The following is a 56950-nucleotide window of genomic DNA, read 5'->3' on the forward strand; positions in this document are numbered from 1 at the left end:
GCCCTCCGACGAGCAGAACGCGCGCGCCATCCGGTCGCTGATCGATCTGGGCCACGCCGACCGTATCCTCCTGTCGCAGGATGTCTTTCTCAAGATCATGCTGACCCGCTATGGCGGCTTCGGCTACGGCTTCATCCTCAAGCACTTCCTGCCGCGGCTGAAGCGCCACGGCGTCGAACAGGCCGCCATCGACCGTATGCTGATCGACAACCCCAGATCCGTCTTCGCCAGCGCGCGCTGAGCGTCCACCCAACTTTCAGGAGTGTCCATGTCCACCACCAAGTCCAAAGTTCTTCTCGCAGGCGAATCCTGGGTGTCCACCGCGACCCATATCAAGGGCTTCGACCAGTTTCCGACCGTGACCTATCACACCGGCGCCGACGAGCTGCTCGCCGCCTTGAAAGAGGGCCCGTTCGACGTGCAGTTCATGCCGGCGCACGAGGCGCAGCGGGATTTTCCGCAGTCGCTGGAAGCGCTGCAGGCCTATGACGCGATCATCCTGTCGGATATCGGCGCGAACACGCTGTTGCTGCATCCGGATACCTGGATCCACTCCAAGACGACGCCGAACCGCCTGCGCCTGCTGCGCGACTATGTCCGCGAAGGCGGCGCGCTGCTGATGTTCGGCGGCTATTACAGCTTCCAGGGCATCAATGGCGGCGCCCGCTATCGCAAGACCCCCGTGGAAGAGGTCTTGCCGGTCGATTGCCTGTCCGTGGACGACCGTGTCGAGGTTCCCGAGGGCTTCGCGCCGGTCGTGACGGGCGATGCCGGCCACCCGATCCTGAAGGGTCTGGGCCCCGACTGGCCGATCCTGCTCGGATACAACGAAGTGACGGTGAAGGACGGAGCCGAGATTCTCGCCACCGTTTCGACCGATTACGGTTCCCAGCCGCTGCTCGTCACCGGCACCTACGGCAAGGGGCGCACCGTCGCCTGGACATCGGATGTCGGCCCGCATTGGCTTCCGTCTTCCTTCATCGCCTGGCCGGGCTACAAGACCTTGTTCGAACAGATGCTGTCCTGGGCGACATCCAAGGCCTGAACCATGACCGTGCATGTCGTCGGCAATGCCTGTATCGACACGACATTCCGTCTCCCCCGATTTGCCGTCGCCGGGGAGACGCTGAACGCGAGCAGCCATTCGCAGGGCCTCGGCGGCAAGGGTGCGAACCAGGCCGTGGCGGCGGCGCGCACCGGGGCAAATGTCGCGCTCTGGACCGCGATCGGACGCGACGGGGACGGGCGCCGCATCAGCGAGATGCTGGCCGGCGAGATTGCCGCGCTTCGCGCGACGACGTTCGATCGTCCGAGCGACTGCTCGACGATTGCCGTGGATGCGGCCGGCGAAAATATCGTCCTGAGCGGCGTGGCCTGCGCGCAGGCGTTCGACCCCATCCGCCAGACCGCGCTTGCAACCGAGGTCGGACCGTCCGACGTCGTCGTGATGCAGGGCAATCTGTCTCCCGATGCGACGATCGCCTGTCTTGCCATGGCGCGAGCGGCTGGAGCCCAGACGATTTTCAACGCCAGCCCGCTTGCGGTCGGTGCCGCGGTCGATCTTGCCTGCGTCGATGTCGTCATCGTCAACGAGGGCGAAGCCCTGTCGATCTCCGGCAAGGCGACAGCACAGGAGGCCGCCGCTGTCCTGCGGGAGCGTGGCGCCCGGTCCTCCGTCATCACTCTCGGCGCTCGCGGATGTCTTTTTCTTCCGCAGGGGCCGTCCGACCCGATTGTCATGGCGGCACCCGCGGTCAAAGTGGTCGATTCGAGCGGCGCGGGAGACGTGCTCTGTGGCGTGTTTGCCGGCTACGTCTCGATCGGCCTGTCGCCGCTTGCTGCCCTGAGGATGGCGGTGCAGGCCGCGGCATTCGCCGTGACCCGGCACGGCACGATGGCATCCTGCCCCTCGGCGGCCGACCTTGCCGGCAGACTGAAAACAACAAGATTGGAAGAGATATGACAGAGGTTGCGAAACCCGTTGGACCGGGCACCGGCGATGCGATCACCGCTGTGTTCGGCAAGAGCAAGGCCGTCATCGGCGTCGTCCACCTCGCAGCGCTTCCCGGTGCGCCGCGCTACAAGGGCGAGGCTGTCGAGGATGTCTATCAGCAAGGCCTGGACGATGCCCGCGCCTATCTGGACGGTGGTTGCGACGGCGTCATCATCGAGAACCACGGGGACATTCCCTTCTCCAAGCCCGACGATATCGGCCCGGAAACCTCCGCATACATGTCGGTGATCTCGGATCGCATCCGCCGCGAACTGGGGCGCCCGATCGGCATCAACGTCCTTGCCAATGCCGCGATACCAGCCCTTGCGATCGCGAGTGCCGCGGGCGCCGGCTTCGTGCGGGTCAATCAATGGGCCAATGCCTATGTCGCCAATGAAGGCTTCATCGAAGGCGAGGCAGCGCGGGCCATGCGCTACCGCGCAAGGCTGAGGGCGCAGGGCATCCGCATCTTCGCCGATGCGCATGTGAAGCACGGGGCGCACGCCATCGTTTCCGACAGGCCCGTCGAGGAGCAGGTGAAGGACCTCGTCTTCTTCGACGCCGACGCCATCATCGCCACCGGACAGCGCACCGGTCACGCGGCCGATCTCGGCTACATCAAGATGATCAAGGAGGCGGGCGGCCTTCCGACACTGGTCGGCAGCGGGGTCACGCCGGACAATGCGCGCGATATTCTCGACATCGTCGATGGCGTCATCGTCGCGAGTTCGCTGAAATATGACGGCGTCTGGTGGAACCGCGTCGAGAAAGCGCGCGTCACCGCCTTCATCGACGGCCTGAAAGGATGACAGGGTCCATCGACATAGACGGTGCGCGTCTCCTGCGACGGCTCGACGGCTTCGCAGCCATTGGCGCAACGCCGGCCGGCGGTGTCAACCGGCAGGCGTTAAGCGTCGAGGATCGGCAGGCACGGGCGCTGCTTGCGGACCTTGCGATGAAGCGCGGGTTCCGCGTCTACCAGGACCCGCTCGCAAACCTCTTCATCCGCCGCGACGGAACGCGCGACGACCTGCCTCCGTTTCTGATCGGAAGCCATCTCGACAGCCAGCCGACCGGCGGCCGCTTCGACGGCGCGCTCGGCACGCTCGCGGCCTTCGAGGTTCTCGAAACGCTGGAGGACCGCGCCATCGTGACTGACAGGCCGGTCGAAGTCGTCGCCTGGACGAACGAGGAAGGCAGTCGCTTCACGCCGGGCGTCATGGGCTCCATGGCTTTTGCACGCGGACATATCCTTGACGAATGGCGGGAGATCCATGACGCGGAAGGCACCTCGCTTCGCGACGCTCTCGCCGAGACGCTTGCCGCATTGCCACAGGCGGAAACCCGGGCCCTGGGAACGCCCGTTTCCGGCTATCTTGAACTGCATATCGAGCAGGCGCCGACACTGGAGCGCGAGGGAATTCCGATCGGCATCGTAACGGGTGTCCAGGGCACCCGCTGGCTGGAGATCCGGGTGACCGGCCAGGCGGCCCATGCGGGCACCACGCCTCTCGCACATCGCCGCGACCCCCTGCTCGCGACGACGACCGCACTCGGCGCACTCTATGCCAGCATCATGCCGGACGACCCGGAGGCGCGCTTTACCGTCGGCCGCCTCTCGGTCGAACCCGGGTCGGTCAACGCCATCCCCGGCGCGCTCAGCCTCACGATCGACCTTCGCCATCCCGATGCCGAACGGCTCGCCCGGATCGAAGCGCTTGCCATCGCCCGTTTCCAGTCCGCATCGGACATGAACGGCTGCGTGCTCGAGACCCACAGACCGTTCGACGTCCCGCCGACGATCTTTTCCGAAAGCATCGTCCGGCAATCCGAACAGGCAGCGCACCGTCTTGGCCTGCCGTTCCGGCATATGATTTCGGGCGCCTTCCACGATGCCCTCTACATCTCCCGTGTCGCGCCGGCCGCGATGATCTTCGTGCCCTGCCGGGATGGCCTGAGCCATAACGAGGCCGAACATGTCGAGCCGGCCCACTCGATTGCAGGCGCGAGAATGCTGTTCGAAACGTTGCGCGGCATCGTGTGCGATGAGACAGCGGGAGAAACGTAACGTCCGCTCGGGCGTTACACCAACGCGCCGACCGCCGCCCTCCCGGACCATGAGGCCCTCTACACCGGACCAATTCAAGGCATGTCGAACGCATCCACCATTCGAGGTTGATGCGACGACATCGTCCTTGCGTGAAACATCGGCCTTCATCGCAAGCGCCCGGCCGCCTTTGTTCCCGATCTTTTAAACCAGCTCGTCGGCCGATTGCTGGTGCGAGCGACGCTTCCGTCTCGGCGCCAGAACCAGAGAGGGCTCGCTTCTGGGTAGGAAAGGACTGAGACAGCGTCCCAGACGTCCTGATGGCTAGGCAAGCCGGCTGGGAGAGATCGTCATAGAGGGATAGTTTTTTACATTACGCTGCGCCGTCCCGCCGAGATTTGTCTTTATCAACATCGGCATAGCGATTAAGAACGGCGGCTGGAGGCGCATTTCATGAAGAAATCCAGTATTCTGTCTGACGCCACCTTGCTCGCCAATTCTGCAGAGCTCCTGTCCCTGATTGCAACGGGCGCTGCCTCGTCACGGGCGACGCTGCTGGATGCTTCCGGGTTGTCGAGGGTGACGGTGACCCAGCGTCTCAACGCACTTCTGGCGGCCGGCCTTGTGAGAGAGACCGAACGAACTCTGCCGAGTGGCGGGCGACCGACGCGGGTGCTGGCAATCGGAGAAAATGCCGGCGTGATCCTGGTTGCGAACATTGGTGAAACCCATATTCACATTGCCGCAATGGATCTGCAGCCCGCGATCGTATCGCAGCTGACGATCGAGGTTTCATCGCAAGCCGATCCCGACGGAACGCTCGAGCGCATTCACCACGCTTTTTCGGACTTACTGTCTCGAGCCGACGTTGCCGATCGGTTGCTCTTCGCCATCAGTTTGAGCCTTCCGACCCCCGTCGATCACAAACGCGGCTGTGTCGTCGGCCCGTCGGTTCTCCCGAAATGGGATGAGTTTGACATCCGAGGCTGGCTCGGACGGCACTATGAGGCGCCGGTCTTCGTCGAAAACGACGTGAACCTCATGACGATCTGTGAACACCGCCAAAACTTTCCGCATGTGGAAGACATGTTCTTTATCAAGGCGGGAACAGGCATCGGCAGCGGAATCGTGACGGGCGGCAAGATATTTCGAGGCGCTCAAGGTGCAGCCGGCGACATCGGTCACATTCAATTTACGTCTGACGATCCGCCCTTGTGCCGTTGCGGGAAGCTGGGCTGTGTGGAAGCGCGCGCGGGTGGCTGGGCGATCGCCCGCGACTTGACGGCCAGGGGATTCCCTGCCGAAAATGCACGCCACGTCGTGCAGTTCGTTGAAACCAATCGACCGGAGGCCATCATGTTGGTTCGGCGGGCCGGACAGACGATTGGCGAAGTGGCGTCGGATGTCGTCAGCATCCTCAACCCAAGTCTCATCGTGATTGGCGGTACACTCGCGAAAGCCGGAGAGTATCTTCTCTCCGGCGTCCGGGAACTTGTCTATCAACGCTGCCTGCCGCTTGCCGTCCGGGAACTTCAGATCGTTCTGTCCGATCCTCAACGCGACAGCGCGTTGTTCGGTGCTGCCCATCTCGTCCTCGATGACATCTTCAGCAGGGGAAACGTCGACGCGTTAATCGAGCGTTTCGTAAAGCGGAGCGAAACGGCACGTATCGTTTGAATGGAGCTGTTCTCTAGCGGACCGGAGATCGATCAGACGGTGATAGTCGCTGGCTTTTCATGCTCCAGCATCGGCTTTCTTGACGCGCGTCATCCCCAGCGCGGCACGGCGTCTCTGCGGCCGTTTGCAGTGCAGCCTCGCTCTTGCCTGTCCCTGTGCTGACGCCAAGCCGACAAGCCTTCAAGCGGGGTTTTCGGCTGTCGGCATTCCGCTCAAAGTATGCATCGCAGCACGGGCGCGCACAGAATTGCTCATTTCACGGTAGAGCTGAAACAGGGTCTCGTAAACCCTGACATGCCGTCGTTCGGGACTGTAATGGCGGTAGCTTTTTGCACCGAACCGCGCCGCCCCTTCCTCATAAGACGACACGACCCCGGCGGCGACGGCACCATGGATGGCTGCGCCGACAGCCGTGGGATTGCCGATTTCCGGCACGTCTATCGGTCTGTTCATGACGTCTGCCATGATCTGGAGAAGAAGCGGGTTGTTCTGAGCCAAGCCACTGGTCATCAGCACACGCTCGACGGCGATGTCGCCGGCGGTAAACAGGTCGCAAATCGACCTCGCGCCGAAACAAAGCGATTCCATGAGCGCGCGATAGATTCCGACCGAGGTCGTATCCATCGAGAGCCCCATCAGGACTCCGCTGAGCCTCGAATCCGCGAGTGGGACACGATTGCCATTCCACCAGTCGAGCGCGACGAGTCGATTTTCCCCCGGCGCGAGCATGGCGGCCTCGAAATTGTAAAGCTTGAAGCTTTCGTCCGCACTGCCGGCCCGTGGGAAATTTCTGACGAACCAGGCAAGCGTATCTCCGAAACTTGCCTGTCCTGATTCATAGCACCAGAGGCCCCGGATCGAGCCATTATAGGCGACGCCCTCAATACCCGTGGGCAGAGCGTGGAAACGCTCGCTCAGGAACAGATAAGCGGCGGAGGTCCCGAGGGCTCCAACGAGGCTTCCCGTCCGAACAGTGCCGGTTGCCGGGAGAGCGACATGTGAGTCAATGACGGCAACGGCAACGGTCGCCTTGCCTTGGATTCCCGTCTCGATGCGCCACGCCTTGGTCAGATCTCCCGCCGGAGAGCCGACGGGATGGGGTGGTGCGAGCCGCTGTTCCAAGCCGTCGATAATGCCTTTCGGGTATCCATCGGACTCGGAATATTGAGCCTTATAGGCGGCAAAGCCCAAGCTCCGCCGTTCCTGACCCGACAATTGCCAGACGAGCCAATCGCCAGCTTCGATGAAACGTGCCGTCTCCGACCAAAGCTTCGGCGCTTCATCGGCGATTTGAACGGCCTTCGCAAGAAGCCACTCGCCAGAGACCTTACCGCCGAAATTATCAAGGTAGGAACCACCCCTCACATTGATGTCGTCTGCAAATTTTTGCGCGGCGGCGTGCTTCCATAATTTCACATAGGCGTGAGGATCGTCTGGGTAGAGTTCGGAGAGTGGCTGACCGGTCAACGTTGTCGGCAGGGGAGAACTGGCCGTAAAGCCAAGTCCGATACTATCAATGTTTCTCCCGCTCCCGAGTTTAGAGAGAATGTGCTGGGCGGCTTCGAGATAGTCGGCCGCATTCTGCAAGGCCCAGCCCCTGGGGAGAGCGCCGCCGCCTGGCAATTGCTGGGTCATGATCCCATGGCGATAGCGATGGGTATGACTGCCGATCTGCTGTCCGCTTGCCGTGTCGATGAGAACGCCGCGGGCCGATTCCGAGCCGTAGTCCAAGCCAATCAGAAAAGTGTCCGTCATTTTTCGTCAGCCTTTGCGGCGCTGAATCCGATCACCCGCTGGACTGCCGGTCGCATGCCAGGATGTCGAGAAGTGGCTTTCTGGACCGCATCGATGGGCAAGGGGCGGTTCGCGCTCGCCATTGCAGATCCAAGGGGTAAATCTCGCATTTGCAGCATTGCTGGTGTCCCGTGTGTGGCGGTTCGCATCAATCCTTCCGGATGTGGCTGCCGTCTGAAATCCGGCGGTGCCTATTACGGCATCCTTCCGCTCCTTGATTGTCTTGGACGTTCGACGGAGGCGACGGTGATCGCCCCGATCATAATCGTGACAGCGTCGGGCATGGTGACGTCCGCCTGCCCTTCATCCGGATTTCACCGGCGCGAAGTTCGAAGTCGGCACCATCCAGTGCCACGACGTTTCCGAAATGTTTGGTCAGCCCGCGGGCTTCCAGAGCCGCATGCTGGCTCATGCCGAGACCCTCCGGATCCACTGGTCGATACCGACGGCAGCCACGATCAGAATGCCAACCGAAAACTCCTGCCAGAGAGCATCAAGGCCGGCCAGGGCGAGACCATTGCGGAAAACGCCGACGATGACGGCTCCGATCAGTGTCCCGACAATCGTTCCGCGTCCGCCAAACAAGGATGTCCCGCCGATGACTGTTGCGGTGATGGAGTCGAGATTGGCTGTCGAGCCCGATGTCGGGCTGATGGCGCCGACACGTCCGATCAGGGCCCAGGCACCGATTGCCGAAATCAGCCCCGCGCATCCATAGATCGCAAGCAAAACGCGGCGAGTGTCGATACCTGCCAGTCTTGCAGCGTCCGGGTCGTCTCCCGTCGCATAGACATGGCGACCGAAAGCCATCCGATTGAGCATGTACCAGACGCCGATACCCAGCGCGAGCATCAGCAGCGTCCCCATCGTGATGCGCGCGCCCCCGAACTGCAGTGCGGCCCCCATCCACTGAAGGATAGGCGCAGCTTCCGCGACCTCCTGGGCGCGGATTGTCTGGCTCCCAGAGTACCATAGGTTCAATGCACCGAAGACGCTCCAGCTACCCAGCGTCACGATGAATGGTGGTAGACGGACATAGGTAACGAGGAAGCCGTTGATCAGGCCGCATCCCAGCCCGGCGGCTATCCCGATCACAAACGCTAGTTCAGCGGGAAGGCCAGCAACGATCGCCAGGCGTCCCATGAGTGTCGATGTGAGGACCATGATCGCCCCAACCGACAGATCGATACCGGCCGTCAGGATGACCAATGTCTGGGCAATGCCGATAATGCCGATAATGGTGACTTGCTGCAGGATGAGTGAGAGGTTGAAGGGCTGAAAAAAGCGGCCTCCCACAATCATGGAAAAGACGGCCACGCTCGCAACGAGAACGATGAAGGGAACCATTGTGGGATTGGCGTGCAAGAACCGCTGAAACCTTCGGATCGGGCTCGCCTCGCGGGTCTCGAAGACAGCAACCGAACCTTCGGCAGGGGCCAAACCGCCTTCAAAGTCGGTGGCGCGAACCGGCGCCTCATCACGCAGATTGTTCATGGGGTTGCCCTGTCTCAGTCTTGCATATCGGTATTCGAGGACACGGCCGCGATCTCGCGATGCAGGACCGTGTCCCCGTCTTGGGGTATCATTGCACTGGCATTGTCTTTTCGACAGACGTGCGGACTATGCAGCCCGTCAATGGCGGATCAGAGCAGGTTAGCCCCAGCACGCTTTCAACGCCTCGTCGGACGTGATCGACTCGACGCCGGCCACCGGCTTGTCGGTTACGAGAGTCACACCGGTGTTGAAGAATGGCAGGCCTGGGCTGGCGACAGGTTTTGTCCCGGTCTTCATGTAGTCGACAATGGCCTCCACACCGAGTGACGCCATTTTCAGCGGATACTGCATCGACGTTGCGCCGATCACGCCTGCCTTCACGTTCTTGACGCCCGGGCAACCGCCGTCGACAGACGTGATGAGCACGGAGCCTTCTTTTCCAGCCGCCTTCAGCGCTTCGTACGCACCTGCCGCCGTCGGTTCGTTGATCGTATAGACGACGGAGATGTCGTTGTCCTTCTGGAGGAGTGTCTCCATCCCGGTTCGCCCCCCTTCTTCAGAACCCTGGCCCCATTGGTGCCCGACGATGCGCTCGTCCTCTTCGTCGAGGTAACGCGTGACGTCCTTGGGATCCAAGCCGAAACCCTTCATGAAGCCCTGATCACGCGCCACATCGACGGTGGGCTGATTTTCAAGCGCATCCAGAAAGGCGATTTTTGCCTTCGAAGGATCCGCGACCGTCTTTGCGGCCCACGCTCCAATCAACTCGCCCGCCTTGAAATTGTCTGTCGCGAAGGTTGCATCGGCGGCGTCGGCAGGCTCCAAGGGGGTATCAAGCGCAATGACCAGGATGCCGGCCTTGCGGGCCTGTTCGACCGCTGTCACGAGTGCCTTCGTATCACTCGCGACGATCAGGATGCCTTTGGCCCCTGCCGAAATCAGATTCTCGATGGCGGCGACTTGGCTGTCGTTGTCTCCGTCAAACTTCCCAGCGAAGCTCTGGATTTTGACACCACCAATTTCGGCTGCCTTGCTTGTCGCCCCTTCACGAATCTTCGCAAAAAACGGATTGGCCTCCGTCTTGGTGATAACGCCGATCAAAATGTCCTCGGCCTGAGCGCTGGCCGGCAGAAATGCCAGGCCGGCGCTGAGAAGAGCCGCTGCTGCTGTCAGGCGTGCGGTCAATGCAGCGCCGTCCACAGACGTGAACCGGATAAATTTTTTCATATGAGTCCTCCCGATAGATCGACTGTCGTGCCTCCTCCGAAGATTGATCAGCCGATATCGACAGTGATGACCTCCATTATGGATGATGTCAACATTATCGATAATGGCTTTTGCCTATGTTTAAACATAAAGGATGGAGCAAGGAGAATTGAGGCCGACGATTGCAACACGGCAGGGGACAGGTGCGCTCTCAAAACCGCGATTTGCAATGCGGCTGCCGCGACGAGGATGATCCGCGGACGAGGCACCATCACCCATGAAATCGGCTCCTGTAGGCACTGGGGCCGACGCCAAGCCGCTGGAGGAAAACGCGCCGCAGGGTCTCGGTCGATCCGAAGCCGCAGCGCGCCGCGGTTCGCGTCACGCTCGCGCCCTCTTCCAGAAGCTGGCGCGCGCGCTCGAAGCGGATGGTTTCGACGGCGTCAGCAGGTGTGCGGCCGGTGCTTTGACGATAGCGTCTCGAGAAGGTGCGAAGGCTCATGCCTGCCTGGTCGGCCAGCACGCCGAGCGACAGATTATGTTCGAGATGGCTGGCGATCCAGCCGTGCAGCCGCTCGAAGGTGCCGTCCGACTGCTGCAGGGCCAGCGCGGCGCTGAACTGCGCCTGACTGCCCGGACGTTTGAGAAACACGACGAGCTGGCGCGCGACGGCCAGTGCGAGCGGCCGGCCGTGGTCCGCCTCCACCATCGCCAGAGCCAGATCGATACCGGCCGTCACCCCGGCCGAGGTCCAGACCGATCCGTCCCGCACGAAGATCGGATCGGGATCGAGGCGAACTGCGGGAAAGCGGGCGGCGAACTCGGCGCACCGGCCCCAATGCGTCACGGCCCTGCGGCCATCGAGAAGTCCGGCCTCCGCGAGCAGAAAGGCACCGCTGCAGACGGATGCGGTGCGCGATGCGCGGGCCGCGCGTCGTCGAACCCAGGTCAGAAGCGCTTCATCGCGGCATGCGGCATTCACGCCGTGGCCGCCGGAGACGATCAGCGTTCCCCCGCCGCCCTCTTCCGGAAGCGCCTTGGATCGCAGGACGATGCCGGAACTGGTCACGACCTCCCCGTCGGCCGAGACGATGTCGATCGCATAGGGCTTGTTCGCACCAGCCGGCGCCAGGTCGTTCGCCGTGGCGAAGACCTGCGCCGGCCCCGTCACGTCCAGAATCTGGGCGTTCTCGAAGGCGAGGATCTCGATGGAATGCGGCAGGTCATTTGGCATGATATGAGCGATGATTGGCGCAAAGGCCAATCTGTGCTGCAGTAGGGTCGCTCCGTCAACAAGGAAACGGGCTCATGACGCTTCACTTTGGAATTCTCTGCTTTCCCGCCGTCCAGCAGCTGGACCTGACCGGGCCTTATGAGGTCTTCGCCTCCGCCACGGGCGCGAAGGTCCATCTCGTGTGGAAGGATCTTGAGCCCGTGCGAGCCTCGACCGGTCTCTGGCTGCAACCCGACATGCGCTTTGTCGACGCGCCGGATTTCGACGTCCTGTGCGTGCCGGGCGGCGCGGGCGTCAACGCGCTGCTCACCGACGACGAGACGTTAGCCTTCGTGCGGGACAAGGCCGCCAAGGCGCGCTTCGTGACGTCGGTCTGCACCGGTTCGCTTGTCCTTGGCCGCGCCGGTCTTCTCCGGGGCCGCCGTGCCACCACGCACTGGAACGCCCATGATTTCCTCGCGAGCTTCGGTGCGGTGCCCGTCAGGGAGCGGGTCGTGCGGGACGGATCGCTCATCACGGCCGGCGGCGTCACCTCCGGCATCGACTTCGGGCTTGCCGTCGTCGCAGAGCTTATCGGGCAAGAGGAAGCCGAAACGATCCAGCTGTCGCTGGAATACGCGCCCGAGCCTCCCTTCGGCGCAGGCCTCCCCGAAACCGCCTCGCCGGACGTGCTCGCATCCGCCAGGGCCCGCATGGCGGGATCGCGGCGGGAGCGAGAGGTGCTCCTGTCCGCGATAGGCCCGGAAAGTTGAGTTCGGTGGCTTGGCTCACGGCGGAAAACGCCGTCAGTCAACAGATCGTCGAACCCATGCGCGATCGGACCGGCCCGTCAAAGCGGCGCGAAGCCGGGGATTGTGAAACCATTGGGTTCGCCCGCTGCTGTCATCCCGCTGCTGTCATGGAGAGCTCATCCTCCAAGCCGCAAAGCCCTGACGCCCATCATGCCGTGTCGTCTCACGGGGTGGCATGAATTATGCGTCTTCTCCACCGTTGGTGCGGCGTTCGAAAGGAGAAGGCTGGTCATGACGCGACAGGCGAATGGGATGATGGATGTGCGTCTGATGCGGACGCTTCTGACCTTGCTGACGGAATGCAGCGTTTCGAAGACAGCCGACATTCTGGGGCAAGCGCAGCCGACGGTTAGCCTGACGTTGAAACGGCTGCGGGAAATGCTGGACGATCCGCTTCTGGTCCGGTCCGGAGGAGCGCTGGTGCCCACGGAGCGCGGTCTCGCTTTGAAGGATACATTGCGCGATATTCTCGGCACGATCGACGCACACCTATCGCCGCACGCCACCTTCGACCCCGACACTGCGACACGAAACTTTCGCATCGTCGCAGACAACTGCCTCGGAGCCGTGTTTCTGCCCCGGCTGGTCGGAAACATTGCACAAAAGGCGCCCAATGTCAGTGTCGATGCGTCGCATATGCCGAGCTATGACGATCTGATCAGCCAGCTCGCGGATGGGTCCATCGATGCGGTCATCGGAAACTGGCCGCATCCGCCGGAAAATCTGCGGATGTCGCCCTTGTTGAGCACCGACATCGTCTGCGTCGTTCGCCCGAGCCATCGACTGGCAAGTCTCCAGGAACCGATGGCGATGGGCGAGTTCCTGAAGGAAAAACATCTCTCTCCGACATCCGACAAGCGCGCCCATCTCAGCCCGATCGACGGACGGCTGATCGAGCTCGGGCTCAAGCGCAACATCGCCGTCTCCGTACCGGAATATGCGATCACGCCCTACGTGCTGACGCAATCGGACCTCGTCTTCACCACCGGTCGAATTTTTGCCGAGCAGATCGCACAATCCTTTCCGCTCGTCGTTCTGGAGGCACCGCGCGAACTCGGTCAGATGCAGTTTTACATGCTCTGGCACGAGTGCAAGCACCAGTCGCCCGATCACGTCTGGCTGCGACAAACGATCAAGTCGGTTGCGGCCGGCGTTCGCGTCTTCGATCCGACGGGATCGATGCCAATGACCTTCCTGCGGTCCGAAGCGCCCGTCTTTGTTTAACACCAGTGACGCGGGATCGGACGCGAGCGGACCCAGGTTTTGCGCCGTGCAATATAGTCTATTTGGATCGCGTTATAGGTTTTCCTGTCACGGCGGGCGACATTGGCTGCAGTTCACTCGCAACCATATGAGGGCATCATGGCAGGTTCACAAGTTAGCCGACGTGACGTGCTTGCAGGGATCGCCGCCGGCGCGGCGGCAGGGATGTTCGGTTCTCTCGGCAGCGCGAGAGCTGCCGTTTCCGAGATGGTCTGGGCGACCTGGGATTCCAACGGGCACCCCGAATACGTCGCCGCCTTCGAGGCGCAGACCGGCGTCAAGGTAAAGCTGTCCTTTCTTTCCAGTGAGGATGCGCAGTTTGCGGCCCTGAAAACCGGCTCGGCCTCCGACTGGGACATGATCAACCCATCGTTGAACGGAAGCTGGCGCTACATCAAGGCTGGATTGCTCGAAGAAATCGACATGGCGAAGATCCCCAACGCCGCCAAGATGTACGATGTTTTCAAGACGACGCCAAAGGTTCTCGACGCCTCCGGCAAGCAGTTCGCGGTTCCCTATCTCTGGGGTCTGAACCCGATCGTCTACCGCAAGGACAAGTTCGAAAGCGAGCCCGACTACACGACCTTGTTCAACGAGACATACAAGGGCCAGCTTGCCATGCGCGATTATGCGTTGGAATCCATCGCCATCGCAGGTCTGGTGGCCGGCGTGCCGCGCGACAAGGTCTTTCTCATGGAAACTAGGGAATTGGCGGAGGCCAAGAAGCTGCTGGTCGCGCAGAAGCCGCTGTTACGCACCTATTGGCAGACGATCGGCGATCTCACCAATCTGTTTGCCACAGGCGAGGTTTCCTGCGCGTTTTCGTGGCGGGTTCCCTACGATACGCTGAAAGACACATTGCCGATGGGGATGGCCAAGCCGAAGGCCGGCATCATGGGCTGGTGCGACTGCTTTGCCATGCCGGCCACCTTGTCGGCCGAGAAGAGCGAGATCGGCTACAAGTTCATCGATTATCTGCTCGGGCCGGAATATGCCACGCAGATCGCCAAGATCGGCAATTACGCGACCACGTCCTCGGTCATCCGCGACGATTTGTCGAAGGAGCAGCAGGAGCCGATCTTCGTCGACGACATGGAGGTGATGAAGTCGTTCATGTGGCCGGTCGCCCCGGAGAATTATCCCGAGTGGTTGAAGATCTGGAATGAAGTCAAGGCAAGCTGATCATGGTGACCACGCCTGAAGGGGCGCCAGATTACGCAAGATCGGGATTGCTGCTGTCCGCCCGCGGCTTAACCAAGACCTATGGTGGGCAATGCGTGGTCGATGGCATCGATCTCGATATTCCGGAAAGGGCGTTCACGACCTTCCTTGGTCCCTCCGGCTGCGGCAAGACGACCATCTTGCGAATGATTGCCGGTTTCGAAACGCCGGACGCGGGGTCGATCGTGCTCGACGGGCGGGCGCTGTCCGGGGTTCCGCCGGAGCGCCGGCCGGTCAATACGGTGTTCCAGAGCTATGCCTTGTTTCCACATCTGACGGTGCTCGACAATGTCGCCTTCTCGCTGACCCTGCGGCGCCAGAGCAATATCGACGTCGCAGCCCGCGTCAAACGCGCGCTGGATGCCGTGCACATGACCGCGTTCGGCGACCGTTATCCCCACCAGCTCTCGGGTGGCCAGCAGCAGCGGATCGCGGTGGCGCGCGCGATCATCGCCGAACCGCATCTTCTTCTGTTGGACGAACCCCTTTCCGCGTTGGACAAAAAGATGCGCGGACACCTGCAGATCGAGCTGAAGGATCTGCAGCGGCGTCTCGGTATCGCCTTCGTCTATGTCACCCACGATCAGGAGGAGGCCTTTGCGCTCTCCGACATCGTCGTCGTCATGAACAAGGGGCGCATCGTTCAGAAGGCACCACCGCTGACAATCTACGCCCGCCCTGCCAACGCCTTCGTTGCCGACTTCATCGGAGCGGCGACCCTCCTTCCGGGCGACATCGTCGCTGGCGAGGAGGCCAACGAATCGGCTGCAATCGACACGGCCATCGGCATCGTCGCGTGCCCGGCGGTGGAGGGATTGGCGAAAGGAGACAGGGCGGTTCTCGCCATCCGGCCGGAGCACGTCCGCATCGGCACGGACGGCCTGAGCGCGGTGATCCGGCATGTGGTGTTCAAGGGGGATCGTTACCTTGTCGAGGCCGAGGTCAACGGCTTCATTCTGCAGTTCCTCGCGGATACCCCGCTGACGCCCGGAACGACGGTGGGGCTGATCGTCGATAAAGACCGCGCCTTCATCACGAGGATCGGCTGATGGCTCCGGTTTTTCATCGGGCACAGCTTGCCCTCCCCGTGGCCTTGATTCTGATCCCGGGGTGCGTTCTGCCCCTGGTCGTGCTCCTGGTTTTCAGCGTCTTTGAGGTGGATCTCGATACGTTCACGCTGGTTCCGGCCTTTTCCGGACAGAGCTGGCGCCAGATTTTCACCAATCCGGTCTTCGCTTTTCTAATCGGCAAGGCGGTCGTCTCCGGCGCGGGCACGGCCGTGCTGGCAGCTTGCGTCGGATACCCGATCGCCGTTTCGATGACGCGCCTTCCCGTTCTCTGGAAGGGGGTCGGCAGCATCGTCCTTCTGACGCCGCTTTATACGGGCGAGATCGTCAGGATTTATGCCTGGCGGATCGTCCTTGGCTCCGAGGGGCTCGTCAATGCGGCTCTGGAATGGATCGGCTTGATCGATGAGCCTTTGAAATTTCTGCTTTTCTCGCCGTTCACGACCCATCTCGTGCTGCTCTACAACAACCTGCCCTTCATGGTGCTGGCGATCTGGATATCTGCGGAACTGATCGACAAGCGGTTGATCGAGGCCGCACGGGATCTTGGCGCCCGCCCGATCGATGCGTTCTTCAAGGTCATTCTGCCACTGACGACGCCGGGACTGGCCGTCGGCATCTTTACGGTCTTCGCGCTGGCCGCTGGCGATATGATGACGCCGAGCCTTCTCGGCGGAACGTCCGGCGCGACCCCGATGGCGATGATCGACAACCTGTTCGGAACCGCATTCGACTGGCCGCTGGCCTCCGCTTTGTCGCTCAGCCTTCTCGTTGTCCTGTTCGCCTTTGCCACCGGGTTCGTGACGGTCCTTCTTCGGTTCGAGGGCGCGCGAGCGGTCTTCCAGAGGGGGACGCGATGAGCCGTCTGGTCGTCTTCACGCTCGGTCTTGCCGTCTGTTTCTTCTATCTGCCCATCGTGGTTCTCGGGATTTTCTCCTTCAACGCCGCGAGCACGATGGCTTTTCCGCTCACCGGTTTCACCCTCTCCTGGTATGCCGATCTTTTCGGCAACGATGCCTTTCTCGGCGGCTTCATCACCAGCTTTCTGATCGCGCAGCCCGTGGGGGTGCTGGGCGCACTGATCGGATTGATGGCGGCGTTGGCCGTGACATCGCCGCGCATGCAATTCCGCGCCGCGTTCGCGATCCTCGTTCTCGTTCCCTTTCTGGTACCGAAGACGGTCCTGTCCATCGCGCAGGCCATGCTGATCAGCTGGGTGGGACTGGGACGCGGGGCGACCGCGCTCATTCTGGCGCAGACGCTGGTCGTCATCCCCTTCACCACGACCATCCTTGCCGCCGTGATGATCCGGCTCGACCCGCGGCTTGAGGAAGCGGCGCGGGATCTCGGCGCCACCCCGTGGCAGAGTTTCCGGCGTGTCCTGCTGCCCCAGCTGAGCGTCGCCTTGAGTGCCGCCTATTCCATCGGGGTCATCCTGTCGCTGGCCGATCTCACGATCTCGATGTTCCTGGCCGGCCGCACGCAGCCCCTGTCGCTGATCGTCGCATCGGAATTCCGGCGCGAACTGAAGCCCGACCTCAATGCCATGCAGGTTTCCGTCCTCGTATTGACGGCCCTGATCGTGGCGCTGACCGAAATCAATCGCCGACGCCGTCTGCGAGGACGTCTGGCGCATGGACGAGATGACCGATGATGATTGCCCCGATCGACACATCCCGCATGACACTCGACGAGCTGAAGCAGGCGGCGCTCGCCGATCTCACATTGCTCGGCTATCCCAGCGCCCCGTGGCTCGGCGATCATCCCCGACCCGACGCGGCCGGGATCGCCGATGCCATCATCGTCGGCGGCGGCCAGTCCGGCGTCACGATCGCTGCCGCCCTGAAGTGGGACGGACTGCGCCGTGTCCGTGTTCTCGACAGCGGCGCGCCGGGGGCCGAGGGGCCATGGCTGACATTCGCGCGCATGGAAGAATTGCGGACGCCAAAAACCCAGGTCGGCAATGAATTCAACGTCGTCAACCTGTCTGTCCGCCGCTGGTTCGAGACACGTTACGGGCAGCAGGCCTGGGCCGATCTGTCCCGTATTCCACGAACGGACTGGAAGGCCTATCTCGACTGGTATGCCGACGTCTTCGAGATCGCCATCGCCAATCATTGCGAGGTCCTGAATGTCGCCCCGGATGGCGATTTGATCGCCGTTACCACGCGGATCGACGGGACAATCGAAACATCGCTGGCGCGCACCGTGGTGCTGGCCACCGGATACGACGGCGCAGGGGCGTGGCGTGTTCCAGCGTTCGTCTCGGACACGCTCGGGCCGGAGAAATTCGATCATACCAACGGCCCGGTCGATTTCGACGCGTTGAAGGGATTGCGCGTCGGCGTGCTTGGCCATGGTGCATCGGCATTCGACAATGCGATCAAGGCGCTGGAAGCCGGTGCCGCCGCCGTGGATCTGTGCTTCCGGCGCGCGCGTCTGCCACGCACCAATCCCCATCGTGCGGTCGAGACGCCCGGCATGATGACGCAGTATCCGGACCTCTCCGAGACCACCCGCTGGGACATCGCCCGGTTCTTCCGCAGCGCAGATCAGCCGCCGCCGGTTCGCAGTTTCGAAACGGCGACACGCTTTGAAAACTTCACGCTTCGTCCGGCAACCCCTTGGCTGGAGGTTTCTCAACAGCCCGATGCGATCCGTGTCACCACCCCCGACGGCGATCTGGAGTTCGATCACCTCCTTCTTGCCACAGGCATGGATGTCGATCTGGCCGTCAGACCCGAACTCCGGACCCTCCACGACAAGGTGGCGCTCTGGGGTGACCGGTACATGCCACAGGAAGGCAGCGCGGATGCCCGGCTTGCGAGGTTTCCCTACCTCGACGGCTTCTATGGGTTTATCCCGAACAATCCGCACGAAACATGGGTCGGCCGGGTCTTTGCCTTCAACAGCAGCAGTTTCGTCAGTCACGGCCCACACTCCACCTCGATCAGCGGACACAAGCATGCCGTGCCGCGGCTTGTCCGCGGTGTCCTGCGTCGACTGCTGCTCGATCGGGAAGCGGTCATCCTGCCGGAACTCAAAGCCTATACCGCACCGGACCTGCCGATCCCGGACGATTTCGAGAACCGGCTGATCGCGGCCAACCGGCAAGCGGCAAGCTCACCCAAGATTGGGAACCAAGCCAAAAGGGGTGGCGCATGACGCAATCCTTCTTCTGGGCAGATCATTCCACCGCCGATTTCGCGTCCCGAAATCTCAGCGAGACCGTGGTCATCCTGCCAATCTCGGCAATCGAGCAGCACGGGCCTCATCTTCCGGTGCAGGTCGATGCAGCGATCAATGCGGCGATCCTCGATCGGATGGTGCGCCTGCTTGATCCAACCGCGGATGTCCTCATCCTGCCGGCGTTCAGCGTCGGCAAGTCGGATGAGCATCTGGCCTATCCGGGAACGCTGACCCTATCGGCGCAAACCCTGCGGCTCGTCTGGCTCGATATCGCCAGAAGCGCGAAGCGGGCCGGTGTCCGCAAGATCGTCCTGTTCAATTCGCATGGCGGGCAGATCTCGCTGATGGAGATGACCTGCCGCGATATCCGTGTCGAACTCGATATGCTCGCGGTCGCCTGTTCCTGGTTTCGGATTGCACCGGTCGATGATCTGTTCTCCCAAACGGAGATCGTGCACGGCATTCACGGCGGCGATATCGAGACCAGTATGATGCTGGCCATCGCCCCGCATTTGGTCGTCATGGACAAGGCGGAGGATTTCGTGCCGCTGACCCTTGAGATCGAGCAGTCCGGCAGCCCCTTGACGGCGGAAGGCGCGGTCGGTTTCGGCTGGCAGGCGCAGGACCTTCATCCCGCAGGCGTCTGCGGAAATGCCGCCAATGCCGACGCCGTCAAAGGCGCGCTGGTGCTGGACCGGGCGGCCACGGGGTTGACGCGCCTGATCGCGGCGACGAGGGATTTCGACATGAGCAGGCTCACCTCCGAAACCCGCTTCTCGGACGGTCGCTAGCCATGCTCGAACTCCGCGACGTCGATACGCTTCGGATGCCCATGACGGACGGTGTCCATCTGGTCGCCGACGTCTATCGGCCTGTCGGCCCGGAGCGCTATCCCGTTCTGGTGATGCGCCTGCCCTATGGGCGAAAGGTCGCCTCGACGGTCGTTCTCGCCCATCCCGCCTGGTATGCGGCGCACGGCTATGTCGTTCTGGTGCAGGATGTTCGCGGTCGCGGAGACTCCGAAGGGGTTTTCAGGATTCTCGAAGACGATGTCGCGGATGGTGCGCGGACGCTGTCGCTCGCGGCGGATCTTGCCGGCGGCAATGGCATGGTGGCAAGCTATGGTTTCAGCTACCACGGAATGAACCAGTATCTGGCCCTTGCCGGCGCTCGAAAATCCGGCGGCAAGGCCCCCGACGCGATGGCGATCGCCATGGCAGCCTTCGATGTGCGCAATCACTGGGCCTTCGAGGGCGATGGGTTCCGGATGCAGTCCAATCAGATGTGGGCCTGCCAGATGGCCATCGAAAATGCCCGGCTGGCCGACGACCTCGACGCCGCCCATCTGTTGCAGGCCGCTTTGCCATCCCTGCATTCCGGCGCAATCTCGGCACGGCCGGATGCTCTGGCGACGACATCGCAACACACACATTACCAGGACTGGCTGGCCGACGATCCCACCTATTGGCAGGCACGATCGCCACATGCGCTGTTGGAGGGTGTGACGCTCGACGTTCCCATTCTGCATGTCGGCGGATGGAACGACATCATGCTCGAGGGCACCTTGGCCGCCTTCCACGCCTTTTCTTCGAGCCGCAGTCTTCAGCGGCTCTCCATCGGTCCCTGGTCGCACATTCCCTGGGGCCGACGGGTCGGGGCGCTGGATGCGGGACCCGGCGCGGCAGACGGTATCGACCGTGAGATCGTCGCATTTTTCGACGAGGCCCTGAAAGGTCGCGAAAATCCGTCCCCGAAGATCCGGCTCTTCGATGTGGTGAAACAGACTTGGGCCGGCTTCGAAAGCCTGCCGCGATCGGAAATGCGGGTGCTTCATCTCGCGTCCGGCGGCCGTGCGGCCACGACGAGTATCGATGGAACGCTTGCGGAGACACCAGGGGTCACGCGTGCCGATCGTCTCGTCCACGATCCATGGCGACCGGCCCCGAGCGTGGGCTTGCATCTCGGCACCCCTCCGGATTTCACCGACCGGGCGGCGATCGACGACAGGGCCGATGTGCTTGTCTACACCTCCGGTCCGCTCGACCTGCCGCTCGTTTTGTTCGGCGCCGCGAACGTCGATCTCTTCGTGACCGCGGACAGACCGAGTTTCGACCTGGATTGTACCTTGAGCATGCTCACCCCCGACGGGGCGGCCATCAGCATGACGTCGGGACATAAAACCGTAAAGCCGAACACGGCAGCATCGCCGATGTCCGTCACGCTGCGACCGATGCAGATGACGGTGCCGGCGGGGCATTGCCTGCGTCTGTCGATACAGGCAGCGTCGTTTCCCGCCTTTCCCGTCAATCCGGGCACCGGCGCGCGGCCCCAGGACGCGACCGTCACCGACCGGCTGGTCACGACCCTCCTGGTCCGGTCAGGCGATGGCTACCCCTCCGCCCTGCGACTGCCCGTGATGCCGCCACCTGACCGTGAGGAGAATGAATGTGAGCCTTGATCACCAAAGTCTTCTTCGACTGACCTTTGACATTGCACGGCGGTCGAAAGCGCATGGCAACATGCCCTTCGGCGCGCTGCTGGCCGGTCCCGGCGGCGATATTCTCCTGGAGCAGGAAAACGAATACTTTCCCGACCATGATGCGACAGGCCATGCCGAGCGCCTGCTGGCAACGCAGGCTTCGAAGCTTTATCGCGCCCCCTTTCTGGCGGAGTGTACGCTTTACAGCTCGGCGGAACCCTGCGCCATGTGCGCCGGCGCCATTTACTGGGTGGGCATCGGCAGGGTCGTCTATGGCCTTTCCGAACACCGCCTGAAGGCCATGACTGGCGATCACCCCGACAATCCGACGATGGCCCTGCCGTGCCGCGCGGTGTTTTCGGCAGGCCAGAAAAGCATCGAGGTCATCGGCCCCCTGATCGAGACGGAGGCCGAGGCCGTTCACCGGGATGCCTGGCAACCGACCGTTTGACAGCACGTGGCCACGCCTTCTTCGACAGAGGGTGAAACATGCGCCGCCGGTTTCAGGGAGAAAGGGAGAGTCATGGTTCCAATGCAACGCACATCGCAAGAGCTGGAAACGCTGCTGGCAGGCATGCCGAAATGGGGCTCCGAATTTTCGCACACATTCGCCAATCATGCGCCCATGGTCCTTGTCGCGTTGGACCGGATCGGCGGTAAGCCGGATCAGCTCCGCCGATTCTTCCGTCACTACAGAGACGCCAAACATCTTCTGCCCTTTGCCCAGCCGGTGAACCGCCTGGATGGCGAAAGCTGGAAAACCGCCATCGGATTGCGCGAGCGCGAACCCGATCTGCGCGTTTTTTTTGCCGGTGAGGTGGCGAGGCTCGGGATACACGAGGCTTTGAAACTTTATCTTCCCGATCTTGCGGACGGCATTGCCGCCAGTGCCTTTCACGCTCTCATGAGAACCGCTTACGCGGTGCTCCGCGCCGACGAGACCGATGTCACCATTGCCCTCGCCTATTGGGCCGCCACCTATCTTCCCCTTCCGGCGTCGCGGAGCGCCCCACCCATCACGCGCGACCCGGCCGAAATCCTGGCCATGACCGCTGCGATCGAACCCTTGCATGGCCTGAAACTCCACGACCTTCTCTGGCAGAACATGCGCGACGCCGGCAACGTGCCGGAATTTGCGCCCGTCGTCGATTGGCTCGACATCGGGCCGGAGACACTGGAGAGAATGGCGGCGACGGCGCTCGCCTTGTTCGCGGCAACCCAGCATTTCGCCGCCTTGCACATCATTACCGGGCTGCACTGGATCCGCCTCCTGAAGCCGCATTGCCATGATGCGACGCTCCATCGGATGTTGCGGGTGTTCTGGCAGGGGATCGCCGCGCTGATGGGCGAGCTCGGCTTTCCCGAAATGCCGGACGCAGCCGCGGTCGATCGCTGGCGTCAGATCCAAGGGCCGGATTGGCCGGAGATGCATGCGATCGCGGCGCAAAGCTACGACGAGCACGATATCAGCCTTGCCTTCTCCGCCAGCGAGGAGATGAAAATCTACGGCGATCCCCTGTATCGCGTCGTGGTCGCGCGCCGCCTCGGACTGATCGGAGACTATACGAGATGAGCGCGGACGCACCGATCACAGGGGACGGCATCATTGAGGCGGGGACCGTGCTGTGCGGACTTTCGGCGGATGGCACCATGTCCATGCGCCACGATGTCGGCATCCGCGTCGCTGGTGGCATGATCGCACAGATCGGGCCGCTCGCCGCCGTCGGCTATGGCAATGACCATCTCGCCCGCTTCGGGTCTCCCGACATGATCGCCATGCCGGGGCTGGTCAACAGCCATCATCATTTCGGGGTCACGCCCCTGATGCAGGGCGTGCCCTTCGCGCCTCTGGAATTATGGCTGCCGCAATTCCGGGCAATGCGGCAGATCGATGTCCGGCTGGACACGCTCTATTCCGCGATCGAAATGCTGGAAAGCGGAACCACCATGGTACAGCATCTCAACAGCGGACTTTCCGGCGCACCGGAGACCTGGATGGCGACGGCAGACGCCACGCTGGAGGCCTACAGCGAGATCGGCATGCGGGCCGGCTTTTCCTTCATGATTCGCGACCGCAATATTTTGACCTATGAGGCGGATGCCAAGGTTCTGGCCGCTCTTCCGGACACTCTGCGCAATTGGATCTCGCCGAGGCTCGACGCATCGAACATCCCTGTTGCGGACCTGATGACGTTTTACCGCGCGCTCAGGAGAAAATGGATCGAGGTGCGGCCGGATCACGTGCGCGTCAATCTCGCCCCCGCCAATCTGCACTGGTGCACGGACGACTGCCTTCAGGCGATTTTCGAGACAGCGCGGGAGACCGACGCGCAGGTCCATATGCATCTTCTGGAGACCGAGCGGCAATCGCATTTCGCCTGGAACGAATATGGCCATACCGCTGTCCAACATTTGAAGGCGCTCGAATGCCTTGGTCCGAACGTCACGCTCGGGCACGGGAACTGGATGAGCCGCGCGGATCTCGACATCCTCGCCGATTGCGGCTGTACCCTGTGCCACAATGCCTCGTCCGGCCTGCGTCTCGGCAGCGGCATCGCCCCCGTCAACGAGATGCGCCGTCGCGGCATTCCGGTGGCCCTCGGCATCGACCAGTCGAACATCGCAGACGATCGCGACATGACGCTCGAAATGAAGCTGGTGTGGGCACTCCACCGTGAAACGGGTCTGTGGAACGACCGCCCCGACGCCGGTGCCGTCCTGCAGATGGCGACGGAACATGGTGCGAGATCGATCGGCTTCGGCGGCTTTACGGGTCGGCTGGAACCCGGTCACCAAGCGGATATCGTGCTGATGGACCGCCGCAGGATCGGGCGACCGCATGTCAACCGCCGGACACCGGTGGCCGAGAGCGTTCTGCACCGCGGCGGACGCCATGCCATCACGCAGGTGTTTGTCGGCGGCCGCCTCGTCGTAGATGACGGAAAAGTGGTCACGATCGACAGAGAAGCGGTTCTCGCGGACATCGGTGAGCGACTTGAACGGCCGGAAACGCAGGGTGAAAAAGATGCCTGGGACGCGATCAATGCACTCCTGCCCCACCTCGCACGCCATCACCGAGATGTCACGCAAGCATGCGGATATCGCGCTTACCGTTACAATGCGATGGCAGACAGGGAATAGTCGTCCCCTCGCGTCGCCGTCGCGCTGCGTGAAAGCCCCCGGCGGAGCCGTCAGGATCGCCGGGGGTTGGCGTCAGGCTTCGATCCAGGGCTGCAGCACGACCTTGCCGGTGGTGAGGCCATTTTCCAGCAGACGATGGGCTTCGGCTGCTTGTGACAGCGGCATCACCTTGCCGATGTTGATGGACAGCTTGCCGGTCGTCAGGAAGCCGATCAGTTCGTTCATCGTCTCGGCCATGAGCTCCGGCCAGGCGGCATAGGCCGCGATGTAGATGCCGATGACGCTGTGATTGTAGGCCGTCAGCCGCCACGGGTCGATCTGGGCAGATTTGCCGCTGGATTGCCCGAGATAGACCATGCGGCCGAAGGGCGCCAGGGCGTCGAGAGCCCTGTTGACGTTGTCGCCGCCGGCGGTTTCCATGATCAGGTCGACGCCGGGTCCATCGGTCAGTTCCTTCACGCGCTCGGCCCAGTCGGGCTGGCGATAGTCGACGGTGGCGTCGGCTCCGAGCTTTTCGGCGATGGCCCGTTTTTCCGGCGTGCTCGCGGCGGCGATCACCTTGCCGGCACCGTAGAGCTTGGCGAGCTGCACCAGGAACGAGCCGAGCCCGCCGGCAGCACCCTCGATCAGCACGGTTTCGCCTTCGACGAGACGACCGGATTTGCGCAGCGCGATTGCCGCCGTCATGCCATGCGCCACCAGAGCGGCCGCGTTCACGGCGTCGAAGCCCTCCGGCAGAGGGATGACGATCTGCGCGGGAACGGCGATATATTGGGCATATCCGCCGGCGCCCGGGGTCGCGAGCACGAGCGTGCCGACCGCTGGCCCCGCAACGCCCTCGCCCAGCGCTGCAACCGTGCCGGCAACCTCGATACCGAGCGTAAAGGGCACCGGCGAGGCTTCCGGATAGTCGTCTCCGCGCCGCCGCATCGTATCGGCATAGTTCAATCCGACGGCGTCGACGCGAATGAGAATTTCGCCGGGGCCGGCTGTCGGATCGGGAACATCCTCATAGACCAGAACCTCCGGACCTCCCGTTTGGTGGAAACGCACTGCTTTCATGTCACTTCTCCATTTGCATCACGCGATGCATAGGTATATGCAGGAAACCTAGTGTCAATTAGGCACTTATTGTCGCTCAGGTATCCCGGAGGAAACCGCATGGCGGATAAGACCTGCACCCTTGGAGAGTCGGCCGAGCTTGTCCGGCTCATTCTCGATCAGATCGCCGATAAATGGTCGATCCTCATCATGGCATCGCTTTGCCGCGGACCGATGCGCTTCAATTCCCTGAAACGGGAACTGGAAGGCGTCACGCAGAAGTCTTTGACGCAGGCTCTTCGGCGTCTGGAACGCTCCGGCATCGTCGCCAGACGCGTCATTCCCGTGTCCCCTGTCGCCGTCGAGTACAGCGTCACCCCTCTGGGTGAAACGCTCATCGAACCGTTTCAGGCGCTGTTCCAATGGGCGAGCGTCCACAAGGACAGGGTCGAGGCGGCGCAGAAGGCGTTCGATGGGGAAACCGACGGGCAACAGGCGGCGAAGACCACGATCAAGCTGCGGCTCGCCAGCTAGCGCACGCGCGCAAGCCGCTTGATCTCTCGTCCGCGATCGTGAACGGGGACCGCGAGAGGCGTTCAGCCCCTCGCCACCCGCGCCTCTCTCTCCGCCGCCAACACACGATACGCCGCGCCGGGGTGCGGGGCGGCGAGCCTTGGGCCGGCGTCGAAGAGTTTCTCGCGCAGGGTGCCCGGTCGATACGCCGTCTTGTAGACGCCGCGTTTCTGCAGCTCGGGCACGAGAAGATCGACCGCGTCCTCGAAGGTTTCCGGGGTCACGGCGTAAGCGAGGTTGAAGCCGTCGACGTCGGTGTCTTCGACCCATTCCTGCAGGAGATCGGCCACCGTCTGGGGAGATCCGACGAAGACCGGTCCGAAGCCACCGATGCCCACCCAGTCGGCCATTTCGCGGACGGTCCAGACCTTGTCCGGGTCGATGGTCGTAAAGGTTTCCACGGCCGATTGGACGGCATTGGTATAGCGATGGCGCAGGGGTTCGTCGGGCGCGAACTGTCCGAAATCGATCCCGGTCCAGCCGGAGATGAGCGTCAACGCCCCCTCGTAGGACACGTGCTTCCTATACTCGTCGAACTTCCGCTTGGCCTCGGCATCGGTTTCCCCGAGGATCACCGTCTGCAGGTTAAAGGCGAGAATATCGCGCGGGTTGCGCCCTGCCCGTTCGGCCGCCTCGCGCACATTGGCGACATAGCGTTTCAGCACGGGCTTCGAGGGCGCGGCGACGAAGATGCACTCGGCATGCGCGCCGGCGAAATCCTTGCCGCGGCTGGAGGCGCCCGCTTGGTAGAGAACCGGCGTGCGCTGCGGCGACGGCTCGCTGAGGTGGATGCCGGGCACGGTGAAATGCTTGCCCCGATGGTGGATCGGATGAACCTTTTCGGGATGGGTGAAAATGCCGGACTGACTGTCGCGCACCACCGCATCCTCCTCCCAGCTCCCCTCCCAGAGCTTGTAGCAGACCTCCAGATACTCCTCGGCAAGGTCGTAGCGATCGTCGTGGTTCGACTGCTGCGCCTGACCGACGTTCAACGCGCCGCTGTTGAGATAGGAGGTGACGATGTTCCAGCCGACGCGGCCCTTGGTCAGGTGGTCGAGCGTCGAGATGCGCCGCGCGAACGTGTAGGGATGCTCGAAGGAGAGCGAGGCCGTCAGCCCGAAGCCGAGATGCTCCGTCACATAGGCCATGGTCGGGATCAGCTGCAGCGGATCGTTGACCGGCACCTGCGCCGAATGGCGCAGCGCCGCGTCCGTATTGCCGTTGAGAACGTCGTAGACGCCGAGCACGTCGGCGATGAACAGGCCATCGAATTTGCCGCGCTCGAGCGTCTTTGCAAGCTGCACCCAGTAGTCGAGATCCTTGTAGCGGGAGGATTGGTCGCGCGGATGCGTCCAGAGCCCGGGCGATTGATGGCCGACGCAGTTCATGTCGAAAGCGTTCAGTCGGATTTCACGGGTCATCGACGGTTCCTTTGTGTCAGGCCTTGGCATGGCGGCGGCGGGCAAAGCTCAGCGCCAGCACCGCGAAGATCAGCGTGCCGGTGCCGACCTGCTGCCAGTAGAAATTGAGGCCCGTCAGCAACAGGCCGTTGGCGACGATGCCGAGCAGCAGGACGCCGAGCACCGTGCCGGGAATGTTCGGCCGGCCGAGCGGACTGAGCGTCGTGCCGATGAAGGTGGCGCCGATGGCGTTCAGCAGGAAGGCATTGCCGGACGAGGGAATGTAGACCGTCACCGTCGCCGTCAGGATCAGCCCTGCCACGGCGGCGATCAGCCCGACGAGGATGAAGGTGACGGCGACATGCGCGCGGCTGGCGACGCCGGAATAGCGCACCACATCCGGCTGGATGCCGATCGCGATCGCCACGCGGCCGAAGCGCGTGCGCGCAAAGACGAGCGTGGCGACCAGGATGAGCGCACCGGCGATGACGAGCGGGACGGGAATGCCGGCGAGCGTGCCGCGGCCGAGGAAACGGAAGGCTTCCGGCACGCCGGCCGGAGGCAGGTAGACCGGGTTCCCGCCATTGGTGAGGATCTGCTGCAGGCTGCGGCCGATGAAGAGCGTGCCAAGCGTCGCAAGGAACGGCGAGATGCCGATGAGCGAGATCAGCACGGCGTTGAAGGCGCCGACCAGCGCGCCGGAGGCAAGGCCCGCCAGCGCCGCCACGCCCACCGGCTGCCCGGCCAGAACCAGCGAAACGAAGGCGAAACTTGCAAAATCGATCGCCGTGCCGACCGAGAGGTCGATGCCGCCGACGGCCACCGCGAAGGTCATGGCGATGGTGACGATGACGAGAAGGGTGACGTTGTTGACGAGGATGCTCTGCAGATTGGCCGCGGTCAGGAAGACTGGGCTCGCCAGCGAGAACAGCACGATGACGGCGGCGAGCGCCACGAGCAAAGGATAGCGCAGGATGCCGCCATAGGCCGCCTGCAGGATCGTGGACGACGGGCGCGCGGTGCCGGATGCCGGGACAGCCATGTCAGGCCTCCTTCTTGCGCAGGAGCGTGGTCGCGGAGACGACCAGCAGGATGAGAATGCCCTGAACGCCGTTGACCAGCGTGCTGGAGATGTTGAGCAGCTGAAACCCGTTGACGAGGATGCCGACGAACAGCGTCGACAGCAGCGTGCCGCCAATGGTGGGAACCAGGCGACGGGAGAACACCGCGCCGAGCAGCGCCGTGACCACCACCGGCAGCAGCATTTCGCCCGAACCCGTGGTGCTGCCGCTGAGGTTGGAGACGGAGAGAATGCCGGCGAACCCGCCACAGAGCCCGCTCGCGACGAAGGCGCCGGCCGTCAGCCGCCGCACAGGCAGCCCGGCGGCCCGCCCCGCCTCCGGAAACTCGCCCACGGCATAGAGCCTGAGGCCGGTCGGCGTGAACTGCACGATGGCCCCGACGATGAGGGTGAAGACGACGAGAACGAGGCCGAGCACCGGAATGCCGAGCGGGCCGGACGAAGAGAGCGCCGAGAGCAGCGGCGTGGTGGCGGGAATGACTGTGTTCTGGGTGAGGACGAGCTCGATGCCGGCCACGACGTTCATCACCGCCAGGGTGGCCAGCAGCGGCACGATACCGGCAACCACAACGGCGAAGGCATTGACCGCCCCGATGATGCCGCCGGTCAGAAGCGCGGCCGCAACGGCGGTTCCGTCGCCATATCCGGCCTGGGCGAGCGTCGCATAGACCGCGGCGCTCAAGCCCATATTGGCGGCAAGCGACAGGTCGATGCCGCCGGTCACCACGTTCGATCCCCCGGCGATCAGCACGATCGTCAGCCCCACGGCGAGGACGCCGGGAATGGCCGATTGCCCGACCACATTGCCGATATTGCCGACGCTGAGAAAATAGGGCGCCGTGATCGCGAAGACCGCGACGATGACGGCAAAGGCGATGAGGGATCCGGCGCGCAGCGCGAGCGCCGCGATCTGCCCGCCAAGCGCAGGCCCCGCAGGCGTCGCCTCTTGTCCGAGCGGCGAAAGCGGCGTCAGGTCGAGTTCAACCGACATGGCGGAGCACCTCGGACGAACCGGTCGAGGCCGCGAGCACCGCTTCCGGTGTCGTCTCGGCGGAGGCGAAGGCGCGGATCACGCGGCCGCGGAAGAGAACGAGGATACGGTCGGTGATGCCGACGAGTTCGGTGAGGTCCGACGACAGCACGATCACGCCCGCACCCCGCTCGGCCAGATCGCCGATCAATCGGTAGATCTCCACCTTCGAGCCGATATCGACGCCGACGGTCGGCTCGTCGAGCAGATAGATCTGCGAATGGCGGCTGAGCCATTTGGCGATCGCCACCTTCTGCTGGTTGCCGCCGGACAGCGTTCGCACCAGGGCGTCGCGCCCGGCCGTCTTGATCTCCAGCCGGGCAATCAGCCTGTCGGCCTCGCCACGCTCGCGCGCCGTCTCGAGAAAGCCGAAGCGGGTGAATTGCTTGAGGGACGACAGCGTGAGGTTCTCGCCGACCGTCATGTCGAGCGCCACGCCGTTGCGGCGGCGATCCTCGGGCACCAGCGCCAGCTCCCGCTGCGCCGCCCGGACCGGGTCGAGCCTGCGTGCCGGCTGGCCGTCGATCTCGATCGTGCCGCCATCGGCCTGGTCGAGCCCGAACAGCGTCCGCAGCACGTCCTTGGCGCCGGAGCCGAGCAGGCCCGTCAGACCGAGGACTTCGCCGCGCCGAAGCGAAAAGGAGACGTCGTGATATTTTCCGGAAAGCTGCAGCCCGTGCACCTTGAGAATGTCATGACCCGGCACGACGTCGCGCTTGGGAAACATCTCGCCGATGTCGCGGGCGATCATCAGTCCGGCGATCTCGGACGCCGAGGTCTGCGCGAGCGGCAGGGTCGCGACGTCGCGGCCGTTGCGCAGCACGGTCACGGCGTCGCACAGCGCCTCGATCTCGTTGAGATAGTGGGAGACGTAGAGGATCGTCACGCCCTCGTCGCGCAGCCGGCGGATGAGACGGAACAGGATGTCGGCCTCGCGCCGCACCAGCGCGGCCGTCGGCTCGTCGAAGACCAGAACCTTCGGCTGGTCGAGCAGCGCCCGCGTGATCTGAACGATCTGCCGCTCCGCCGTGGAGAGATCGCGGATCAGCGCGCTGTTGGGAATACGGATCCCGAAGTAGTCGTCGAGAATGTCCGCGGCGCGGCGCTGCATCAGGCGGCGGTCGAGAAACGGCGTTCCGGCGATCCGCGGCTCGCGGCCGAGAAACAGCGCCTCGCCGACCGTGAATGTGGGAACGAGCAGCCGGTCCTGGTGGATGAAATGGATGCCGAGCGTTTCGACGAGATGCGGCGTCAGCGTCCGGTGTTCGACGCCATCGATCTCGATCTGCCCGTCATCGGCCTGATGCAGGCCGGCAAGCAGCTTGATCAGCGTCGACTTGCCCGCGCCGTTCTGGCCGACAAGGCCGTGCACCGTGCCGCGCGGCACGGTCAGCGATGCGCCTGCAAGCGCCTGGGCCCCGTCGAAATGCTTGACGATCGCCGAAAAGGAAAGCGCGGCGCCTGGCCGGTGTGCCGGGAGTGTCATGTCTGAGAGGTCATGTCTGGGCTCCTGCGGACGGCGCGGACGGAGAGCGGAAAATGTCGGGAGACGGTGTGGGCCGGACGTTGGGAGGCGCCGTCCGGCCCGATCGGGATCAGCCGATCCCGAGTTTCTTCGTCACTTCGGCCACATTGGCCTTGTTGGCGAGAAGTGCGGGAACATAGGTCTCGCGCGGCAGCGTTTCGCCGGAGAGAAGCCGGGCGACGTTCTGGATCGCGGTACGGCCGATCTCTGCCGGTTGCTGGGCGACGTCGGCGCCGGCGGGCGATGCCGGATCGGCGACCAGTTGCAGGACCTCTGGGCTGCCATCGACGCCATAGGTGCGGATTTCGGTGCGGCCAGCCGCGGCCAGCGCCTGCGTCGCACCGAGCTGGGGAATATCCCAGGCCGACCAGATGGCCTTGATCGAGCCCTTCTCCGGATACTTGTTGAGCAGCGCCGTGATCTGGGTGAAGGCGTCCTGCACCGTGTTCGGGATCACGTCGCGCAGTTCCGGTTCAAGGATCTTGACCTTGGGGAAGTACTTGACGACGTTGACGAGCTGGTCGTAGCGGATGGCGCAGGGCGTGACGCCGTAAAAGCCGTTGAACACCACGATATTGCCTTCGCCGCCGATGTCGGAGACGAGCTGCAACGCCAGATCCTTGCCGATACCCCAGTTGTCGGAGGTCGTGTTGTTGATCGAGTTTGTGGAGCCGACATCGACGGTCAGCACCGGAATGCCGGCATCGCGCGCCTTCTTCAGCCAGGGGTCGATCACGCTCAGCGTGCCGAGGATCTGGACGATGGCGTCCGGCCGCTGGGCGATCAGCGTCTGGAGCTGGGAGACCAGCTTGCCGTCGTTGCGGCCGGCATCGACCGCGATCGGCTCGCCGCCGAGACGCTTTACCTCTTCGATCTGGGCATTGTAGGCCTGGAGGTCGAAGAAGTGATCCGTGCCGGTGGCGCTGATGCCGATCCGCTTGCCCTTCAGCGACAGCGCGCCGCTGGCGCTGGCGATGCTCGGACCGAGCAGACTTGCCGCCGTCAGCGTGGCGCCTGCGGCAGCGGTGAATTTCAAAATATCGCGGCGGCCGAGTGCGGCCATCCAGGTGTCGATCATGCGAAAGGTCCCCGTTCAATAATGTCTACAGAATATGTAGAATTTATTCCCTGCCGAGGAAGAACGTTCCAAACAAAGGGGCATCCGTGGAAAACTTCAGCCGTCCCGAGGCTTCCGAAAGACCCCTTCCGGCGGTCTCAGCGCGTGCGCCGTCCGAGGCCATAGGTCAGCGCCAATGCACCGACGAGCACCGCGCCCTTGACGAAGTCCTGCGTGTAATAGGGGGCGTTCAGCATTGTCAGCCCGTTGAGCAGCACCCCGACGAACACCGCGCCGACGATCGTACCGAGCACGTTCGGGCGCCGAAGATTGAGGACGGCGAAGCCGATCAGCGCTGCGGCCACCGCGTCCATCAGCAGGGACCCGCCGGACGACACGTCCCCTCGGCCGACACGGGCGGCGATGATGATGCCGCCGAGCGCGGCGAGCATTCCCGACAGCACGTAGGCGAGCGTTTTCAGCCGCAGGGTGGGCGCCCCGGCCAGCCGCGCCGCCACCTCGTTGCCGCCGGTGGCAAACAGCAGCCGGCCGATCCGGGTCCGCTCGGTCAGCACGGAGAGCGATACCGCGACGACCGCCATCAGCACGACCGAGACCGGGACGACGCCCGACAGGCTGTACCGACCGATCAGGAGAAAGCGGCCGTCATAGACGCCCATGGCCTTTGCGCCATCGGGAAGCACGAGGCCGGCGGAAATGGAGCGGCCGGCGGTGGGCAGCAGCTGCAGGCCGGACAGCAGAAACATCATCGCCAGCGTGGCGAGCAGATCCGGCACCTTCAGCCGGACGATGAGGAGGGCGTTGACCAGTCCGACCGCCGCGCCGAATGCGAGCACGAGCGGCACGGTGGCGAAGACATCCAGTTGCAGGACGATCATCGCATAGCTGGCCGCCATGACGCTGGAGGCGGCGACCGCGCCGATGGAAAGGTCGAAACCGCCGACGGCGAGCGTCAGCGTCACGCCCGCGCCGAGGATCGCCACCACCGAGACCCCCTGCAGGATGCTCATCAGGTTGCCGACATTGGCAAAGGCAGGCTCGGCGATGGTGAAGCCCGCAAGCAGCGCGGCCAGCAGCAGAAACACCGCGCTCGCCCGCAGCCCTGCCGCAATGTCTGCACGTCTTGCGACCCCGCCGCGTCGCGCGGCATCCTGCCTTTCCGCTGTTTCTTTCACGGGCCGCGTGACTGGAATCGGATCGTCAGTGAGCGCGGTCATGAGGCCGTCCTTCGGGTAAGGGAGCAGGTGTGCCCTGCAGATCTGCGGGGTGAGGATGATCGTCTGCCATGAGGCTGTGCTGATCGATCACGAGAATGCGGTCGGCCACGGCCTCGGCCTCTTCCCGGTCGGAGGTTGCGATCAACGTGGCGCGGTTGGTGCGCGCCCGGATCGCGGCGATGATCTCAGCCCGCGCGCCGACATCCACGCCCTGGAACGGCTCGTCCAGCATCAGCAGGCGAGAGGGGGCGGCGTCCCAGCGTGCCAGCACCGCCTTCTGCTGGTTGCCGCCCGAGAGCGACCAGATCGAGGCATCCGGACCGGAGGCCTTGATCGACAGGCGCGCCATCGCCGTCTCCGCCTCGCGCCGTTCCCGGCCGCCGAACAGAAAGCCGGCGTAAGACCACGCCGCCAGATGCGGCAGGCTGATCGTCGATTTCAGTGCGTGCCCCGGCCAATCCGGCGGCATGAGCGAGGATCGATGCCGATCCTCCCCGGCCATGACGACACCGGCCGCGATGGCCTGCGCCGGCGAGCGCGGCCGATAGGACCGGCCATCGAGGTGGATGGTGCCCGCGCACAGCGGATGGACGCCGAAGAGGGTGGACAGCAGGCGGCTCTTGCCGCCGCCGAGCACCCCGGTCACGGCCACCACCTCACCCGCATGGACCGTCAGGTCGAAGGGTGCCGCATCCGGACCGAGCCGAAGCTGCCGGGCCTCCAGAACCGCCACGCCACGCGGCCGAACCAAGCCTGCAGACGGCGGCGCGAGGGGCCTGCCGATCATCGTCTCGATGGCGCGGGAGAAGTCGATCGGCCTTGCGAATGCGCCGGCGACCGCGCCGTTCCGCAGCACGATCGCCCGGTCCGCGAGCGCCGCGAGGTCGGCTGTGCGGTGGGAGATGTAGAGGACGGCGAGCCCGTCCTGCCGCAGCCGCAGCAGGATCGTAAACAGCCGCCGGCTTTCCGCCGCCGAAAGGCTGGCTGTCGGCTCGTCGAGGATCAACAGGTGGGGTGGTTCCGCCTGCGGATGGGCGGAAAGCGCGCGCGCAATGGCAAGCAGCTGACGATCGGCGGCCGGCAGGTCGGCGAAATCGCGCTCGAGCGGCAATGCGATGCCCACCGCGTCGAGCATGGCCTGCGCCTCCCGGCGGACGGTTTTGCGGGACAGGAAGAACGGGCTGTTCCGATCGGCGAAGCGCCCGAGCATCAGGGCATCCGCCACGGTCAATCCGGGAATGCCGACGACATCCGTCGACTGGTGCACCGTGGCGATCCCGGCCCGCCCGGCCTCCGCCGGCGAGCGCGGCCGAAAGGCCTTCCCGTCGAGCGTGATGGTTCCACCGTCGGCCAAAAGCACGCCGGAGAGGATCTTGACCAGCGTCGATTTGCCGGCGCCGTTCGCCCCCATCAGCGCCACGATCTCGCCCCGCCCGATGTCGAACGACGCGCCATCGAGGGCACGCGTGCCCTCGAAACTCTGCGTCACATTGGCGATGGTCAGAAGAGGTGGGGTCATGCGCCTGCCTTATTGTCTATAAAGATTGTCATATGTTTCTGCCTGACAGAAGGGTGGCGAGGGCAACGACGTTCCGAAGACATGCCCTTGCCGGGAATGTCCGTTCCCCTGACGACCCCTGAGGAGAACGATCATCCGCAGCGCGTTTTTCATCGCTCCACGGTTCGGGGCACGGATTTTGGCGTTGGCGCGAACATTTGGAACGGCGTTGCGCCGGAGGCCTCAAAAAAGAACCGCTAATTCTACAAAATTACTGGATTAAATATCTAATGGCAGAACTGCGTGGCGAACCCGGCATGCAGCAGCCATGGCCGCAGCGCGCAACGATGACCGCGCTCTCAAAGGACCCTGCCGATGACATCCTTCTTCCGCCTGGTGGCCTCTGCTGCCCTCCTCACATTTTCCGTCCTTCCCGCTGCGCATGCCGGGGGGATTGCCGGTGCACCTGCACCGTTCGACAAAGGCGGCGTCAAGGTCGCCCTCGTCAGCTATATCTCGGCCGGCGATTTCTTCCAGGCCTACCAGGCCGGCGCGCAGGCGCAGGCGGATGCGCTCGGCATCGATCTGCGGGTCTTTCCGGGCCGGCAGGATGCAGCCGAACAGCGCGAGCAGATCCTCCAGGCGATCAATCTCGGGGTCGAAGGCATCGTCATCGATCACGGCCTGCCGGAATCGCTTGGCGACGTCGTGCAGCAGGCTCTGGACAAGGGGATCAAGGTCGTCGCCTTCGACGTGAACCTCGACAATCCCAAGATCCCGCAGGTCGAGCAGAGCGATCACGAACTGGCGCGCCTCGCCCTCGACCAGGCCGTGAAAGAGAACGGCACCAGCTTCAAGGCCGGCTATGTCTATGTCGCGGGCTTTGCGCCGCTCGACCGGCGCAACGAGGTCTGGGACAGCTTCAGGACGGAAAACAAGGGTGTCGTGGAGAAGGCCCGGTTCGGCACGGTCAACGACACCACGGCGATCGCCACGGCCGACCAGGCCAAGGCGGTCCTGCGGGCGAACCCCGATATCACCGTCGTCTTCGCCCCCTATGACGAGTTCGCCCGCGGCGTGAAGCTCGCGGCCACCGATCTCGGCATCGCCGACAGGATCAAGATCTATTCGGCGGATGTCTCCACCGCGGATATCCAGGAGATCACCGAGGAGGGCAGCCCCTGGGTGGCGACGGCCGCAACGAACCCCGCCGTCGTCGGCGCCGTCTCGATCCGTGCCGCCGCCCTGCAGATCGCCGGCCAGCCCGTCGACCACACGCTCGTCGTCAAGCCGGCGCTTCTGACGCAGGCCGAGCTGCGCGCAGCCGGTGTGAAGACCATCGAGGAGCTCGCCGCCAAGGTGCCCGCCTTCAACGCCAGCGATGCAGCAAAGGCCGACTGGATCCCGGCCAAGCTGTTCTGACCCGACCATTGCGCGAACGCGACCGAACCGCGAATTCAAGGACCTGAGCATGAGCAAGACCAATGTCGTCCCCCTCGCGAGCCATGGAGCGTCCAGAGAGACGCTCTTTGCCCGCGCCACAGAACTCTCCGCCGATTTCGGCAGTCGTGCCGCAGCGCTCGACGAGGCGGGGCTTGCCCCGGTGGAGGAGATCGCCAGGCTGAAGGCGGCCGGGCTCCTGAACGCGCTGCAGCCGGTCGGGATCGGTGGCGGCGGGCTCGACTGGGTGGACGGGTTGCGGCTGGTGCGCATTCTCGCACGCGGCGAAAGTTCGCTCGGGCAGTTGCTCGGCTACCATTTCGTCAACGCCGCCTATATCGGCTGGGCCCATCTGGACCGGGCAAAGGCGGAGGCGCTGGCGGCCGAAACGGTGTCCCGCAATCTCTATTGGGGTGCCGCCGTCAACCCGCGCGATCCGGGGCTGACGCTGACCCCGCGCGGCAAAGACTATGTTCTGAACGGCCGCAAGTCGTTTTCCACCGCCGCGCGGATCTCCGACTACATCAATGCCAATGCCAGCCTCGGCGACACGATCGCCGGGTTTGCCGTGCCGACCGATCGGCCGGGCTACATCGCGCATGACGACTGGGACAATATCGGCCAGCGCCTGTCGGACAGCGGCAGCGTCGAGTTCCGGGATTTCCCGGTCTATGCGGAGGATCTCGTCGGCCCCCCGGCCGCGCCGGATGCCGTGGGCGCGGTTCTGCCGACCTTCAACACGCCGTTGATCCAGCTGGTCTTCGTCAACTTCTATCTCGGCACAGCAGAGGGGGCGCTGGCCGCCGCGCTCGACTACGTCCGGACCACGACGCGCCCCTGGGTCACCTCGAACGTCGAGCGGGCGGCGGACGATCCCTATATCCTCGAGCGCGTCGGCGAATTCACCGCGGCGTTGAAGGCTTCCGCCGCCCTCGCCGACAGCGCCGCCGCCGCCGTCGAACGCGCTTTGTCCAAGGGCCATGACGTCACCGCGGAGGAGCGCGGTGCGGCGGCGGCCGAGGCCTATGCGGCCAAGGTTCACGCCACCCATGTCTCGCTCGACATCACGTCCCGCGTCTTCGAACTGACCGGCGCCCGCTCCACGGCATCGAAATACCGGTTCGACCGCTTCTGGCGCAACGTCCGCACCCACACGCTCCACGATCCCGTGTTCTACAAGGCCCGCGAAGTCGGCGATTTCGCCCTGAACGGCACGATCCCGACGGTCAGCCTCTACAGCTGACGGCGAAAACGCCACACGAGAAAGGCCCGTTCCCTCCGGGGAGCGGGCCTTTCTCGTTGTCGCGTCGATGAGACGGAAACCGGATCAGAGGGCGCCGCTTCGGGGCGGCAGGACGCCGTTGAGATGGTAGTTTCCGACCACATGGTGCTTCCAGCGCACCGGATCGTGCAGCGTATGGGTGCGGGCGTTGCGCCAGTGGCGGTTGAGATTGAGCGCCACCTTGGTCGAAGACGTGCCCGCCAGCTCGAACAGGGTGCTGGAGGCATCGAGCGCGATCTCCGTCGTCAGAACCTTGGCCGCGGCAACGGCGAGCGTAGCTTGCAGCACCTTGTCTTCCGTCGGGTCGATCTGCGCGAGATCGACCTTGTGCCCGGCGCTGGCGAGCAGCGCCGTCGCCGCCTCGATCCGGATGGCGATCTCGCCGACCTTCGACACGGTCAGCGGATCTTCGGAGGCGCGTTCGACGCCGCTGTGCATCCAGGGGCGCGACTGCGTCTTCACGAAGGTCACCATATCGGCAAAGGCGGCGCGGGCGATGCCGAGATCGACGCCGGCATGGATGATCTGGCCGACCGAGCCGATGGTCGTCGGGCGCTCGAACCCGCGATGATGGTGCACGACCGCATCGGCGCCGACGGCGACATTCTTCAGGATGGTGGTGCCGCTGCCCGTGGTGCGCTGCCCGAAACCGTCCCAGTCGTCGATGATCTCGATGCCCTCGGCGCCGCGGGGCACGAAGGACATGGTCAGGTGCTCCTCCTCGTCGAGCGCGAAGATGGTCACCCAGTCGGCAAAGAGCACGCCGGTCGAATAGAATTTTTGGCCGTTGATCCGGTAGCCGAGCCCGTCGCGCGCGATCCGTGTGTTGTAGTGCCCGACCGTCTTGGTGCCGCGTTCCGACAAGGCGTTGCCGAACCGGTCGCCCGCGAGCGCCCGACCGAAGAAGAAGCGCTTCTGCTCCTCCCCGCCATCGACGCGCAGGGCCTCCAGAATATAGAAATGGTTCTGCGGGATCTGGCCGATCGACGCATCCGCCGCAGACAGGATCGCCGTCACCTCCGCCAGCACGGCATTCGACACGTCGATCCCGCCGTATTCCGGCGGAACGGTGATCGCCAGAAGGCCGGAGCGCGACAGCGCGTCCAGTTCGCGATGCGGCAGCAGGCGTTCCTCGTCGCGCCGGGCAGCGCCCTCGGCGAAATCCGCAGCCAGGTCCGCAGCGACGGCAAGGGCCTCCTCCTCGCTCCCGATCCGGCCCTGCGGAAGGCTCTCCTCGGAAGGCGGAAACATCGTCACACGACCGGCAGGATCGTGAATGGCTAGGATCGTCATGGCACGGTTCCTCAATCGAGACGCAGGGAAAGGCGGGCCATCGGCCCGCCATCGAATTTCCGGAAGGGGATCAGGACTGGCTGATTTTGAGCGCCGGACGGTGATCGCCGGCGATCGTTTCTCCGAACGGCCCCGTATTGATGGAGGCTTCGCGCGCCTTGACGGGATGGGCCAGCGGCAGGTTGGGCAGGACCAGCTCACCGAAACGATAGGCTTCCTCGAGATGCGGATAGCCCGACATGATGAAGGTATCGATGCCGATCTCGCGATATTCCTCCATCCGTGCCTTCACCTGGTCCGGATCGCCGACCAGGGCCGTGCCGGCGCCGCCGCGCACGAGGCCGACGCCGGCCCAGAGATTGGGGCTGACCTCCAGCTTGTCGCGCCGTCCGCCATGCAGGCGGCTCATGCGGCTCTGGCCGACAGAGTCCATGCGCTCGAACACTTTTTGCGCCGCGGCGATCGTATCGTCGTCGAGATATTGAATGAGCTCGTCCGCCGCCCGCCAGGCCGCTTCGGCCGTCTCGCGCACGATGACGTGCAGGCGGATGCCGAAGGTCACCTCGCGGCCCTCGCGATCGGCGAGCGCCCGAACCTCGGCGATCTTCTTGGCGACGTCCTCCGGCGGCTCGCCCCAGGTCAGGTACTTGTCGATGGTACGGGCCGCGACTTCCTGGCCGATGCCGGAGGAGCCGCCGAAATAGAGCGGCGGATGCGGCGTCTGGTAGGACGGGAACAGGACGCGCCCGTCCTCGATGTCGAAATGCTTGCCTTTGTGGTTGACCGTCTCGCCCTGCAGCAGGGCCTTGTAGATGTGGAGGAATTCCTCCGTCACCTCGTAGCGCTCGGCATGGGCGAAGTGGATGCCGTCGCCCTTGTTCTCGATCGGATCGCCGCCGGTGACGACATTGATCAGCACGCGGCCTTCCGAAATCCGGTCGAGCGTCGCCGTCATGCGCGCGGCCAGCGTCGGCGACAGCAGGCCGGGGCGCACGGCGATTAGGTATTTCAGCTTCTCCGTCAGCGGCGCCAGCGCGGACGCGACCACCCAGCTGTCCTCGCAGCTCTTTCCCGTGGGGATGAGCACGCCGTAATAGCCGAGCGAATCCGCTGCCTGCGCGACCTGCTTGAGATAGGCCAGATCGACATTGCGGCCGCCGATGGTGGTGCCGAGATAGCGGCTGTCGCCATGGGTCGGCAGGAACCAGAGGACGTTGATCTTTTCGGGCGCGGAAGTCATGGCGATGTCTCCAGAACGGATGGATGCTGAGCCCGGGCCGTGCGGATATCCGCAGGCGCCGGGACGGAAAGGGATTGGTGAAGCGCGCTGCGCACCTTGGCGCGCGCCTGCTCGAAAGGAACGCCGCTCCGCTGGTGCGGATGGGCGATTTTGATGTCGTCGAGGATTCGGCCGGGCCACGGCTTCAAGACGATGACGCGATGGGCAAGGGACACGGCTTCATCGATGTCGTGGGTGACGAGGATCATCGTTGCCCGGGTTTGCGCCCAGATATCGAGGAGATGCTGCTGCAGCGTTTCCCGCGTCAGGGCGTCGAGGGCGGAGAACGGCTCGTCGAGCAACAGGACCTCCGGCCGGGTCACCAGCGCCCGGGCGATGGCGACGCGCTGGGCCTGCCCGCCCGACAGCGCCTTCGGCAGGCGATCGCCATAGGCCTCGAGATTGACGCGACAGAGCGCCTCCTCGATCCGCGCGGCCTGCTCCGCGCGCGGCAGATGCGCGAGCCCGAAGCCGACATTGTCCCGGACGCTGAGCCAGGGCAGGAGACGCGGCTCCTGGAAGATGAGGTTGATCAGCGGATGCGGCTCGTGAACCGTTTCGCCATGGATGCTGACCGTGCCGCTGGTCGGCGCATCCAGCCCGCCGATCAGCCGCAGAAGCGTGCTCTTGCCGCAGCCCGAGCCGCCGATGATGGCCACGATCTCGCCGGGTCGTGCATCCAGCGTAAAGCCGGCGAGTGCCTGCACGCCACCGGCATAGGTCTTGCCAAGTCCCTTCAGCGCCAGCATCACAACCCTCCCCGGCTGAAATTGTCCTGCCACGCGACGAGCGGCGCGGTGGCACGCACCAGAAGCGCATCCGACAGCTTGCCGATCACCGCGAAGATCAGGATCGCCGACATGATCTGGTCGGGCTTGCCCAGTTGCTGACCGTCCACGAGCAGATAGCCGAGACCTTCGGAGGCGCCCATGAACTCGGCGGCAACGACGAACATCCATCCGAGCCCGAGGCCCGCCCGCAGCGACACGATGAAGGCCGGCAGCACGGCCGGAAAGAGGATACGCCGCACGAGATCGAAACCGCTCAGGCGAAAGATCCGGCCGACCTCGACGATCTTGCGATCGACCGACAGCAGGGCCGTGGACACGCCGAGATAGACCGGGAAGAAGACGCCCGTCGCGATCAGCACCACCTTGGAGGTCTCGAAGATGCCGAACCAGAGAATGAAGAGCGGCACCCAGGCGATCGAGGGAATGGCCCGCAATGCCTGAAGCGTCGGATCGACGACCGCATGCGCGACGCGGAAATAGCCGGTCAGGCTGCCGGCCAGCGCACCGGCGGCAGCGCCTGCGAGAAAGCCGAGCAGCACGCGCAGACAGGTCGAGACGATGTGATCGACAAGCTGCCCGGCCGTCCAGAGATCGACCAGCGTCGTGAGAATGCGCGACGGCGGCGGCACGAGCCGACCGCTCGCCAAACCGCTGTCGACGGCGATCTCCCAGAGGAGAAACGCACCGACCGGCAGAGCGACAGCCGTGGCGAAGCGGATCAGCGCACCGCCCCACTGACCACCCGAAAAACCGGCAGGCCGAACCGGCCGTGCCGGGGCCTCCGATCCGGCTGCTGTCCGTGACGGCCCGTCGATGGCGCCCGATGCGACATCCGACACGGACCCTGCCTTGAGCGCATTCATCGTCATTATTGGATCAGATCCTGACTGAAGCTCGGATCGATCAGATCGGCCACCGTCTTGGCGATGTCGGCATCGGGGCCAAGAACGCCCGCTTCCTGAAGCGCAAGCCCTGCCTTGGTGATGGTCTCCGCCTGGACGTCGCCGATGCGGGAGGTCGATAGATCCGTGCGCTCCAGCTGACGATCGATGACCGCGTCGGGCAGTTTCGCCGCCTCGATCAGCGCCGCCTTCAGGGCGGCCGGATCGGCCAGCGCCTGCTTGCGCGCCTGTTCATAGGTTGCGAGAACCCGTTTCACGATATCCGGATGCTCGGCGGCAAACGTTTCGGTGGTGTTCAGCACGCCCCAGCTGTTGTTCTCCGGCTTGCGATAGAAGAGCTTTGCGCCCTCCTCCACTTCGGCTGCGGCCATCAACGGATCGAGACCCGCCCAGGCATCGACATCGCCACGGCTGAGCGCGAGCCGCCCATCGGCGTGCTGCAGGAGCACGAACGTCACGTCTTTCGAGGTCAGGCCCGCATCGGCGAGCGCCCGCACCAGAAACACATGCGGATCGGTGCCCCGCGTGACGGCGACCGTCTTGCCCTTGAGATCGGCAACGGTCTTGATCGGTGAATCCTTGCCCGTCACCAGCGCGGTCCATTCCGGGCGCGAATAGACATAGACGGATTTGACGGGATTGCCGTTCACGCGGGCGATCAGCGCCGCCGCACCGGCCGTCGATCCGAAATCGATCGACCCGGCGTTCAGATATTCCAGCGCCTTGTTGGAGCCGGCCGATTGCACCCAGCGGATGCTGATCCCGTCCTTCTCGAACGCCTTTTCGAGCAGCCCTTCCTTCTTGAGGAGAAGGCTGACCGGGTTGTAGGTCGCCCAGTCGATGCGGATCTCCGTCACATCGGCCGCACGTGCGCCGGTGATGGCCGCGGCAAGCGCCACGCCCGTGGCAAGGCCAAAGGCCAGAAGTTTTCGCGCGATCATCGCCATACCGTCACCCGTCCTCATCAAGCCGGCCCTACGCCGGGAAGGATGGAAGGTAGAAATTACGCTCGTCGCAAAGAAGGAATGGCTTTCTATAATCCACTAAATCCTTAGAATTTCTTCATTTGCGGCACGCGCCCCTTCAGGCGAGACTGTCAGCTCTCGAATGCGATGGAACGGGTTCCCTTTATGACGATCAACGACGTGCGCCTGTCCGCGGCGATTCAGGCAGGTGCGATTCAAGCAGGCCCGGTTGGCGTAGGCCCGGTTGGCGTAGGCATGGTTGATGCGGGAGCGCCCCTTGCCGTCTCTGAGGTCGGCGCCCGCAAAACCATCGCCATCATCGGCGGCGGCTTTTCCGGGGCGGCGGTCGCCTATAACCTTTCCGGACATCCCGACATCGCCTTTCAGACCGACATCGTCATCTTCGAACCGCGTGCGGAGATCGGCCGCGGCCTTGCCTATGATACCGCCGATCCGGCGCACCGCATCAATGTGCCCGCGGCCCGCATGAGCCTTCGCCCCGACGCGCCCGAGCATTTCTCCGCCTGGCTGGCGCGCACGGACGCCGCCGCCGATGACGTCGCGGCAGAGCGACCGGATGGGTCCCTCTTTCCGCGGCGCGGCGTGTTCGGCGCCTATGTCGCCGACAGCCTGAAACCCTATCTGGAAAGCGGCGCCGTGCGCCATATCCGCGCCGCCGTCACGGCTGTTCGCAGGGCTCCGGGCGGTTGGGAGATAGAGGACAGCGCCGGCGGACGTTGGAGCGCGGCGCTGGTCGTCATTGCCACCACCCACCCGCCACCGGCCCCGCCCCGCGCGCTTGTCGACGCGCTCGGCCCGCACCCGCGGTTCATATCCGACCCGACGCAACCCCAGGCGCTCGCCGCCATCCGCCCGGACGATGATGTTCTCGTCGTCGGAAACGGCCTCACATCAGCCGATGTGATCGCGTCGCTTGCCGCCTCCGGCCATCGCGGCCGCATCCTCTCGGTCTCGCGCCGGGGCCTTCGCTCCCGCGGCCATGCGCCGTTTCCACAGGAGCCCTTTGGCGATCTGCTCTCCCCGCCGCCCTTGTCCGCACGGGACCTCGTCAAACGCATCCGCGACGCCATCCGCGCGGCGTCGGCCGAGGGCCTCACATGGCACGCCGTGATCGATCAGGTGCGCACCCAGGCGGCCGATGTCTGGCCGAACCTGCCCGTCGCCGAGCGCCGCCGCATCGTCCGCCACCTCCGGGTCTTCTGGGACGTTCATCGCTTTCGCATCGCCCCGCAGGTCGAAGAGGCGCTGGATGCGGCAATCGCAGCCGGTCGTCTCGAGATCGTCGCCGGTTCGGTGCGCAAGGCCGCGATCGAGGACGATCGCATCCGCGTTTCCGTGACACGAAAAGGCTCCGCCGACCCTGTCGAGCCCCTGTTCGATGCCGTGATCGTCACCACCGGCCCCGCCCATGGCGGCATCCTCGACAGTCAGGCCTGGCTGCGAGATCTGCACGCCGCCGGACATCTCCACCTCGATCCGACCGGTCTCGGCATCGATTGCGATGCGCAGTCCCAGGCGCTCAACCCCGAGGGCGTGCCGGACGACAGCCTTCTGATCTCGGGCCCGCTTGCCCGCGGACGTTTCGGCGAGTTGATGGGCCTGCCGCAGGTCAGCGAACACGCACGGCTCGTGGCCGCTCGCGCCGCCGAAACGCTCCGCACGCAATCGCATGCCGGAGAGATCGCGGCCCGTTGAGCGTGCGCAAATCGGAAAATCATTCTCCGGGGATGGCCGATCGGGGCATTCCCTTCTTTGTCTAGCATTCCACTAGACATTACGATGCCGGTCGACAGGTGGCCTGGCTCCAGAGCCAGGACAGGATCTCCGACGCCCGCCACAGGCCGCCCGACCGAGCGCGGCCCTTCCCGAAAGACAGTGCCATGAGCCTTTCCAAGACGTCTTCCCTCGCAAACGGCGCCAGTGCCTTCAACCAGCCGCCTTTGTCCGTCGTCCAGTTCGACGGTTCCGAACAGCTGAAGCGCGCCATGCGGCACGTCGCCGCCACGGTCTCGGTCGTCACGGCCGGCACCGATGACAGAACGGGCGCCACGGTCACGTCGGCCACCGCGCTCAGCGTCGATCCGCCGACGATGATCGTCAACATCAACCGCTCTTCCTCGAGCTGGCCGGTGATCGAGCGCCACGGCCACTTCTGCGTCAACATCCTTTCGAGCGACCAGCAGGACATTGCCGACCGGTTCGCCGGCAAGGGCGGCCTCAAGGGCCCCGCTCGCTACGAGGGTGCCGACTGGACCACGCTCGTCAGCGGCGCGCCCGTGCTCCGCGACGCCCTGTCCGCCATCGATTGCGAAGTCGAGCACGTGATCGAGCACCACACCCACGCCATCATCATCGGCCGCGTCCTCGCCGTCACGCAGAAGGACGCCGAACCCCTGCTCTATCATCAGGGCGGATACGGGCAGTTCCGGACGTAACAGCGCACGCTTCCAAAGAGAAACGGCCGCCAAGAATGTCTATATAATTGGTAGTTTGTTGCTGTCGCTACCCGCCCGGCTCCGTCATCCTCCGGGGGTATCAGAGAAGCGCGGAAGAGGGCTTTCGCGTGAAGGGGGCAAGCATGAAATTCACATCATTCCTCGCGGCGGTCGCGGTCGGTCTCGCAAGCGTTTCCATCGCATCGATTGCGCAGGCGGCGGACAAGAAGGTCGTCGTCGGTTATCAGACGGACGCGTTGCCGTCCTCGGTCGCCATCGCCAATGGCGATTTCGCCAAGGCGACCGGCTACGACATCGATTTCCGCAGGTTCAATTCCGGCGCCGAGATCTTCGCCGCTATCGCTTCCGGCGATGTCCAGGTCGGCTATGTCGGCTCCAGCCCGTTTGCCGCCGCCACCTCGCGCGGCCTCGACGTCAAGGCCTTCTACCTCTCGTCCATCTCCGGCATCGACGAGGCGCTTGTCGTGCGCAACGGCTCGGGTATCGAAAGCCTTCAGGATCTCAAGGGCAAGAAGCTCGCTGCCGCGCCCGTCTCGACGGACCACTACCAGCTGCTCGCTCTCATCAAGTCGTTGGGCCTGAGCGAAAAAGACGTGCAGGTCTTCGCCATTCCGCAGCCGGAGATCGTCGCCAGCTACACGCGCGGCGATATTGATGGCGGCTTCGTCTGGGATCCGGCGCTGACCGAGCTGAAGAAGAACGGCAAGGTGCTGATCACCTCCAAGGACGTGGCCGAACGCGGCGCGCCGACCTTCTCGGCCTGGGTCGCGGCTTCGGAGTTCGCCTCTGAAAACCCAAAATTCCTGCGCGACTACGCCGGCGTGATCAACACATATTACGCCTCCTTTGCAGCCGACAAGGAAGCCTGGGCACCGGGGAGCGACAACACGAAGGCGCTCGCCAAGATCCTCGGCGGTACGCCGGAGCAACATGCGGCAGCGCTGAAGAACCTCAACCTTCTGACGCCGGACGCGCAGGCATCGGCCGCCTGGCTCGGCGGCGGCGAAGCATCGGGTGCGGCGAAGATCCTCAAGGATACAGCGCAGTTCCTGAAGGACCAGGGCAAGGTCTCGCAGGTCCTCCCGAGTTACGCCGCGTTCGTCACGCCGGACGCACTGACCAGCCCGAGCAACTGACCGCAACCTTCCAACCTCGGACGCCGGCGCATCTGCGCTGGCGTCCTCTGCATGAGATGACCCCTATGCTCACAGTCGACCAGGCCAGCGTCTATTTCGCCACGCGCGACGGCCGAACCGTCCAGGCGCTGGACCGCGTGTCCATCGACATCCCCGACAGTGGTTTCGTCGTGGCGCTCGGCGCGTCCGGTTGCGGCAAGTCCACCATTCTGAACGCGATTGCCGGCTTCCTGCCTCTGTCGGAGGGCACGATCGCGCTCGACGGCCGACCGATCTCGGGCCCGGGAGCAGACCGCGGCGTGGTTTTCCAGAAGGACACGCTGCTGCCCTGGAAGACGATCGCCGACAATGTCGGCCTCGGCCTGAAGTTTGCCGGCGTGTCGCGGGCAGAGCGGCGGGACAGGGTCGAGGCGCTGCTGCAGCTCGTCGGTCTCGCCGATTTTTCGGCTGCCTACCCTTACGAGCTGTCGGGTGGCATGCGCCAGCGCGTCGGCATCGCCCGGGCGCTCGCCCCCGAGCCGGATATCCTCCTGATGGACGAGCCCTTCGGCGCGCTCGACAGCCTGACGCGTGAGCAGATGCAGGAACTGCTGGTGTCGGTCTGGAAGCGCACCGGCAAGCGCATCTTCTTCATCACCCATTCCATCGAAGAGGCCCTGTTCCTCGGCACGCAGGTGCTGGTCATGTCTCCCCGCCCCGGCCGCATCGTCGGGCGGTTCGATCCGCCGTTCATGCGCCAGTTCGCCGAAAGCAGAGACGCCCGCGCGGTCAAGACCGCGCCGGAATTCGCCGAATTGCGCGAGGAGATCCGCGCCATGCTCCACGCCACGGACACTGTGAAGAGAGACGCCGCATGAGCGAGATCACCCAATCCATCGTCCTTCGCGCCGACCAGGTCCACGCGCAGACCGGCACCCCTGCCCGGGCGCCCTCCGTCGCGCGTCCCGTCCGGACGGTGGAGATGACCAGCTTCGGCATCGCGGGTCGCCCGACAGCCGTCATCAGTCTCGTCACCGCCGTGGCCATTCTGCTTGCCTGGTGGGCGACGTCGCGGTTCGGCCTCGTTTCCCCCCTCTTCCTGCCGGCGCCGGCCGAAGTCGTCACGCAGTTCGCCAACATCTATCGGGATGGCTACGCGGGCGCGTCGCTCGGCGAGCACCTGTTCGCCAGCCTGTTCCGCATCCTCACGGCGGCCGCCATCGCCATCGGCCTTGCCATTCCCGTCGGCCTGCTGATGGGCGTCAGCCGCGTCGCCAAGGGCGTGCTCGACACGCCGATCGAGTTCTACTGGCCCCTGCCGCCTTTGTCCTATCTGCCGCTGATGATCATCTGGCTCGGCATCGGCGAGACGTCGAAGATCACGCTGCTGACGCTCGCCATGTTCGCGCCCATCTGCCTGTCGGCGCAGGCCGGCGTGCGGGCGCTGCCGATCGAACGCATCAATGCGGCGCGATCGCTGGGGGCGAGCCGCTTCCAGCTCTTCACCGACATCGTCTTCCCCTCCGCGCTGCCGGAAATCCTGACCGGCATCCGCATCGCGCTCGGCATCGGCTGGGGCACGCTGGTGGCCGCCGAGCTGATCGCCTCGACGCGCGGCATCGGCTTCATGATCATGTCCGCCGCGCAGTTTCTCGCCACCGACGTCGTCTTCGTCGGCATCTTCATCATAGCCGCCTGCGCCTTCTCCTCCGCCGCGATCGTCAGGCTGGTGGAAACCGCGCTCGTGCCATGGAAGGGCCGCACCTGAAGCGTTCCGGCCGAAAAGGCATCACTCTGACGTAAGCCGTTACTTACAACAAAGACGTGTCTGTCTTCTAAGGCAGGCGCGCTCGGATCGGGCCGGAACCCCAGGCGCAACAGAAGGGCACCAGAAGGCATCAGCATGAAACCATCCGTTGCCCACCAGATCCTCGCCTCCGCCGGCACGCTCTTCTATCGGGACGGCATTCGGGCCGTCGGCATCGATCGTATCGTCGTGGAAGCCAATGTCGCCAAGGCGACGCTCTACCGGCATTTTCCCTCGAAGGACCATCTGGTTGCCGCCTATTTGCAGGACCGGCACGAGCGCGTGCTGCGGTCGCTGCAGGATGTGCTCGCCACGGTCGGTCCGGCGCGCGATCAGGTCGAGGCGATCTTTCGGCGTCTGTACGACAAGGCCGACAGCCCGGAATTCCGGGGCTGCGCCTTCGCCCTTGCCGTCGCCGAACACGGCGATTCCGAACGCGTCACGACGATCGCACGCACCCACAAGGCCGCCGTCGGCGACGTCTTCCGCCGGGTGCTCGCCACCGTCACGGACATGCCGGATCGGGCCGCCGCCCACCTTGCCCTTCTCTACGAGGGCGCCCTGTCGACGGTCGCCGTCGGACGCGATCCGCAGGCCGTGCTGGTGGCCTGCGACTGTGCGCTCCTCGTCTGCGACGCCGCGATATCCCAATCTCTCCGGGCCGGATATCGTCCGGCCGGGTCCCTTCCTGAAAGAAAAAGCGCATGACGAAAACCATCGATTATTTCTTCGGCATCGGCTCCCCTTTCGCCTTCATCGGGCTCGAACCGTTTCGCACGCTCACGGAACGCCATGGCGCGACCATCCGCCCTTATCTCATCCCCGTGATCGAGGACAATGGCGGCATCTATTCGCGCAACCGGCCCGAGCCGCGCCGGACCTACTGGCTCAAGGACCTGAAGCGCTGGGCGGCCCATCGCGGCAGGACGCTGACCTTCGAGAACCGTGCCGCCCTCTCCGATCCGACCCCGGCCGGCTTTCTCGTGCTGGCCGCCGTCGAGACCGGCAGGGACTGGCTGGGTCTCACCGCAGCCTTGCAGGAGGCCTTCTGGAGCCGTGCCGCCGACATCGGCAACCCCGAGGTGCGCATCGCCGTCGCGGAGGCCGCGGGCCTCGATGGCGCGGCCCTCGAAGCGCTGGCGCAGTCGCGGGCGATCCACGACATCTGGGCATCCAACCGGCAGATCGCCGCCGCCGCCGGCGTCTTCGGCCTGCCGACCTACCGCTTCGACAACGAACTCTATTGGGGCCAGGACAGCCTCCCCTTTCTCGAACGCCACCTGAACGGCGAAACGCCGATCGCCTGATCGCGGGCCGGCCGCCGTCGATCCCCTGTTTCCGGAGTCCATCATGTCCCCAATATCCGCCCTCGCCATGCAGCCCGCCTCCGCAAATGCGCTCCCGGCCGCGCTTCTCGACGGGTTGAGAGCACGGTTCAGCGATCGGCTTTCCACATCCGAAGCCCTGCGCGAGCAGCACGGGCGCGGCGAGTCGCACCATGCGCCGGCCATCCCGGATGCGGTGGTCTTTGCCGAGACCACGCAAGAGGTGGCCGACATCGTCCGGCTCTGCGCGCAGGCCGGCGTGCCGGTCATTCCCTATGGCACCGGCACCTCGCTCGAAGGTCATCTCTCGGCGCTGCACGGCGGCGTCAGCATCGATCTCTCGCGCATGACGAAGATCCTGCGGATCGGTGCGGAGGATCTGGACTGCACGGTCGAGGCGGGCGTCACACGCGAGCAGCTGAATGCCCATCTGCGCGATACCGGCCTGTTCTTCCCGATCGATCCCGGCGCCAATGCCTCGATCGGCGGCATGACGGCCACCCGCGCCTCGGGCACCAATGCGGTGCGCTACGGCACCATGCGCGAGAACGTGCTGTCGCTGACGGCCGTGCTTCCGAGCGGCGAGATCATCCGTACAGGCGGCCGCGCCCGCAAATCCTCGGCCGGTTACGATCTCACCCGGCTCTTCGTCGGCTCGGAGGGCACGCTCGGCATCATCACCGAGGTCACGCTGCGGCTTTATGGCGTGCCGGAAACGATCTCGGCGGCGCTCTGCTCCTTTGCCAGCGTCGAGCAGGCGGTGGCGACGGCCATCGCCGTGGTGCAGCTCGGCATTCCCGTTGCCCGCATGGAGCTGATGGATCGCGGCCTGATCGACGCCGTCAACCGTTACTCATCGCTTACACTCGACGTCGCGGATACGCTCGCCTTCGAGTTCCACGGCGCGCCGGCGGCCGTGGCCGAGCAGGTGGAGATGGTCGGCGCCATCGTCGCGGACAATGGCGGGCGCGACTTCGCCTTCGCCAGCACACCGGAGGCGCGAAACCGCCTGTGGAAAGCGCGGCACAACGCGTTCTACGCCGTCGTCTCCCAGCGCCGGAACGCCAAGGGCTGGTCGTCGGATGTCTGCGTGCCGGTGTCGGAGCTTGCCGGCTGCATCCTTATGACGCGCGCGCTTCTGAAGACCTGCAGCGTGCCCGCCGCCATCCTCGGCCATGTCGGCGATGGCAACTATCATGTCGTCTTCGCCGTCGATCCGCAGAACACGGCCGAGCTCGCCGAAGTCGCCGCCATCAACAAGGCCATGGTGCACCATGCGATCGCCGTCGGCGGCACCTCCACCGGCGAGCACGGCGTCGGCACCGGCAAGATCGGCTATCTCAGGCGGGAGCACGGGGCCGCCGTCGATCTCATGGGCGTCATCAAGGCGGCCATCGACCCGCTCGGCATCATGAACCCCGGCAAGATCCTGCCCGACGACGCCTTCGCCTCCCCTTCGTGAAAGGCCCATCCGGAAAAGGACCCAGATCATGACGCCGTTCCAGCCACACAGCTCCCACTGGGGTGCCTTTTCCGGCCGGCTGCGGGATGGCACGCTTGAGATCCGTCCGCATGCCGGCGATCCGCACCCGTCGCCGCTTCTCGGAAACCTGCCTGCCAGTGCCGACAGCCCCATGCGCATCCGCCGCCCGGCCGTGCGCCGCGGCTGGCTGGAGCACGGACCCGGCGCCGCGCGCAAGCGTGGGGCGGATGATTTCGTGGAGGTGGAATGGGACGAGGCGCTGGCGCTGGTCGCAGGCGAGCTCCGCCGGGTCTACGACACGCATGGCCCGCAGGCCGTGTTCGGCGGGTCTTATGGATGGGCGAGCGCCGGGCGCTTCCACCATGCGCAGAGCCAGGTCCACCGGTTCCTGAACACGCTTGGCGGCTATGTCCGGTCGGTCAACACCTACAGCTCCGGCGCGGCCATGGTCATCATGCCGCATGTGCTCGGGCCCTATGATCATGTGGAGCGCAAGAGCGTGACCTGGGATGCCATCGCGCGCAGCGCCGAGATGGTGGTCGCCTTCGGCGGCATGGCGATCAAGAATGCGGATGTGCATGGCGGCGGCAACAGCGCGCATATCGTGCGCGACAGGATCGCCAGTGCCAGCGCGCGCGGCTGCCGTTTCATCCTCGTCAGCCCGTTGCGAGACGATTTCCCGGCAGAGGCCAACGGCGAATGGCTGTCGATCACGCCGGGAACGGACGTCGCGCTGATGCTGGGCATCGCCCACGGTCTCGTCGCAGAGACGCTGCACGACCGCGCCTTTCTCGATCGCTACACGGTCGGCTCTGAGCGGTTCGAGGCCTACCTCACCGGCGCTTCCGACGGCATCCCGAAAACGGCCGACTGGGCCTCCGCCCTCTGCGGCATTCCGGCGGAGACGATCCGCACGCTCGCCCGCGACATGGCGCGCGCCCGAACGCTCGTCACCGTCAGCCATTCGCTCCAGCGTGCCGACCATGGCGAACAGCCGGTCTGGATGGGCATCGTTCTCGCCGCCATGCTCGGCCAGATGGGCCTCGACGGCGGCGGTTACGCCTATTCGCTCGGCGCGCTCGGCAACACCGGAAAACACGATCTCGCCGTGCCCCTGCCGACGCTCGACCAGTTCCGCAATCCGGTCGCCGATTTCATCCCCGTCGCCCGCATTGCCGACATGCTGCTCCAGCCGGGTCTTTGCTACGCCTATGACGGGCAGGTGCTGCGCTATCCCGATATCCGGCTCGTCTACTGGGCGGGCGGCAACCCCTTCCACCATCACCAGGATCTCAACCGCCTGCGCGCCGCCTTCCGCCGGCCGGACACCGTCATCGTGCACGAGACCGCGTGGACCTCATCGGCCCGTCATGCCGATATCGTGCTGCCGGCAACGACGACGCTCGAGCGCGAGGATATCGGCGCAGCCTCGGGCGATCCGTTGATGATCGCCATGAAGCCGCTGATCGCCCCGGTGGGCGAGGCGCGCGACGACTATGCCATCTTCTCCGGCCTTGCCCGCCTGCTCGGCACGGCCGACGTCTTCACCGAAAACCGCAGCGCCCGCGACTGGCTGGCTTTGCTCTACGAGCGGACACGCAAGGCGCTGGCCGAAGGCGGCCATGACGCGCCCGATTTCGAGACCTTCTGGACCCGCGGCGAGCTGCGCCTGCCCGTCGCGCCGGACACGGGCGGCCCGGCCCGCGCGTTCCGGCAAGATCCGGACGCCTTCCCGCTCGCCACGCCATCGGGGAAGATCGAGATCTTTTCGGATGTCATCGAGAGCTTCGGTTACGACGATTGCCGCGGCCATCCCCGCTGGTATCCGCCGCATGCCGAGCCCGAGGGCGCCGACCCCGCGCCACTCTACCTCGTCTGCAACCAGCCGCACCAGCGCCTGCACAGCCAGCTCGACTACGGCGCGTTCAGCCGCGCGGCCAAGATCGACGGCCGCGAAGCCCTGCGCATCCACCCGACGGATGCCGCCGCGCGCGGCATTGCGGATGGCGACGTGGTGCGCCTCTCCAACGCCCGCGGCAGCTGCCTTGCCGCTGCCGTGCTCAGCGACACCCTGCGTCCCGGCGTGATGCAGCTGTCCACCGGCGCCTGGTTCGAGCCGCACGATCCCGCCGCGGACAACGCCACCTGCCTCCACGGCAATCCCAATATCCTCACCCGCGACATCGGCACCTCGCAACTGGCGCAGGGCTGCACGGGTCAGTTGACCCGCGTCGAGGCCACCCGCTTTGCCGGCACCCCGCCGCCGGTGCGGATTTTCGAGCCGATGCGGTTTGCGCGCGCTGAAACAGCGATCCTCGCCGCGCCGAAACCCGACCAAAATAATCTATTAATTCGATAGAATAAGAACAACTGGTCTTTCTCATTTCGCGCCGTGGCCCCTAGTCTGGGCTTCAGAAACGAGAGCCGACAACCGTGACCCCGACGACATCTTCTCCCGCGATCCCGAGATTTGGCCCCACCGCGCAGACGAAGGCCTGCTGCCCGGACCCCGGCCGAACCTGTTGTCCGGCCACACACGCTTAGCCAGCAAATGATCGATAGGCCGCGCGCGCCGACGAGGGCCCGCGGATCACGAGAACCCGAACCTTTTTCAGGAAACCCGCATGACCGACCGCGTCTCCCTGCCTTCCCGCACGCCCTTCTCCCAGTCCCGCCGCCGCCTGCTGCGCGCCACATCCGCCGTCACGGCGCTCGCGCTTCTTGCGACGCTTGCCGGACCCACCGCGACGCTTGCCGATGACGCGAAGAAGGAGGGCGGCGATATCACTTTCCTCATCGACTCGCTCGGCGATACCTGGATCCCCAACAACAGCGCCATCTCCAGCTTCCAGGGTCATATCTGGGGCCATGTGGCCGACAAGCTTCTTTATGTCGACGCGGAGGGCAAGGTCAGCCCCTGGATCGCCGAGCGCTGGGAGCAGAACGGCGATGCCACGCAGTTCACGCTGCACCTGAAGCCGGGCGTCACCTTCTCGGACGGCACGCCGCTCGATGCGGCCGCGGTCGTCGCCAATCTCGACATCTGGTATGCCGGCCGCAAGCAGGACGGCATCAACCCGATCGGCCTTTTCCCAAAAACCTACGATCGCGCCGAGGCGGTGGATGCGGCGACCGTGAAAGTGTCCTTCAAGAAGCCGACGCTCGGCTTCATTCCGACGCTCGGCTATCACGGCTCCATCCTGATCTCGCCGAAGACGCTTGCCCAGCCGGCTTCCGAACAGGCGGATCTTTCGAAAACCTTCGGCAGCGGCCCCTATGTGGTCGAATCCTGGAAGGAAGGCGACCATGTCACGCTGACCAAGCGCAAGGATTACAACTGGGGGCCGGCTGCGGTCGGCCACACCGGTCCGGCCTTCCTCGATACCATTACCTACAAGCTCGTCTCCGAGCCGTCGCTGCGCGTCGCCTCCGTCCAGTCCGGGCAGGCCGATGTCGCCTACAACGCCTCGCCCCAGGAACTGTCGTCGCTGAAGGACGAAGGCTTCACGGTCGCCACGCCGCGCTATCTCGGCTTCGTCAACGGCCTCGCCGTCAACACCAAGCTTGCGCCCTATGACGACCTGAAGGTGCGCCAGGCCTTGCAGGCCGGCATCAACCGGCAGGAAATCATCGACACGGTCTATACGCCCGACTGGAAGCTCGCGACCTCGTTCATCCAGAGCAACGTGCCCGGCGCGACCGATCACGGCGATCTCTTGGCCTACAATCCCGAAAAGGCCGAGAGGCTGCTCGACGAAGCCGGCTGGGTGAAGGGCGCGGACGGCGTGCGCGTCAAGGACGGCAAGCCTTTGCTGCTGACGCTCCATTCCAACCCCTATCTCGCGACGTCCAAATCCGTGGACGAGCTGATCGCCCAGCAGCTCGGCAAGATCGGCTGGAAGGTCGCGATCCGCGCCTTCGACGTGGTGACCTATGGCGAGAAGGTGAAATTCGGCGGCGCGGCCGTCCCGGCCTACGAGGTGACGCGCAGCTTCATCGATGCGGGCACCGTGGCGGGCATCCTGACCAATGCCAACAATGGCGAGAACTGGTTCGCGCTCGACGATCGGGATCAGACCATCAACGATCTGCGCGACAGGATCGCCAGCGCCGGCACGATCGAGGCTCGCCTGCCCCTCCTCGATACGCTGCAGACATACGTGCTGGAACAGGGCTATTTCATTCCCCGCACCCAGATCGTCCAGCGCGTCTACGTCCAGTCGCCGGCCCTGAAGGGCGAGGCCTACAATGGCGTCGCCTATGCCAGTTACTACACCGCGACCAAGAGCGAGGTCGGGCAATGACGGCACGCCACGCAGGAGGCAGGCGATGAACGGCGCCTATCCGACCTATGCCGCCAAGCGGCTGGCGCAGGCGGCCGTCGTCATCCTGCTGGCCTATGTCTTCACCTTCGTGGTCGTCAGCATCCTGCCCGGCGACCCGATCACCAGCGTGCTGCGCAATCCCCAGAACGGCTTCACCGAGGAGGAGATCGCGCAGATCGTTGCGGCGCAGGGCCTCGACAGGCCGGTGCTGGTGCAGCTCTGGTCGTCGCTCTCGGGCTTTCTCACCGGCGATCTCGGCCTCTCCATGCGCTCCAGCCGGCCGGTGACCACGATGATCGCCGAGGTGCTGCCCTCGACCCTCATCCTCGCCACTTCTGCGCTCTTTCTGGCGGTGGTGCTGGCGGTGGTCATCGCCTATGGCACGCAGGTCGTGCCCAAGCGCTACGGCCAGGGCCTGCTGCGCGCCTTCCCGTCCTTGTTCCTGTCGGTGCCCAATTTCGTCATCGGGCTCGTGCTGATCCATCTCTTCGGGTTTCAGCTCGGCCTCTTCCGGGTCATCAATCCGGACAGCGCCTGGGCGACCTTCTTTGCGGCGATCACGCTCGCCATTCCCATCTCGGCCCAGATCGCCGAGGTGCTGATCGCAAGCCTCGATCATGAAGCGGGGCAGGATTACATCGCGGTCGCGCGCGGACGCGGGCTGCCGCCTTTCCGCCTGTTCACCCGCCATCTCCTGAAGCCCTCTTCGCTGCCCGTCGTCACCGTCATCGCGCTCACCATCGGCGAGCTGCTCGGCGGATCGCTGATCACCGAAACGGTCTTCGGCCGCACCGGCATCGGCAGCCTCGTGCAGCGCTCGGTCAGCACGCAGGACCTGCCCGTGCTCCAGGCCGTGGTGTCGCTGGCAGCCGTCGTCTTCGTGCTGTCCAACCTGATCGCCGATCTCGTCTATCCCCTGCTCGATCCGCGCGTGAAGCTGCTGGGGGCGAGAACCCCGCGCACATCCGCCCCCAAGCCTGCGGGAGCAACAGCCCCATGACGCTTCTCTCCACCGCCGCGGCCGCCCGTCTGGCGCCGCCACGCCGCCGGCCGGCGCTGCCGCCGCTTCCCGTCGCGGCGGCGCTCGTCTTCGTCGCGCTGGTCATTGCCTGGTCGCTCGCGCCCGGCCTCTTCACCGGTCACGATCCGGTCGCTGGCGTGCCGGCCGACAAGCTGCTGGGCCCGAGCCTTGCCCACTGGTTCGGGACCGATCATCTCGGCCGCGACGTCTTTGCCCGCGTCGTCTTCGGCAGTGCCTCCTCCGTCACCAGCGCGCTCATCGCCGTCGTCATCGGCGTGCTCGCCGGCGGGCTCATCGGGCTGGTCGCGGGCTTTCTCGGTGGCTGGGTCGATACGGTGCTCGCCCGATTCGTGGATGTGCTGCTGGCGATCCCGAAATTCCTGCTCGCGGTCATCGTCGTCACCGC

At 64.6% G+C, this 56950-nt stretch carries 51 protein-coding genes (2 of these 51 only partly in view); 33 read left to right on the forward strand and 18 right to left on the reverse strand.

Annotated elements, in window-relative coordinates; all coding sequences use genetic code 11:
* The 6 genes from ASG39_RS06195 to ASG39_RS06220 all read left to right on the forward strand — a co-directional run.
* Positions 1–241, forward strand: the end of a protein-coding gene (locus ASG39_RS06195; RefSeq protein ID WP_062594170.1) for a phosphotriesterase. Its footprint begins 848 nt before the window's first position; the window shows 241 of its 1089 coding nt (coding positions 849–1089); the start codon falls outside the window, past its left edge; it ends in the stop codon at positions 239–241.
* 27 nt (positions 242–268) lie between these two features.
* A complete protein-coding gene (locus ASG39_RS06200) occupies positions 269–1045 on the forward strand; it encodes a glutamine amidotransferase (protein WP_062593980.1) in 777 nt (258 codons plus the stop codon).
* Between the two features lie 3 nt (positions 1046–1048).
* The gene (locus ASG39_RS06205; RefSeq protein WP_062593982.1) at positions 1049–1963 is read left to right on the forward strand and encodes a ribokinase; all 915 of its coding nucleotides are present in this window, start codon (positions 1049–1051) and stop codon (positions 1961–1963) included.
* Positions 1960–2802 (forward strand): BtpA/SgcQ family protein, encoded by an 843-nt coding sequence (locus tag ASG39_RS06210; protein WP_062593984.1) that lies wholly within the window; start codon positions 1960–1962, stop codon positions 2800–2802. The genes ASG39_RS06205 and ASG39_RS06210 overlap by 4 nt, the downstream gene beginning before the upstream one ends.
* Entirely contained in the window at positions 2799–4061 is a 1263-nt protein-coding gene (locus ASG39_RS06215; RefSeq protein WP_062593985.1) for a Zn-dependent hydrolase, read from the forward strand. The genes ASG39_RS06210 and ASG39_RS06215 overlap by 4 nt, the downstream gene beginning before the upstream one ends.
* Before the next feature lie 432 nt (positions 4062–4493).
* On the forward strand, positions 4494–5717 hold the full coding sequence (locus ASG39_RS06220; protein WP_062593987.1) for an ROK family protein: 1224 nt from the start codon (positions 4494–4496) through the stop codon (positions 5715–5717).
* A gap of 180 nt (positions 5718–5897) precedes the next feature.
* Here the strand turns inward: ASG39_RS06220 and ASG39_RS06225 are convergent, their stop codons facing one another.
* From ASG39_RS06225 to ASG39_RS06240, 5 genes are all read right to left on the reverse strand, one after another.
* Positions 5898–7472 (reverse strand): ribulokinase, encoded by a 1575-nt coding sequence (locus tag ASG39_RS06225; RefSeq protein WP_062593989.1) that lies wholly within the window; start codon positions 7470–7472, stop codon positions 5898–5900.
* Positions 7473–7770: 298 nt separating this feature from the next.
* The gene (locus tag ASG39_RS23680; RefSeq protein ID WP_244481147.1) at positions 7771–7923 is read right to left on the reverse strand and encodes a hypothetical protein; all 153 of its coding nucleotides are present in this window, start codon (positions 7921–7923) and stop codon (positions 7771–7773) included.
* The gene (locus ASG39_RS06230; protein ID WP_082476989.1) at positions 7920–9005 is read right to left on the reverse strand and encodes an ABC transporter permease; all 1086 of its coding nucleotides are present in this window, start codon (positions 9003–9005) and stop codon (positions 7920–7922) included. The genes ASG39_RS23680 and ASG39_RS06230 overlap by 4 nt, the downstream gene beginning before the upstream one ends.
* 159 nt (positions 9006–9164) lie before the next feature.
* A complete protein-coding gene (locus ASG39_RS06235; RefSeq protein ID WP_062593991.1) occupies positions 9165–10232 on the reverse strand; it encodes a substrate-binding domain-containing protein in 1068 nt (355 codons plus the stop codon).
* Between the two features lie 250 nt (positions 10233–10482).
* Positions 10483–11445 (reverse strand): helix-turn-helix domain-containing protein, encoded by a 963-nt coding sequence (locus tag ASG39_RS06240; RefSeq protein ID WP_062594177.1) that lies wholly within the window; start codon positions 11443–11445, stop codon positions 10483–10485.
* A gap of 74 nt (positions 11446–11519) precedes the next feature.
* On the opposite strand from ASG39_RS06240, the gene ASG39_RS06245 reads away from it, so the two are divergent.
* The 12 genes from ASG39_RS06245 to ASG39_RS06300 all read left to right on the forward strand — a co-directional run bounded on the left by ASG39_RS06245 (position 11520) and on the right by ASG39_RS06300 (position 24596).
* Complete coding sequence (locus tag ASG39_RS06245) at positions 11520–12197, forward strand: DJ-1/PfpI family protein (RefSeq protein WP_062593993.1); 678 nt, start codon at positions 11520–11522, stop codon at positions 12195–12197.
* Positions 12198–12386: 189 nt separating this feature from the next.
* Positions 12387–13460, forward strand: a complete 1074-nt coding sequence (locus ASG39_RS06250; RefSeq protein WP_062593995.1) for a LysR family transcriptional regulator — start codon at positions 12387–12389, stop codon at positions 13458–13460.
* Positions 13461–13598: 138 nt separating this feature from the next.
* Positions 13599–14681 (forward strand): extracellular solute-binding protein, encoded by a 1083-nt coding sequence (locus ASG39_RS06255; RefSeq protein WP_244481149.1) that lies wholly within the window; start codon positions 13599–13601, stop codon positions 14679–14681.
* 2 nt (positions 14682–14683) lie between these two features.
* Entirely contained in the window at positions 14684–15769 is a 1086-nt protein-coding gene (locus ASG39_RS06260; protein ID WP_062593997.1) for an ABC transporter ATP-binding protein, read from the forward strand.
* On the forward strand, positions 15769–16647 hold the full coding sequence (locus tag ASG39_RS06265) for an ABC transporter permease (RefSeq protein ID WP_062593999.1): 879 nt from the start codon (positions 15769–15771) through the stop codon (positions 16645–16647). The genes ASG39_RS06260 and ASG39_RS06265 overlap by 1 nt, the downstream gene beginning before the upstream one ends.
* Positions 16644–17441 carry an ABC transporter permease gene (locus ASG39_RS06270; protein ID WP_062594001.1) on the forward strand — a complete coding sequence of 266 codons (798 nt, stop codon included), beginning with the start codon at positions 16644–16646 and terminating at the stop codon, positions 17439–17441. Before ASG39_RS06265 ends, ASG39_RS06270 begins: the two co-directional genes overlap by 4 nt.
* Positions 17438–18952 carry an NAD(P)/FAD-dependent oxidoreductase gene (locus ASG39_RS06275; protein ID WP_062594002.1) on the forward strand — a complete coding sequence of 505 codons (1515 nt, stop codon included), beginning with the start codon at positions 17438–17440 and terminating at the stop codon, positions 18950–18952. Before ASG39_RS06270 ends, ASG39_RS06275 begins: the two co-directional genes overlap by 4 nt.
* Positions 18949–19767 (forward strand): creatininase family protein, encoded by an 819-nt coding sequence (locus ASG39_RS06280; protein ID WP_062594004.1) that lies wholly within the window; start codon positions 18949–18951, stop codon positions 19765–19767. Before ASG39_RS06275 ends, ASG39_RS06280 begins: the two co-directional genes overlap by 4 nt.
* 2 nt (positions 19768–19769) lie before the next feature.
* Positions 19770–21434, forward strand: coding sequence for a CocE/NonD family hydrolase (locus tag ASG39_RS06285; protein WP_062594006.1), 1665 nt, complete (start codon positions 19770–19772; stop codon positions 21432–21434).
* Positions 21418–21906 (forward strand): nucleoside deaminase, encoded by a 489-nt coding sequence (locus tag ASG39_RS06290; RefSeq protein WP_200943858.1) that lies wholly within the window; start codon positions 21418–21420, stop codon positions 21904–21906. Before ASG39_RS06285 ends, ASG39_RS06290 begins: the two co-directional genes overlap by 17 nt.
* A gap of 72 nt (positions 21907–21978) precedes the next feature.
* A complete protein-coding gene (locus tag ASG39_RS06295; RefSeq protein ID WP_062594010.1) occupies positions 21979–23028 on the forward strand; it encodes a questin oxidase family protein in 1050 nt (349 codons plus the stop codon).
* The gene (locus ASG39_RS06300; RefSeq protein ID WP_062594013.1) at positions 23025–24596 is read left to right on the forward strand and encodes an amidohydrolase family protein; all 1572 of its coding nucleotides are present in this window, start codon (positions 23025–23027) and stop codon (positions 24594–24596) included. Before ASG39_RS06295 ends, ASG39_RS06300 begins: the two co-directional genes overlap by 4 nt.
* Positions 24597–24668: 72 nt before the next feature.
* Here ASG39_RS06300 and ASG39_RS06305 read toward each other — a convergent pair whose 3' ends face one another.
* A complete protein-coding gene (locus ASG39_RS06305; protein ID WP_062594015.1) occupies positions 24669–25658 on the reverse strand; it encodes a quinone oxidoreductase in 990 nt (329 codons plus the stop codon).
* Positions 25659–25757: 99 nt separating this feature from the next.
* On the opposite strand from ASG39_RS06305, the gene ASG39_RS06310 reads away from it, so the two are divergent.
* Complete coding sequence (locus ASG39_RS06310) at positions 25758–26171, forward strand: helix-turn-helix domain-containing protein (protein ID WP_062594018.1); 414 nt, start codon at positions 25758–25760, stop codon at positions 26169–26171.
* A gap of 62 nt (positions 26172–26233) precedes the next feature.
* Here ASG39_RS06310 and ASG39_RS06315 read toward each other — a convergent pair whose 3' ends face one another.
* From ASG39_RS06315 to ASG39_RS06345, 7 genes are all read right to left on the reverse strand, one after another.
* Positions 26234–27631 (reverse strand): LLM class flavin-dependent oxidoreductase, encoded by a 1398-nt coding sequence (locus tag ASG39_RS06315; RefSeq protein ID WP_062594020.1) that lies wholly within the window; start codon positions 27629–27631, stop codon positions 26234–26236.
* Positions 27632–27647: 16 nt separating this feature from the next.
* A complete protein-coding gene (locus ASG39_RS06320) occupies positions 27648–28652 on the reverse strand; it encodes an ABC transporter permease (protein ID WP_062594022.1) in 1005 nt (334 codons plus the stop codon).
* A gap of 1 nt (position 28653) precedes the next feature.
* Positions 28654–29682 carry an ABC transporter permease gene (locus ASG39_RS06325; protein ID WP_062594024.1) on the reverse strand — a complete coding sequence of 343 codons (1029 nt, stop codon included), beginning with the start codon at positions 29680–29682 and terminating at the stop codon, positions 28654–28656.
* The gene (locus tag ASG39_RS06330) at positions 29672–31207 is read right to left on the reverse strand and encodes a sugar ABC transporter ATP-binding protein (protein ID WP_062594027.1); all 1536 of its coding nucleotides are present in this window, start codon (positions 31205–31207) and stop codon (positions 29672–29674) included. Before ASG39_RS06330 ends, ASG39_RS06325 begins: the two co-directional genes overlap by 11 nt.
* A gap of 109 nt (positions 31208–31316) precedes the next feature.
* Entirely contained in the window at positions 31317–32324 is a 1008-nt protein-coding gene (locus tag ASG39_RS06335) for a sugar ABC transporter substrate-binding protein (RefSeq protein WP_062594029.1), read from the reverse strand.
* A 137-nt stretch (positions 32325–32461) separates the two neighbouring features.
* Positions 32462–33541: an ABC transporter permease gene (locus ASG39_RS06340; RefSeq protein ID WP_062594031.1), complete on the reverse strand. Its 1080-nt coding sequence runs from the start codon at positions 33539–33541 to the stop codon at positions 32462–32464.
* Positions 33525–35060: a sugar ABC transporter ATP-binding protein gene (locus ASG39_RS06345; RefSeq protein WP_062594033.1), complete on the reverse strand. Its 1536-nt coding sequence runs from the start codon at positions 35058–35060 to the stop codon at positions 33525–33527. The genes ASG39_RS06340 and ASG39_RS06345 overlap by 17 nt, the downstream gene beginning before the upstream one ends.
* 354 nt (positions 35061–35414) lie before the next feature.
* Between ASG39_RS06345 and ASG39_RS06350 the strand changes: the two genes are divergently transcribed.
* Both ASG39_RS06350 and ASG39_RS06355 read left to right on the forward strand, forming a co-directional pair.
* Positions 35415–36461 (forward strand): substrate-binding domain-containing protein, encoded by a 1047-nt coding sequence (locus tag ASG39_RS06350; protein WP_062594035.1) that lies wholly within the window; start codon positions 35415–35417, stop codon positions 36459–36461.
* A 49-nt stretch (positions 36462–36510) separates the two neighbouring features.
* Positions 36511–37722, forward strand: a complete 1212-nt coding sequence (locus ASG39_RS06355; RefSeq protein WP_062594037.1) for an acyl-CoA dehydrogenase family protein — start codon at positions 36511–36513, stop codon at positions 37720–37722.
* An 84-nt stretch (positions 37723–37806) separates the two neighbouring features.
* On the opposite strand, the gene ASG39_RS06360 is transcribed toward ASG39_RS06355, so the two are convergent.
* The 5 genes from ASG39_RS06360 to ASG39_RS06380 form a co-directional block, all read right to left on the reverse strand.
* On the reverse strand, positions 37807–39012 hold the full coding sequence (locus tag ASG39_RS06360) for an SfnB family sulfur acquisition oxidoreductase (protein WP_062594179.1): 1206 nt from the start codon (positions 39010–39012) through the stop codon (positions 37807–37809).
* 112 nt (positions 39013–39124) lie between these two features.
* Positions 39125–40294, reverse strand: a complete 1170-nt coding sequence (gene ssuD, locus ASG39_RS06365) for an FMNH2-dependent alkanesulfonate monooxygenase (protein WP_062594039.1) — start codon at positions 40292–40294, stop codon at positions 39125–39127.
* Positions 40291–41082: an ABC transporter ATP-binding protein gene (locus ASG39_RS06370; protein ID WP_062594041.1), complete on the reverse strand. Its 792-nt coding sequence runs from the start codon at positions 41080–41082 to the stop codon at positions 40291–40293. The genes ssuD and ASG39_RS06370 overlap by 4 nt, the downstream gene beginning before the upstream one ends.
* On the reverse strand, positions 41082–41993 hold the full coding sequence (locus ASG39_RS06375) for an ABC transporter permease (RefSeq protein ID WP_244481151.1): 912 nt from the start codon (positions 41991–41993) through the stop codon (positions 41082–41084). Before ASG39_RS06375 ends, ASG39_RS06370 begins: the two co-directional genes overlap by 1 nt.
* Complete coding sequence (locus ASG39_RS06380; protein ID WP_062594044.1) at positions 41993–42973, reverse strand: aliphatic sulfonate ABC transporter substrate-binding protein; 981 nt, start codon at positions 42971–42973, stop codon at positions 41993–41995. Before ASG39_RS06380 ends, ASG39_RS06375 begins: the two co-directional genes overlap by 1 nt.
* Positions 42974–43246: 273 nt before the next feature.
* Between ASG39_RS06380 and ASG39_RS06385 the strand changes: the two genes are divergently transcribed.
* From ASG39_RS06385 to ASG39_RS06440, 12 genes are all read left to right on the forward strand, one after another.
* Positions 43247–44707, forward strand: coding sequence for an FAD/NAD(P)-binding protein (locus ASG39_RS06385; protein WP_062594181.1), 1461 nt, complete (start codon positions 43247–43249; stop codon positions 44705–44707).
* 185 nt (positions 44708–44892) lie between these two features.
* On the forward strand, positions 44893–45447 hold the full coding sequence (locus ASG39_RS06390; RefSeq protein ID WP_062594046.1) for a flavin reductase family protein: 555 nt from the start codon (positions 44893–44895) through the stop codon (positions 45445–45447).
* 143 nt (positions 45448–45590) lie between these two features.
* A complete protein-coding gene (gene tauA, locus ASG39_RS06395) occupies positions 45591–46604 on the forward strand; it encodes a taurine ABC transporter substrate-binding protein (RefSeq protein WP_062594048.1) in 1014 nt (337 codons plus the stop codon).
* Positions 46605–46669: 65 nt separating this feature from the next.
* Positions 46670–47461, forward strand: coding sequence for an ABC transporter ATP-binding protein (locus ASG39_RS06400; RefSeq protein ID WP_062594050.1), 792 nt, complete (start codon positions 46670–46672; stop codon positions 47459–47461).
* A 104-nt stretch (positions 47462–47565) separates the two neighbouring features.
* Entirely contained in the window at positions 47566–48351 is a 786-nt protein-coding gene (locus ASG39_RS06405; RefSeq protein WP_244481153.1) for an ABC transporter permease subunit, read from the forward strand.
* Positions 48352–48486: 135 nt separating this feature from the next.
* On the forward strand, positions 48487–49098 hold the full coding sequence (locus tag ASG39_RS06410; protein WP_062594054.1) for a TetR/AcrR family transcriptional regulator: 612 nt from the start codon (positions 48487–48489) through the stop codon (positions 49096–49098).
* Complete coding sequence (locus ASG39_RS06415; protein ID WP_062594056.1) at positions 49095–49697, forward strand: 2-hydroxychromene-2-carboxylate isomerase; 603 nt, start codon at positions 49095–49097, stop codon at positions 49695–49697. The genes ASG39_RS06410 and ASG39_RS06415 overlap by 4 nt, the downstream gene beginning before the upstream one ends.
* Before the next feature lie 67 nt (positions 49698–49764).
* On the forward strand, positions 49765–51177 hold the full coding sequence (locus ASG39_RS06420) for an FAD-linked oxidase C-terminal domain-containing protein (protein ID WP_062594059.1): 1413 nt from the start codon (positions 49765–49767) through the stop codon (positions 51175–51177).
* A gap of 28 nt (positions 51178–51205) precedes the next feature.
* A complete protein-coding gene (locus ASG39_RS06425) occupies positions 51206–53557 on the forward strand; it encodes a molybdopterin guanine dinucleotide-containing S/N-oxide reductase (RefSeq protein ID WP_062594061.1) in 2352 nt (783 codons plus the stop codon).
* 265 nt (positions 53558–53822) lie between these two features.
* Positions 53823–55502, forward strand: a complete 1680-nt coding sequence (locus tag ASG39_RS06430) for an ABC transporter substrate-binding protein (protein WP_062594063.1) — start codon at positions 53823–53825, stop codon at positions 55500–55502.
* Between the two features lie 25 nt (positions 55503–55527).
* Entirely contained in the window at positions 55528–56523 is a 996-nt protein-coding gene (locus ASG39_RS06435) for an ABC transporter permease (RefSeq protein ID WP_062594065.1), read from the forward strand.
* On the forward strand, positions 56520–56950 hold the 5' portion of the coding sequence (locus tag ASG39_RS06440) for an ABC transporter permease (protein WP_062594067.1). The gene runs 415 nt beyond the window's last position; only the first 431 of its 846 coding nucleotides appear in the window; it begins with the start codon at positions 56520–56522; its stop codon lies off the right edge, out of view. The genes ASG39_RS06435 and ASG39_RS06440 overlap by 4 nt, the downstream gene beginning before the upstream one ends.

It is taken from the genome of Rhizobium sp. Leaf371 (assembly GCF_001424045.1).
Lineage (GTDB): Bacteria > Pseudomonadota > Alphaproteobacteria > Rhizobiales > Rhizobiaceae > Ferranicluibacter.

Coding starts and splice junctions, on each gene's coding strand:
- ASG39_RS06300 (WP_062594013.1), top strand. CDS start 23,025: ATGAGCGCGGACGCACCGATCACAGGGGACGGCATCATTGAGGCGGGG.
- ASG39_RS06205 (WP_062593982.1), top strand. CDS start 1,049: ATGACCGTGCATGTCGTCGGCAATGCCTGTATCGACACGACATTCCGT.
- ASG39_RS06275 (WP_062594002.1), top strand. CDS start 17,438: ATGATGATTGCCCCGATCGACACATCCCGCATGACACTCGACGAGCTG.
- ASG39_RS06285 (WP_062594006.1), top strand. CDS start 19,770: ATGCTCGAACTCCGCGACGTCGATACGCTTCGGATGCCCATGACGGAC.
- ASG39_RS06330 (WP_062594027.1), bottom strand. CDS start 31,207: ATGACACTCCCGGCACACCGGCCAGGCGCCGCGCTTTCCTTTTCGGCG.
- ASG39_RS06335 (WP_062594029.1), bottom strand. CDS start 32,324: ATGATCGACACCTGGATGGCCGCACTCGGCCGCCGCGATATTTTGAAA.
- tauA (WP_062594048.1), top strand. CDS start 45,591: ATGAAATTCACATCATTCCTCGCGGCGGTCGCGGTCGGTCTCGCAAGC.
- ASG39_RS06350 (WP_062594035.1), top strand. CDS start 35,415: ATGACATCCTTCTTCCGCCTGGTGGCCTCTGCTGCCCTCCTCACATTT.
- ASG39_RS06325 (WP_062594024.1), bottom strand. CDS start 29,682: ATGTCGGTTGAACTCGACCTGACGCCGCTTTCGCCGCTCGGACAAGAG.
- ASG39_RS06355 (WP_062594037.1), top strand. CDS start 36,511: ATGAGCAAGACCAATGTCGTCCCCCTCGCGAGCCATGGAGCGTCCAGA.
- ASG39_RS06225 (WP_062593989.1), bottom strand. CDS start 7,472: ATGACGGACACTTTTCTGATTGGCTTGGACTACGGCTCGGAATCGGCC.
- ASG39_RS06305 (WP_062594015.1), bottom strand. CDS start 25,658: ATGAAAGCAGTGCGTTTCCACCAAACGGGAGGTCCGGAGGTTCTGGTC.
- ASG39_RS06435 (WP_062594065.1), top strand. CDS start 55,528: ATGAACGGCGCCTATCCGACCTATGCCGCCAAGCGGCTGGCGCAGGCG.
- ASG39_RS06200 (WP_062593980.1), top strand. CDS start 269: ATGTCCACCACCAAGTCCAAAGTTCTTCTCGCAGGCGAATCCTGGGTG.
- ssuD (WP_062594039.1), bottom strand. CDS start 40,294: ATGACTTCCGCGCCCGAAAAGATCAACGTCCTCTGGTTCCTGCCGACC.
- ASG39_RS06240 (WP_062594177.1), bottom strand. CDS start 11,445: ATGCCAAATGACCTGCCGCATTCCATCGAGATCCTCGCCTTCGAGAAC.
- ASG39_RS06405 (WP_244481153.1), top strand. CDS start 47,566: ATGACCAGCTTCGGCATCGCGGGTCGCCCGACAGCCGTCATCAGTCTC.
- ASG39_RS06255 (WP_244481149.1), top strand. CDS start 13,599: ATGGCAGGTTCACAAGTTAGCCGACGTGACGTGCTTGCAGGGATCGCC.
- ASG39_RS06270 (WP_062594001.1), top strand. CDS start 16,644: ATGAGCCGTCTGGTCGTCTTCACGCTCGGTCTTGCCGTCTGTTTCTTC.
- ASG39_RS06220 (WP_062593987.1), top strand. CDS start 4,494: ATGAAGAAATCCAGTATTCTGTCTGACGCCACCTTGCTCGCCAATTCT.
- ASG39_RS06340 (WP_062594031.1), bottom strand. CDS start 33,541: ATGACCGCGCTCACTGACGATCCGATTCCAGTCACGCGGCCCGTGAAA.
- ASG39_RS06425 (WP_062594061.1), top strand. CDS start 51,206: ATGACGCCGTTCCAGCCACACAGCTCCCACTGGGGTGCCTTTTCCGGC.
- ASG39_RS06420 (WP_062594059.1), top strand. CDS start 49,765: ATGCAGCCCGCCTCCGCAAATGCGCTCCCGGCCGCGCTTCTCGACGGG.
- ASG39_RS06235 (WP_062593991.1), bottom strand. CDS start 10,232: ATGAAAAAATTTATCCGGTTCACGTCTGTGGACGGCGCTGCATTGACC.
- ASG39_RS06400 (WP_062594050.1), top strand. CDS start 46,670: ATGCTCACAGTCGACCAGGCCAGCGTCTATTTCGCCACGCGCGACGGC.
- ASG39_RS06260 (WP_062593997.1), top strand. CDS start 14,684: ATGGTGACCACGCCTGAAGGGGCGCCAGATTACGCAAGATCGGGATTG.
- ASG39_RS06295 (WP_062594010.1), top strand. CDS start 21,979: ATGGTTCCAATGCAACGCACATCGCAAGAGCTGGAAACGCTGCTGGCA.
- ASG39_RS06380 (WP_062594044.1), bottom strand. CDS start 42,973: ATGGCGATGATCGCGCGAAAACTTCTGGCCTTTGGCCTTGCCACGGGC.
- ASG39_RS06390 (WP_062594046.1), top strand. CDS start 44,893: ATGAGCCTTTCCAAGACGTCTTCCCTCGCAAACGGCGCCAGTGCCTTC.
- ASG39_RS06320 (WP_062594022.1), bottom strand. CDS start 28,652: ATGGCTGTCCCGGCATCCGGCACCGCGCGCCCGTCGTCCACGATCCTG.
- ASG39_RS06370 (WP_062594041.1), bottom strand. CDS start 41,082: ATGCTGGCGCTGAAGGGACTTGGCAAGACCTATGCCGGTGGCGTGCAG.
- ASG39_RS06250 (WP_062593995.1), top strand. CDS start 12,387: ATGCCGTGTCGTCTCACGGGGTGGCATGAATTATGCGTCTTCTCCACC.
- ASG39_RS06410 (WP_062594054.1), top strand. CDS start 48,487: ATGAAACCATCCGTTGCCCACCAGATCCTCGCCTCCGCCGGCACGCTC.
- ASG39_RS06315 (WP_062594020.1), bottom strand. CDS start 27,631: ATGACCCGTGAAATCCGACTGAACGCTTTCGACATGAACTGCGTCGGC.
- ASG39_RS06385 (WP_062594181.1), top strand. CDS start 43,247: ATGGTTGATGCGGGAGCGCCCCTTGCCGTCTCTGAGGTCGGCGCCCGC.
- ASG39_RS23680 (WP_244481147.1), bottom strand. CDS start 7,923: ATGAGCCAGCATGCGGCTCTGGAAGCCCGCGGGCTGACCAAACATTTC.
- ASG39_RS06215 (WP_062593985.1), top strand. CDS start 2,799: ATGACAGGGTCCATCGACATAGACGGTGCGCGTCTCCTGCGACGGCTC.
- ASG39_RS06230 (WP_082476989.1), bottom strand. CDS start 9,005: ATGAACAATCTGCGTGATGAGGCGCCGGTTCGCGCCACCGACTTTGAA.
- ASG39_RS06360 (WP_062594179.1), bottom strand. CDS start 39,012: ATGTTTCCGCCTTCCGAGGAGAGCCTTCCGCAGGGCCGGATCGGGAGC.
- ASG39_RS06375 (WP_244481151.1), bottom strand. CDS start 41,993: ATGACGATGAATGCGCTCAAGGCAGGGTCCGTGTCGGATGTCGCATCG.
- ASG39_RS06430 (WP_062594063.1), top strand. CDS start 53,823: ATGACCGACCGCGTCTCCCTGCCTTCCCGCACGCCCTTCTCCCAGTCC.
- ASG39_RS06280 (WP_062594004.1), top strand. CDS start 18,949: ATGACGCAATCCTTCTTCTGGGCAGATCATTCCACCGCCGATTTCGCG.
- ASG39_RS06245 (WP_062593993.1), top strand. CDS start 11,520: ATGACGCTTCACTTTGGAATTCTCTGCTTTCCCGCCGTCCAGCAGCTG.
- ASG39_RS06310 (WP_062594018.1), top strand. CDS start 25,758: ATGGCGGATAAGACCTGCACCCTTGGAGAGTCGGCCGAGCTTGTCCGG.
- ASG39_RS06290 (WP_200943858.1), top strand. CDS start 21,418: ATGAATGTGAGCCTTGATCACCAAAGTCTTCTTCGACTGACCTTTGAC.
- ASG39_RS06345 (WP_062594033.1), bottom strand. CDS start 35,060: ATGACCCCACCTCTTCTGACCATCGCCAATGTGACGCAGAGTTTCGAG.
- ASG39_RS06210 (WP_062593984.1), top strand. CDS start 1,960: ATGACAGAGGTTGCGAAACCCGTTGGACCGGGCACCGGCGATGCGATC.
- ASG39_RS06415 (WP_062594056.1), top strand. CDS start 49,095: ATGACGAAAACCATCGATTATTTCTTCGGCATCGGCTCCCCTTTCGCC.
- ASG39_RS06265 (WP_062593999.1), top strand. CDS start 15,769: ATGGCTCCGGTTTTTCATCGGGCACAGCTTGCCCTCCCCGTGGCCTTG.